The organism is Flavobacterium sp. UBA7680, from assembly GCF_002482975.1.
In the GTDB taxonomy this organism is placed as follows: domain Bacteria; phylum Bacteroidota; class Bacteroidia; order Flavobacteriales; family Flavobacteriaceae; genus Flavobacterium.
On record NZ_DLHA01000028.1, the window covers coordinates 1 to 57671 of the forward strand.

43 protein-coding genes (1 of these 43 running past the window's edge) are annotated in these 57671 nt (G+C 34.2%); 39 read left to right on the plus strand and 4 right to left on the minus strand.

What is annotated here, in order from left to right:
• The 12 genes from B3C18_RS10495 to B3C18_RS10550 form a co-directional block, all read left to right on the plus strand.
• The coding region (locus tag B3C18_RS10495) for a sulfatase/phosphatase domain-containing protein (protein WP_291146405.1) at positions 1-651 on the plus strand (651 nt) is incomplete at its 5' end.
• 292 nt (positions 652-943) lie between these two features.
• Entirely contained in the window at positions 944-2011 is a 1068-nt protein-coding gene (locus tag B3C18_RS10500; protein WP_053471677.1) for a sterol desaturase family protein, read from the plus strand.
• Positions 2012-2100: 89 nt separating this feature from the next.
• A complete protein-coding gene (locus B3C18_RS10505; RefSeq protein WP_291146409.1) occupies positions 2101-2808 on the plus strand; it encodes a rhodanese-like domain-containing protein in 708 nt (235 codons plus the stop codon).
• A gap of 232 nt (positions 2809-3040) precedes the next feature.
• The gene (locus B3C18_RS10510; protein WP_291146411.1) at positions 3041-4654 is read left to right on the plus strand and encodes a sulfatase-like hydrolase/transferase; all 1614 of its coding nucleotides are present in this window, start codon (positions 3041-3043) and stop codon (positions 4652-4654) included.
• A 344-nt stretch (positions 4655-4998) separates the two neighbouring features.
• The gene (locus tag B3C18_RS10515; RefSeq protein ID WP_291146413.1) at positions 4999-6258 is read left to right on the plus strand and encodes a YeiH family protein; all 1260 of its coding nucleotides are present in this window, start codon (positions 4999-5001) and stop codon (positions 6256-6258) included.
• A gap of 710 nt (positions 6259-6968) precedes the next feature.
• Positions 6969-8624 carry an arylsulfatase gene (locus B3C18_RS10520; RefSeq protein ID WP_291146415.1) on the plus strand — a complete coding sequence of 552 codons (1656 nt, stop codon included), beginning with the start codon at positions 6969-6971 and terminating at the stop codon, positions 8622-8624.
• 216 nt (positions 8625-8840) lie between these two features.
• Entirely contained in the window at positions 8841-9665 is an 825-nt protein-coding gene (epsC, locus tag B3C18_RS10525) for a serine O-acetyltransferase EpsC (protein WP_291146417.1), read from the plus strand.
• A 134-nt stretch (positions 9666-9799) separates the two neighbouring features.
• Positions 9800-10720 carry a cysteine synthase A gene (cysK, locus tag B3C18_RS10530; RefSeq protein WP_291146419.1) on the plus strand — a complete coding sequence of 307 codons (921 nt, stop codon included), beginning with the start codon at positions 9800-9802 and terminating at the stop codon, positions 10718-10720.
• A gap of 103 nt (positions 10721-10823) precedes the next feature.
• Positions 10824-11744, plus strand: a complete 921-nt coding sequence (locus tag B3C18_RS10535; RefSeq protein ID WP_291146421.1) for a family 2A encapsulin nanocompartment shell protein — start codon at positions 10824-10826, stop codon at positions 11742-11744.
• Positions 11728-13659, plus strand: coding sequence for a family 2A encapsulin nanocompartment cargo protein cysteine desulfurase (locus B3C18_RS10540; RefSeq protein ID WP_291146423.1), 1932 nt, complete (start codon positions 11728-11730; stop codon positions 13657-13659). Before B3C18_RS10535 ends, B3C18_RS10540 begins: the two co-directional genes overlap by 17 nt.
• Before the next feature lie 343 nt (positions 13660-14002).
• Entirely contained in the window at positions 14003-16981 is a 2979-nt protein-coding gene (locus B3C18_RS10545) for a SusC/RagA family TonB-linked outer membrane protein (RefSeq protein ID WP_291146426.1), read from the plus strand.
• 10 nt (positions 16982-16991) lie between these two features.
• Positions 16992-18386: a RagB/SusD family nutrient uptake outer membrane protein gene (locus B3C18_RS10550; RefSeq protein ID WP_291146428.1), complete on the plus strand. Its 1395-nt coding sequence runs from the start codon at positions 16992-16994 to the stop codon at positions 18384-18386.
• 282 nt (positions 18387-18668) lie between these two features.
• Here B3C18_RS10550 and rocD read toward each other — a convergent pair whose 3' ends face one another.
• Entirely contained in the window at positions 18669-19922 is a 1254-nt protein-coding gene (gene rocD, locus B3C18_RS10555) for an ornithine--oxo-acid transaminase (RefSeq protein WP_256635532.1), read from the minus strand.
• Between the two features lie 739 nt (positions 19923-20661).
• Here rocD and B3C18_RS10560 point away from each other — a divergent pair.
• From B3C18_RS10560 to B3C18_RS10590, 7 genes are all read left to right on the plus strand, one after another.
• A complete protein-coding gene (locus tag B3C18_RS10560; RefSeq protein ID WP_291146431.1) occupies positions 20662-21114 on the plus strand; it encodes an Lrp/AsnC family transcriptional regulator in 453 nt (150 codons plus the stop codon).
• A 19-nt stretch (positions 21115-21133) separates the two neighbouring features.
• The gene (locus B3C18_RS10565; RefSeq protein ID WP_291146433.1) at positions 21134-22609 is read left to right on the plus strand and encodes a M20/M25/M40 family metallo-hydrolase; all 1476 of its coding nucleotides are present in this window, start codon (positions 21134-21136) and stop codon (positions 22607-22609) included.
• A gap of 13 nt (positions 22610-22622) precedes the next feature.
• The gene (locus B3C18_RS10570) at positions 22623-23474 is read left to right on the plus strand and encodes a cyanophycinase (RefSeq protein ID WP_291146435.1); all 852 of its coding nucleotides are present in this window, start codon (positions 22623-22625) and stop codon (positions 23472-23474) included.
• A gap of 2 nt (positions 23475-23476) precedes the next feature.
• Positions 23477-25675, plus strand: coding sequence for a penicillin acylase family protein (locus B3C18_RS10575; RefSeq protein ID WP_291146437.1), 2199 nt, complete (start codon positions 23477-23479; stop codon positions 25673-25675).
• Between the two features lie 98 nt (positions 25676-25773).
• Positions 25774-26547 carry a dienelactone hydrolase family protein gene (locus tag B3C18_RS10580; RefSeq protein WP_291146439.1) on the plus strand — a complete coding sequence of 258 codons (774 nt, stop codon included), beginning with the start codon at positions 25774-25776 and terminating at the stop codon, positions 26545-26547.
• A 153-nt stretch (positions 26548-26700) separates the two neighbouring features.
• Entirely contained in the window at positions 26701-27669 is a 969-nt protein-coding gene (locus B3C18_RS10585; RefSeq protein ID WP_291146441.1) for a DUF3667 domain-containing protein, read from the plus strand.
• 9 nt (positions 27670-27678) lie between these two features.
• Positions 27679-28701 (plus strand): M28 family peptidase, encoded by a 1023-nt coding sequence (locus tag B3C18_RS10590; protein WP_291146442.1) that lies wholly within the window; start codon positions 27679-27681, stop codon positions 28699-28701.
• 180 nt (positions 28702-28881) lie between these two features.
• Here B3C18_RS10590 and rho read toward each other — a convergent pair whose 3' ends face one another.
• A complete protein-coding gene (gene rho / locus B3C18_RS10595; RefSeq protein ID WP_291146444.1) occupies positions 28882-30684 on the minus strand; it encodes a transcription termination factor Rho in 1803 nt (600 codons plus the stop codon).
• A 184-nt stretch (positions 30685-30868) separates the two neighbouring features.
• Here rho and B3C18_RS10600 point away from each other — a divergent pair, with 184 nt between their 5' ends.
• The 3 genes from B3C18_RS10600 (at position 30869) to B3C18_RS10610 (ending at position 33057) form a co-directional block, all read left to right on the plus strand.
• Positions 30869-31285 (plus strand): DUF4293 domain-containing protein, encoded by a 417-nt coding sequence (locus B3C18_RS10600; RefSeq protein WP_291146446.1) that lies wholly within the window; start codon positions 30869-30871, stop codon positions 31283-31285.
• Positions 31286-31445: 160 nt separating this feature from the next.
• Positions 31446-32108, plus strand: a complete 663-nt coding sequence (locus B3C18_RS10605) for a response regulator (RefSeq protein ID WP_291146448.1) — start codon at positions 31446-31448, stop codon at positions 32106-32108.
• Between the two features lie 31 nt (positions 32109-32139).
• Positions 32140-33057: a sensor histidine kinase gene (locus B3C18_RS10610; RefSeq protein ID WP_291146455.1), complete on the plus strand. Its 918-nt coding sequence runs from the start codon at positions 32140-32142 to the stop codon at positions 33055-33057.
• A gap of 4 nt (positions 33058-33061) precedes the next feature.
• Here B3C18_RS10610 and B3C18_RS10615 read toward each other — a convergent pair whose 3' ends face one another.
• Positions 33062-33556: a metallophosphoesterase family protein gene (locus tag B3C18_RS10615; protein ID WP_291146457.1), complete on the minus strand. Its 495-nt coding sequence runs from the start codon at positions 33554-33556 to the stop codon at positions 33062-33064.
• Positions 33557-33763: 207 nt separating this feature from the next.
• On the minus strand, positions 33764-35692 hold the full coding sequence (locus B3C18_RS10620) for an SPFH domain-containing protein (RefSeq protein WP_291146459.1): 1929 nt from the start codon (positions 35690-35692) through the stop codon (positions 33764-33766).
• A gap of 541 nt (positions 35693-36233) precedes the next feature.
• Here B3C18_RS10620 and truA point away from each other — a divergent pair.
• The 17 genes from truA to B3C18_RS10705 all read left to right on the plus strand — a co-directional run.
• The gene (gene truA, locus B3C18_RS10625; RefSeq protein WP_291146461.1) at positions 36234-36968 is read left to right on the plus strand and encodes a tRNA pseudouridine(38-40) synthase TruA; all 735 of its coding nucleotides are present in this window, start codon (positions 36234-36236) and stop codon (positions 36966-36968) included.
• A gap of 82 nt (positions 36969-37050) precedes the next feature.
• The gene (locus B3C18_RS10630; RefSeq protein ID WP_291146463.1) at positions 37051-38805 is read left to right on the plus strand and encodes an ABC transporter ATP-binding protein; all 1755 of its coding nucleotides are present in this window, start codon (positions 37051-37053) and stop codon (positions 38803-38805) included.
• Between the two features lie 77 nt (positions 38806-38882).
• On the plus strand, positions 38883-40436 hold the full coding sequence (locus tag B3C18_RS10635; RefSeq protein WP_291146465.1) for a sensor histidine kinase: 1554 nt from the start codon (positions 38883-38885) through the stop codon (positions 40434-40436).
• 85 nt (positions 40437-40521) lie between these two features.
• Positions 40522-43110, plus strand: a complete 2589-nt coding sequence (locus B3C18_RS10640) for a zinc-dependent metalloprotease (protein ID WP_291146467.1) — start codon at positions 40522-40524, stop codon at positions 43108-43110.
• Between the two features lie 21 nt (positions 43111-43131).
• Complete coding sequence (locus B3C18_RS10645) at positions 43132-46470, plus strand: SusC/RagA family TonB-linked outer membrane protein (protein ID WP_291146470.1); 3339 nt, start codon at positions 43132-43134, stop codon at positions 46468-46470.
• Between the two features lie 11 nt (positions 46471-46481).
• The gene (locus tag B3C18_RS10650; protein ID WP_291146472.1) at positions 46482-47801 is read left to right on the plus strand and encodes a RagB/SusD family nutrient uptake outer membrane protein; all 1320 of its coding nucleotides are present in this window, start codon (positions 46482-46484) and stop codon (positions 47799-47801) included.
• A gap of 415 nt (positions 47802-48216) precedes the next feature.
• On the plus strand, positions 48217-48981 hold the full coding sequence (locus B3C18_RS10655; protein ID WP_291146474.1) for a LytR/AlgR family response regulator transcription factor: 765 nt from the start codon (positions 48217-48219) through the stop codon (positions 48979-48981).
• Between the two features lie 236 nt (positions 48982-49217).
• On the plus strand, positions 49218-49802 hold the full coding sequence (locus tag B3C18_RS10660; RefSeq protein ID WP_053471817.1) for an HNH endonuclease: 585 nt from the start codon (positions 49218-49220) through the stop codon (positions 49800-49802).
• Between the two features lie 510 nt (positions 49803-50312).
• Positions 50313-51701 carry a dihydrolipoyl dehydrogenase gene (gene lpdA / locus B3C18_RS10665; protein ID WP_073484922.1) on the plus strand — a complete coding sequence of 463 codons (1389 nt, stop codon included), beginning with the start codon at positions 50313-50315 and terminating at the stop codon, positions 51699-51701.
• A gap of 228 nt (positions 51702-51929) precedes the next feature.
• Positions 51930-52553 (plus strand): hypothetical protein, encoded by a 624-nt coding sequence (locus tag B3C18_RS10670; protein ID WP_291146479.1) that lies wholly within the window; start codon positions 51930-51932, stop codon positions 52551-52553.
• Positions 52554-52918: 365 nt separating this feature from the next.
• Positions 52919-53872, plus strand: a complete 954-nt coding sequence (locus B3C18_RS10675; RefSeq protein ID WP_291146483.1) for an SPFH domain-containing protein — start codon at positions 52919-52921, stop codon at positions 53870-53872.
• Positions 53872-54114 carry a hypothetical protein gene (locus B3C18_RS10680; protein WP_053471715.1) on the plus strand — a complete coding sequence of 81 codons (243 nt, stop codon included), beginning with the start codon at positions 53872-53874 and terminating at the stop codon, positions 54112-54114. The genes B3C18_RS10675 and B3C18_RS10680 overlap by 1 nt, the downstream gene beginning before the upstream one ends.
• An 11-nt stretch (positions 54115-54125) precedes the next feature.
• On the plus strand, positions 54126-55079 hold the full coding sequence (locus B3C18_RS10685; RefSeq protein ID WP_291146487.1) for a hypothetical protein: 954 nt from the start codon (positions 54126-54128) through the stop codon (positions 55077-55079).
• A gap of 27 nt (positions 55080-55106) precedes the next feature.
• Positions 55107-56081 carry a DUF6620 family protein gene (locus B3C18_RS10690; protein WP_291146489.1) on the plus strand — a complete coding sequence of 325 codons (975 nt, stop codon included), beginning with the start codon at positions 55107-55109 and terminating at the stop codon, positions 56079-56081.
• 101 nt (positions 56082-56182) lie between these two features.
• Positions 56183-56929, plus strand: a complete 747-nt coding sequence (locus B3C18_RS10695) for a DUF2314 domain-containing protein (RefSeq protein ID WP_291146491.1) — start codon at positions 56183-56185, stop codon at positions 56927-56929.
• Between the two features lie 127 nt (positions 56930-57056).
• On the plus strand, positions 57057-57566 hold the full coding sequence (locus tag B3C18_RS10700; protein ID WP_291146493.1) for a TPM domain-containing protein: 510 nt from the start codon (positions 57057-57059) through the stop codon (positions 57564-57566).
• A 58-nt stretch (positions 57567-57624) separates the two neighbouring features.
• Positions 57625-57671, plus strand: the 5' end (the start) of a protein-coding gene (locus B3C18_RS10705; RefSeq protein ID WP_291146495.1) for a suppressor of fused domain protein. It continues 601 nt past the right edge of the window; the window shows 47 of its 648 coding nt (coding positions 1-47); its start codon is at positions 57625-57627; its stop codon lies off the right edge, out of view.

Sequence of the window (57671 nt, forward strand, 5' to 3'; positions counted from 1 at the left end):
TTTAAAAACTGGAAACAAGATGCACATTCTGAAGGAGGAACTCGTAACCCGTTAATTGTTTTTTATCCAAATGGAATTAAAGACAAAGGCGGAATCAGAAATCAATACAGCCACGTAACCGATTTACTGCCAACAACTTTAGAAATTGCAGGAATTAAAGCTCCGGAATATATCAAAGGAATTAAACAAGATATTATTCAGGGTTCATCATTCCAGGCTTCTTTAGACAATCCAAAAGCAGAATCTTTACACAAAGTTCAATATTACTATATCTTTGGAAACAGAGCTATTTATAAAGATGGATGGAAAGCGGCTGCGGCACATTTACCAGATTCATTTGCTGTAAAACAATCTTTAGGTAAAAACGAAAAACCTGTTGCAAGCAATTTTGATACTGATGTTTGGGAATTATACAACTTAAACGAAGATTTTAACGAACGCAACAATCTGGCTAAAAAATACCCTGAAAAGTTAGCTGAACTTCAAAAATTATTTGATGAGCAGGCAAAAGAAAACAATGTTTACCCATTGATCGACTGGCAGGATGTTTACAACAGAAGAATCCACAATACTGGAGCTGACAAAGGTAAAACGTTACAGGATTTAGTAAAACAAGTAACTAAACCTGCAGATACAGAAACTGCAAAATAATCATTTACATAACCTGCAAGGTTTGCAAAACCTTGTAGGTTTTTCAATAAAAAACAGAAGATTCTAACAAATTAGTGAAAAAATAAAAAATAAAACTCTACTACATCCATAGAATTAGAAGTTAAATTATTTATTTTTACATTAACATATTAAAATTCAAAAAGATATGAAACGAGTAGATTATGAAATCATAGGAAAAAAGATTGTCGTTGGGGCAATTGTATTTTTAGTTCCGCTGGTAATTTTAGCCGGAGGATTAGCATTAATTAATCAATTTTTAAAATAAGAAATCATGGCAATAGTTCAAAAAGAAAAACTAACAAGAGATTTAAGTATCAGTTTATTAATTTACAGTTTGCCTGTAGTGGCAATTTTCCTGTATTTTAAATTAACAGGCGGAGCGGTAAGCGAATCGCATATTGCACTTCCTTCATTTTTAGAATTCGCAAAACCGGCATTCGAAAACATCCGTACTTGGGGATTAACCGTTTTTATGGTGGTTTTGGGAATTATAGAATTTGCGGCAGGTTTATATGATGACGAATGGACAGGCGAAGAACGTAAAGTAGATATCGTTTGTTTCTTGGCTCCAAAATTACTTTTACCTCCTGTAATTGCATTTTTCAGCTTAACAGCTTTACCTTATTTATTACCAAATTTAGCAAACACACTTTCATGGGTTCCGTTTTGGGGAGGATTTTTCCTAATCGCAATTGCCGATGATTTAACCCAATATTGGTACCACAGATTACACCATCAAGTACCATTTTTATGGCGTTTTCACAGAACACACCACTCTGCTCCATATATGGGAATGGCGATGGCTTCAAGACAAAACTTTATTTATACGGTTTTCTTTTCTCAAATTTATTTAACTGCAACTTTAACCTATTTAGGTTTAGGATTACCGGCTTTATTTGTTTTGGTAATTAAAAGTTTCATCACTTTAGGCGCGCATTCAAGCATTGCATGGGACAAACCATTTTACAAATACAGAGTTTTACATCCAATTGCATGGGTTTTAGAAAGATTAATTTCTACTCCGGCAACACACCACGCACACCACGCAGATACAAGCGGTGACGGTGTTGGACATTTTAAAGGAAACTTCGGAAACATGTTTTTCATTTGGGACATGATTTTCGGGACTGGATTAATCACTCGTAAATTCCCGGAATCTTACGGAACAAAATCATACAAACAAGAAGAATGGTACGCACAATTTTTGTGGCCGATATTCAAATCTAAAAAAGAAGGAAGTTCTCTTGCCGAAGGCGTATTGGCATTTCCTCTAAAAGCCAAACCTGTAGAAAAAGCAGCAGAAACTGTTGAACAAACTCCGGTTTTAGAGCAGGCTTAATCTTAAAAAGCAATAAAAAATATAAAGTACGGCAGTGTATTCAAATTAATCTTGAATACACTGCCAGCTTTTATCAAAACTATACTGTTATGAAAAATAAAATAAATATTATTACACTAATCCTGCTGTTTACAATAGTAGGTTTTTCTCAAAATAAAAGTTCAAATACCGTTTCATTAGATGTTTATTACAATAAAATTCAGGCTGAAAAAAAGCCTCAGATAATTGATGCACGCGGTCCTGAAGAATTTGCCTTAAACCATATTAATGGCTCAGTAAACTTCAATTTAGAGTCAAAAGATTATGCCGAACAAGTTGCAAAATTAGACAAATCAAGACCTGTTTTCACTTACTCAATTGGAGCCGGGCGAAGCGTTTGGCTGGCAGACGATTTATTAAAAAAAGGGTTTAAAGAAGCCTACAGTTTAGAAGGCGGAATTGCGAACTGGATTGGAAACGGAAAACCTTTTTATGCTAACTCTAAAAGCAAACTGACTTTAGCCGAATACAACAAAATCATTGCTGATAATAAAACTGTTTTGGTTGATATTGGTTCTAAATATTGTGGTGCTTGTATAAAAGTAAAACCAGTTTTGGAAACCATTAGAGCACAATACGGTGAAAATTTAAAAATTGTAGAAATCGAGTTAGAAACCAGTCCGCAAGTAATCGCAGACTTAAAAACCGTAAAGGTCTTCCCTACTTTAATTTTATATCAAAATGGTAAAATAATCTTCAAAAAAGACGGTTTGGGCGATTTGAAAAATGATGTAGATGTGGCTTTGGCTTCGAAATAAACATACATGTAAAGCTTTGTCAAAGTTTTAAACTTTGACAAAGTTCGCTACAATCTTGTCAGGCTGAGCGAAGTCGAATGTCGGGCTGAGCGAAGTCGAAGCCCGCGTTAGAAACTCTACAAAGATTGAATTTTCGTGACGGAGCTACTTGTATGGGCTTCGACTTCACTCAGCCTGACAAACTGTACATGAAAAAATTAAACAACGCAAAACCAAAATATAACTAACTATAATGGCAAACTATAAAAAAATAACCAAAATAATTCTACCCATTTTAATAATCCTTCTTATCATAGCAGCATTCTTATTATGGCCCATAAATACAGACGGAACATTAATAAAAGCCGATGAAAAACTAGCCGAAGGAAAAACAGCATTTCTGTCTCAAAAAGATACAACTTCAGAAAAAAAACCAAACATTATTATTCTCGTTGCAGATGATTTAGGCAAATATGATATTTCACTTTACGGAGGAAAATCGACTCCCACACCTCAAATTGATTCACTTGCAGCTTCTGGAGTAACTTTTACAGATGGATATGTTTCTGCTTCAATTTGTTCGCCTTCGCGCGCCGGATTATTAACTGGACGTTATCAGGAACGTTTCGGGCATGAATATCAGCCGGGAGATCGTTATCCAAAAAACAATTTAGAATATTATGCTTTTAAATATTTAATCAACACGAACAGCTGGCGATTAAATGATAAAATAAATTATCCAAACGAAGCTTCTATAGCGACGCAGGGTTTACCAAAATCTGAAATTACATTTGCCGATTTGGCTAAAAAACAAGGTTACAATACGGCAATTATCGGGAAATGGCATTTGGGACACAACAAAGGATTTTTTCCTTTAGACAGAGGTTTCGATTATCATTACGGATTTTATCAGGCATTTTCGCTTTACACACCCGAAGATGATAATCCGGATATCATCAATCATCATCATAAAGATTTTACCGATAAAATGATTTGGGGCAACGGACGCGTTGGAATTGGACAAATTCGCCGCGATACCACTATCATAAAAGATAAAAAATACTTAACCGAAACTTTCGCAGATGAAGCTGAAGCTTTTATTGACAAAAATAAAAACAAACCGTTTTTATTGTATGTTCCGTTTAATGCGCCTCATACGCCATTTCAGGTTCGCAAAAAATATTACGATCGTTTCCCGAATGTAAAAGACGAAAACAAACGTGTTTACTTTGCCATGATCAGCGCACTTGACGACGCTGTTGGAAGAATTAGAGAAAAAGTAAAAAAAGAAGGTTTAGAAGAAAATACCTTAATCTTTTTTATCAGCGACAACGGTGGTGCCGATTATACTTTTGCAACAACAAACGCACCGCTTAAAGGTGGGAAATTTTCTCATTTTGAAGGCGGTATAAATGTTCCGTTTGCACTTTCGTGGAAGGGAAAAATCAAACCGCATACTGTTTACAAAACTCCCGTAAGTTCTTTGGATATTTTTAGCACAATTGCAGCCGTTACACATTCTGGTTTACCAAAAGACCGTGTTTATGACGGAGTTGATTTAGTAGATGTTGTAAACAGCAATAAAGAAGCCCACAAAGATTTGTACTGGCGTTCTGGCGACGCAAAAGCAATTCGAAGTGGCGACTGGAAATTAATCATCAGTGGAAAAACGCATGAAAAATGGTTGTATGATTTATCAAAAGACAAATCTGAAACTACAGATCTGGCGGCAAAAAATCCTGAAAAAGTAAAAGAGTTACAAACCGCTTTACAAACTTGGGAAAAAGGTTTAATCAAACCACTTTGGCCTAATTTGACTTATTATGAATTCGACTTTGGTAAACAAAAATACTTTGTTGATTTGTAACAATTACAACAGTCCTGCAAGGTTTCCAAAACCTTGTAGGTCTTTCATTTTAAATACTATATTAATAACTAATACCTACAAGGTTTTAAAAACCTTGCAGGAAATAAATAATAAATTGCCTCCAGCTTTAGCTGGAGGTTTAGAGTTAAAGTGCAGAAGGCTTTAGCCAAACTTTTTATTCGGCTAAAGCCTTTTTCTATTTGCAAATCAGTTACCTCCAGCTGAAGCCGGAGGCAATTAAAACCTTTTTTAATCTACAAATCTGTTAAATCCAGCTCAAGCTGGAGGCAATTGAAATAAAATCTTAGAATCAATAATTCTTAGAATAATCAAATCAAAAACAAATGTCAACTCAACCCAAACAATTTAACATACACGAAGACTGGACAGTCGTAATTTTAGGATTTATAATCATCGGAATTTCCCTTTTTATATTTCTTCCCGAAGTTCCTGTTTTCGGCTGGTCAAACACTTCTGATTTATTTACGAAAGTATTTGATTTCGCAAACCTTAAAATACTTTTAATTCAGTTTTTATATCTCATTTCAATTGGTACAATTGGAGCATTTTTAATTGGAAGATCCGTAAAATATTTTCTATTTACTTTTCCAATAGTGTATCTTTTAACTTTGATTGCACTTATTCTCGCAGGAAATTCAGCCATAAAATCCATCAATTTAGAAGCCGTAATTTTCAGTTTGATAATTGGTTTAGCAATTGGCAATTTCTTTAAACTTCCGGAATGGTTTCGTTCATCACTTTCTACAGAAGTCTTTGTAAAAATTGGATTGGTTTTATTGGGAACCGGAGTAATTTTTTCAGATATATTAAAGGCAGGCTCATTAGGCTTAATTCAGGCATTGGTTGTTGTGATATCCGTCTGGTATTTTGCCTTTTGGCTTTGCCGAAAATTAAAAGTAGATGATGAATTAACGATGATGATTTCGAGTGCCGTTTCTATTTGCGGTGTTTCGGCTGCCATCGCCACTTCGGGCGCCATAAAAGGCGATTCAAAGAAATTATCGTATGTCATTTCGATTGTTTTGGTAACCGCAATTCCCATGATGATTTTCATGCCTATAATTGCCAAATATTTCAATTTCCCCGAAGAAGTAACCGGAGCCTGGCTTGGCGGAAGTATCGACACTTCCGGCGCCGTTGTAGCGTCTGGAACTTTAGTTGGTGAAACAGCTTTAAAAATAAGTACGATTGTAAAATTCTCTCAGAATGTTTTATTAGGATTAGCTGCTTTTGCGATTTCTGTTTATTGGACGTATTCGCATAATACTACTTCAGAAGCTGTCGAATCAAAACCAACTCTAAAAGTGATTTGGGAACGTTTTCCGAAATTTGTAATTGGTTTTATTGGTGCTTCTTTAATCTTTTCATTTTTAATTACACCCGAAACCAGAGACGGCGTAAAAGACAGTTTAAAAAACCTGCAAGGAATTTGGTTTGCTTTGGCTTTTACAAGTATAGGTTTAGAAACTAATTTTAAAGATTTATTGAGCAATAACAGCCGTAAGCCATTGTATGCCTTTTTAATTGCACAATTATTCAATGTAATTGTTACGTTGATTATTGCGTTTTTGCTTTTTAGTTAATTTTTTTTGCCACGAATTTCACGAATTTTCACGAATCGATTTGTCGAAATTCGTGGCGATAACACTTGTCATTTCGAGGAACGAGAAATCGCACTAGAAATTCCGCAAAGAAAATCGACAATCTTTGTAGAGCTACTTGTGCGATTTCTCGTTCCTCGAAATGACAAACTTTGAGTTTTCCTATCTTTAATCAATCACTTAAAAATCAACAAATTAAATTCTTAAAACACACCTACCCCCTATTATATCACATCTTTTTTTCAAAAAAAGCAAAGATTAATTTGGATATTACAATATTAAATTTAACTTTGTCTATAGAATTAGTAGAGTTTAAAATTAAAAACTTACATTTTGAAAACATCAGTACATAATACGTATCACATTCTTCGTAAAAAACACACTTATAACACCTCTTGTTATATGTGCAGCTGTTGTTAATTCCTCCTTATTCGTTCGTTTTGAATCGGTTTAAAATTAAAACCGGAAACTATAAATCGGACTGTGTATATTCCCAAATTTATTGAAATATTCCTTTGATGCTTTTGCCTCAGAAGATATCATGTTATACTAAATCAAAAATGAAAATGGAGACGACAAACTAACATTCTTTTTGATTACCAAGGGTCATTTCTGCGGCAACAGAAATGACCTGATTTAAAGAACATTTATCACTTACAAAAACAAGAAAACAAACAACAAAAGACATTGCAATGAATACAAAAATTACAAAACTTCTTTTTTCTATTCTCTTAACCGGAGTTGTAACTTCTCACGAGTTACAGGCTCAAACAGAATCAAAACCCAATATTATTTTGATTTTGGTTGACGATATGGGTTATTCAGATTTAGGAAATTATGGTTCAGAAATTAAAACACCAAATCTCGATAAGTTAGCTACAGAAGGTTTACGCTTACGCGAATTTTACAATAACTCGATTTGTGCGCCAACACGCGCTTCCCTCCTAACGGGACAATATCAGCATAAAGCCGGAGTTGGCTTTTTTGATGTCAATTTAGGTTTACCGGCTTATCAGGGTTATTTAAACAAAGAATCTTTGACTTTAGGAGAAGTTTTCCGTTCTGGCGGTTACAGCACCCTTTTATCAGGAAAATGGCATGTAGGATCAGAAGATCAGGCGCAATGGCCAAACCAAAGAGGTTTTGATAAGTTTTACGGAATCTTAAAAGGAGCTTCGAATTATTTTGATACAAAACCGCTTCCTTTCGGGAAAACGCCTTATCCGGTAAAACTAATTCGTAATAACGAAGAACTACACCCAAAAGATGATTCGTATTATTTTACAGATGAAATTGGGAATAATGCTGTAACATTCTTAGACGAGCAAAACAAAGAAAATAAACCTTTCTTTTTATATCTCGCTTTTACTGCGCCACACTGGCCGCTACAGGCAAAACCTGTTGATATTGCTAAATACAGAGGGAAATTTGATGAAGGCTGGGATGTTTTAAGAGAAAAGAGAATCCAGAAACTAAAAGCCAGCGGGATTTTACCTGCCGATCAAACTATATCGCCAAGAGATCCTGAAGTTCCGGAATGGAATAAGTTAAGCTACGACGAAAAACAATTCTGGAAAGCTAAAATGGAAGTATATGCCGCAATGGTCGACAATATGGATCAAAACGTTGGCAAAGTTCTGGACAAATTAAAAGCACTTAAAAAAGACAAAAACACGCTGATTGTTTTTATTTCAGATAATGGAGCTCAAGGCGGATTCAATACCTATAACCCGCTTGGAAGAGGTTTGGTTCGAAATGACGGACCAGTTGGAACTTCGGGTTCGTTTGATTATCAGGAGCAAAACTGGGCTTATTTATCGAATACTCCACTTCAGCAATATAAAAATAATATGCACGAAGGCGGTTTTAGCTCTCCGTTTATTGCTTGGTTTCCATCCAAAATAAAAGCGGGCAGAATCGAAAAAGGAACCGGACATATTATTGACCTTGCTCCTACTTTCTACGAATTAGCCGGAATAGATTACCCAAAAGAATATAATGGTGTGACGACAAACGCTTTGGTTGGAAAAAGTTTGTTGCCTGTTTTATTTAATAATGTTTCACAGGTCGATAGAGGCGCACCATTATTTTGGGAAAGAGCTGGAAACAGAGCCGTTCGCGATGGAAAATGGAAATTGGTTTCGATTTATCCTTCTTACGAATGGGAATTGTATGATCTTGAAACGGATCGAGGTGAAACGACAAATGTTGCACAACAAAATCCGGGAATTGTAAACAAACTTTCGGCTTCTTATTTTGAATGGGCAGACAAAACCGGAGTGGTTGAATACAGCAAATTCAAACTAAAACCAGAAACAATGCCGGGCGGTGCGGCGTTGAAAAAATAAAATTAGTTAAACTCGAAAAATATTTAAACACATAGAAACATAGATTTTTTATAAAACTGAAAAAAGATTTAAAAGATAACAGGTTATCACACATAGCTATGTTTGTTAATGCAAGTGAAACGCCTTTATCCGCAATAAATTCTATGTCTCTATGAGTTTAAAAAATAAAATGTGTTTAAAAATAAAATTATTTTCTAATCATAAAATCAAATCGATATGAATTCATTTTATCAGGAAATTGCAAGACAGCATCAGGAATTATTAATACTTCCTGAAAAGAAATTAATACATCAGTTTATAGATGAATTGTTTTCGATTTTATTTTCGAATACTTCGAAATCCTACGGTATTGTGGCGATTATTGAAAACAAATTTGATGGATTAGAAAAACAATTTGACGAGCTGGTTTTAGACTTTGCTCCTAAAAATCAAAACACCAAACAGCAGACGGAAACCTTTTTTGAGGCTCTGCCTTATTTACATAAAAAAGCATTGAATGATGCTCAAACCATTTTTGCAAAAGATCCTGCAGCCAAAACTTTAGAAGAAGTATTATATTCGTATCCAGGTTTTTTCGCTATTGCCGTTTACCGATTTTCTCATCAGCTTTGGAAGCAGGATTTAAAATTATTAGCCAGAACAATTTCAGAATATGCGCATATTAAAACGAGCATAGAAATTCATCCCGGAGCCAAAATTGGAAATGATTTTGCGATTGATCACGGCACGGGAATCGTAATTGGCGAAACTACTGTTATTGGCAATAATGTTCAAATTTATCAAGGCGTTACGCTTGGTGCTTTGAGCGTTAAAAAAGAGGAAGCTTTTATCAAAAGGCATCCTACAATTGAAGATAATGTTATTATTTACGCCAACAGCACAATTCTTGGCGGACAAACAACTGTAGGCAGAGATTCAATTATTGGAGGAAATGTGTGGCTGACGTATACAATACCTTCCAATTCGGTTGTTTACCATAAAAATGAGATGAAGGTTAAGGACAATAATCCTTTTCCCGAACCCATTTTTTATTCGATTTAAAATTGAGTGAATGTTTTTAACACATAAACCGTCTTGTAAACTTTGTCAAAGTTCAAAACTTTGACAAAGTTCTGAGCAACAAAAGCCTGTGTTAGAAATTACTCAATACATTGAAGCATAAAAATATCAAACACATGAAATATCAGAACATTTTAGAAACCATTGGCAATACGCCGCACATTAAGCTCAACAAGCTTTTTAAAACCCACGAGGTATGGATTAAATTAGAAAAAGCAAATCCGGGATCGAGTATCAAAGACAGAATTGCACTGGCAATGATTGAAGATGCTGAAGCAAAAGGACTTTTAAATCCCGATTCTATTATTATTGAACCAACATCTGGAAATACCGGAATCGGACTTTCACTGGTGGCAGCCGTAAAAGGTTACAAAGTAATTATTGTAATGCCGGAATCGATGAGCGTAGAACGCAGAAAAATCATTGAAGCTTACGGCGCTGAATATGTTTTGACACCGAGAGAAAAAGGAACTTCGGGAGCGGTTGAAAAAGCAAATGAATTGGCAGCAACAATTAAAAACTCTTTTCTGCCTTCGCAATTTACAAATCCTGCAAATGTTGCCGTTCACGAAAGAACGACAGCACAGGAAATTTTAGCCGATTTCCCAGACGGAATTGATTATCTAATTACCGGCGTTGGAACGGGCGGACATATTACCGGAGTTTCTAAAATATTAAAACAGCATTTTCCTAATTTAAAAACTATTGCGGTTGAGCCTGCACTTTCAACAGTTTTAAGCGGAGGAATTCCTGCTCCTCATCCTTTGCAGGGAATTGGTGCCGGATTTATTCCCGAAGTTTTTAACAGAGAATATATAGATGAAATTGTGACTATTGAAAAAAATGATGCTTTTTCATTTGCAAAAAAATTAACGAAAGAAGAAGGAATTTTTGGAGGAATTTCGACTGGAGCAGCATTGGCAGCGGTTTCTAAAAAATTAAAAAATATTCCCGAAGATGCCGTAATCCTGACTTTTAATTATGATACCGGAGAGCGTTATCTTTCTGTAGAAGAATTATTCGATTTTTTCTCCTAAAAAACAACGAATCAAAATCTTACAATAAAATAAAACCCGTAATTTTAAGAATTGAATCTTAGAATTGATTAAAATAAATAATTAACCGAAAAACCTTAAAACTATGGCAGAATTAGAAAAACAACAGACCGCATTAGGCGATGTTGCTGCAAGACAATTAGCAATTGCAACTCGTACCGTTCCTCAAATTGGAACCATTACTCCACGATGGTTAACGCATTTACTACATTGGGTTCCGGTAGAATCGGGTGTATTTCGTTTGAATAAAGTAAAAAATGCCAACCACATCGAAGTAGATTGTTCGGCACGTGATGAAAGAGTTTTACCAAACACTTTCGTAGATTATATCGATAATCCTAGAGAATACAATCTGGCTGCTGTACAAACAATTGTTGATGTACATACTCGTGTTTCTGATTTATACAGCAAACCATACAACCAGATTTCAGAACAGCTTCGTTTAGCTATCGAAACAATTAAAGAGCGTCAGGAAAGCGAATTAATCAATAATAAAGATTATGGATTATTAAGCAACGTTGCGCCGTCTCAAATTATAAAAACAAGAACGGGAGCACCAACTCCAGACGATTTAGATGAATTGTTGACAAAAGTGTGGAAAGAACCTGGATTTTTCCTTTTGCATCCATTAGCAATTGCAGCTTTTGGACGCGAATGTACACGTCGAGGAGTTCCGCCGCCGACAACTTCTTTATTTGGATCACAATTTTTAACATGGAGAGGAATTCCGCTTATTCCTTCGGATAAATTACCAATCGTAAAAGGAAAATCAAAAATTATTCTTTTAAGAACAGGTGAAAGCCGTCAAGGTGTTATCGGATTAATTCAGCCAGGTTTACAAGGCGAACAATCTCCTGGATTATCAGTTCGTTTTATGGGAATTAACGAAAGAGCCATTGCTTCTTATTTAGTATCTCTTTATTGTTCTTTGGCTATTTTGGTAGATGATGCTATTGCTGTTTTAGAAGATGTTGAAATAGGAAAGTATCATGAGTACAAATATTAACAGCAACGGTTTACCAAACATCGACGATTTGCAAAATTTAGCAAACGAGTTGTTTAAAGCTTTACCGAATGAATTTCCAAAAGAAATCTCATTAAGTCCGGATAAAGCCGAACACCCGCGCGCGACAAAGATTGCAGAAACGATTTTGCACGCCGGAAACGTTGATCAGTTTGGTCAGCTTCCTGTGGCAAGTCCGTCGAGTACGCCGCCAGCTCCGCCTGCATTTAGCGGATTTGGAGCTTCTCCATCTGTAATAAATTACGGAAATGGAGCTTCAGCTTTGTACCCAAATGCCGGGGCAGGATTTGATCCGCAAAACAGAAATTCATCTTCAGGAGTTCAGGAAAACCATGATTTAAATATCAATGATCCACACACCGGATTTCATGATGTTAATTTAAAAAATGGAAATGCGCCGCAGCTGAATGAAGAAAGTCTTTTTTCGGGGTTTTCTTTGAACCATCAATATCTGCCATTTCAAACAGAGAATTCTTCTTTTGAGATTGAATTACAAGCTGCTTTGGCAACTGTTGATACACAGTTTAAGAAACGTGAAGGTTTTCCGTTAAACGGAAATGAAACAACAAATTCATACTATTTTTTAGATCAGAATCCTTTTGCTTTTGATAAAAGAAGTACGGATATCATTGTTGGAAATTCATTCGAACATAAAGAAATTAATCTTTTTAAAGGACATCATTTTGATGCCGCTTTAGTAAAAAAGGATTTTCCAATTCTAAGAGAAACCGTAAACGGAAAACCATTAGTTTGGTTTGATAATGCGGCAACAACTCAGAAACCACAATCGGTAATTGATAGAATTGCGTATTTCTACGAACATGAAAACTCAAATATTCACCGTGCGGCACATGAATTGGCAGCTCGTGCATCAGACGCTTATGAAGCCGCTCGAGAAAAAGTAAAAGCTTTTTTGAATGCTTCTTCTGTAAACGAAATTGTTTTTGTGAGAGGCGCAACCGAAGGAATAAATCTGGTGGCTTCAACTTGGGGCGAACAGAATTTAAATTCGGGAGATGAAATTATTGTGAGTAATCTGGAGCATCATGCGAATATTGTTCCGTGGAAAAGGCTTGCAGATAAAAAAGGTTTGAAATTAAGAGTAATTCCTGTTGATGACGATGGTCAGATTCTGCTTGATGAATATGCAAAACTGCTGAATTCTAAAACACGTTTGGTTTCTTTTACACAAGTTTCAAATGCATTAGGAACGGTAACTCCGGCGAAAAAAATAGTTGAAATGGCACACGCTGCCGGAGCAAAAGTTTTAATCGACGGCGCACAATCTGTTTCACATATGAAAGTTGATGTACAGCATTTAAATCCGGATTGGCTGGTTTTCTCAGGACATAAATTATTTGGTCCAACGGGAATTGGAGCTTTATACGGAAAAGAAGATTTACTTAACGAAATGCAGCCTTATCAATCTGGCGGAAACATGATTCAGGACGTAACTTTTGAGGAAATAAAATACCACAAAGCTCCGAATCGTTTTGAAGCCGGAACCGGAAACATTGCCGACGCCATTGGTCTTGGCGCAGCAATCGATTATGTAACCAAATTAGGAATTGAAGCTATTGGTCAATACGAGCATTATTTATTAGAATATGCGACAAGACTTTTAAAAGAAATTCCGGGTGTACGATTGATTGGAACTGCAAAAGATAAAGCCAGTGTATTGTCTTTTAATTTACAAGGCTATTCAAACGATCAGGTTGGACAGGCTTTAAACAAAAAAGGCGTTGCGGTAAGAACCGGACATCATTGTGCACAGCCTATTTTACGCAGAATGGGAGTTGAAACAACTGTTCGTCCTTCATTAGCATTTTATAATACAACCGAAGATGTCGATACTTTTATTAAAACCGTTTGGGAGCTTAAAAAAGTTAGATTCTAAAAAAATAGAGAGAATGTATTTGATACATTCTCTCAAAAAAGATAATTGCTTTTTTTGATATTTTAAGTAATTATACCCTGAAAGCGATTGTTTTATAACAGTCGCTTTTTTTATTAAAACTACGTTTTTTGGCGCTAAAAAAACAGCATTTTTTTTAACGAAAATATTCTGCCTTACATTTTTATCAAAAAATCAAACAATTTTCATCAAAAACCAACAAACACGTATAGAAAAGTTATCAATATCACAAAACTGGTTATAATTGTTATTTTTAATGTTAAATTATCATTAAAAATTAACATTAAATTAGGATATTTGAGAGACTAATTTAAACGAAATGAATATGAAAATTAAATTAAAACACTGCTTGTGGTTGTTTTTACTATTTGTACAAATAGCTGCAGCACAAGAATCTATTTCCGGAAAAGTAACTGATAAAAAAGGACTGCCAATTCCCGGAGCAAATATTGTAGTACAGGGAAAAAATATCAGTGCTCAAACTGATTTTGACGGTCTATTTAAAATCGCTGCTAAAAAAGGCGAAATATTGGTTGTAAGCTATGTAAGTTATAAAACCGTAGAAGTTCCTGCTTCTAATAATGTTACAATACAACTGGATGAAGTTCAAAATGAACTTGAAACTGTGGTGGTTGTAGGTTACGGAACACAATCTAAAAGAAACTTAACCGATAATATCGCTCGTGTAACAGCAAAAGATATTCAGCAGATTCCGGTTTCAAACGTACAGAATGCTTTGGTTGGTAAACTGGCCGGGGTTCAAATTACGCAGACAAACGGTAAGGTTGACGGAGGTATTAATATTCGTGTGCGTGGTGCGGCGAGTATTAGTGCGGGAACACAGCCTTTGTATGTTCTTGACGGAATTCCGTTAATTAATGATGATGAATCGAGCAACGGTGCACCAACAAACCCATTATTGACTTTAAGTACCAATGAAATTGAATCGATAGATGTATTAAAAGATGCGTCTTCTGCAGCAATTTACGGTGCTCGTGGAGCAAACGGAGTTGTTTTAATTACAACTAAAAAAGGGCGTGAAGGAAAAGGTACTTTCACCGTAAATCTTTCGCAAGGAGTTAGTGAAGCTACACATAAAAGAAAATGGCTGAATGCAAAACAATATGTTGAATTATTGCAGGAAGCCGGAAGAAACGTTAACGACTTAGAATCTGTTGAAGATGAGTTAGAATACCTATCTCAGGGAACAGACTGGAGAAATGGTGCAGTCGATACAAACTGGCAGGATATTGCTTTAAAAACAGGTTATACTACAGATGCTGATTTTTCTGCTTCTGGAGGAGATGAAAAAACAAAGTATTTCTTTTCTGGGGCTTACAACAACACAACTGGTATTGTGGACAGTAATACGTTAGAAAGATTTACGGCCAGAACAAACGTATCGCATAAAGTTACAGATCGTTTAACATTGGGAATGAACCTGGGTTTTTCAAGATCTTTAATTCACAGGGTTCAGGATGATAACTCATTTTCTTCTCCACTTCAATCAGTTGCTCAGGCACCAATTTCGCCAGCAAGATTAGAAGATGGAAGCGCCAACCCAAATACTGAATATTCAAACTACCTTTTAGCAAAAGATAATACGTTTTGGAAAACGATTATGCGAAGACTTACAGGTAAACTTTTTGCTGAATTTAGAATACTTTCTTCTTTAAAGTTTAATTCTGATTTCTCATACGATCTTTTATCTCAGACAGAAGATTACTGGCAAGGTAAAAACGCTCCTTTTATGGCAACAGACGGAGCCGTATTTGCAACTTCTGTAAATACAGAAAATTATGTTTCGAGTAACTATTTTACATTTGATAAAACATTTGCAGAAAAACATACTTTTAACGTTGTAGCTGGTATGGAATTCAACAAATACAACAGAAGATATCAGGATGTAAATAGTATTTATTTCTCTAGCGATGATTTTCAAACGGTTGACGGTGGTGCCGAAGTAAATGAAGGTCACGGAAGCGAAACGGATTATGCTTTCGTTTCTCAATTTGGAAGATTGAATTATTCTTTCCAGAATAAATATCTTTTAAAAGCCAGTATTCGTCGTGATGGTTCTTCTCGTTTTGGAAAAAATGAACGATTTGGCGTTTTCCCTGCATTCTCTGCCGGATGGGTTATTTCACAAGAAGAATTTTTGAAGGACAGTAAAGCTATTTCAAACTTAAAAATAAAAGGAAGCTGGGGTAAATTAGGAAATGCTGAAATCGGGAATTTTGCTTCTCGTCAGCTTTACAGACCAAATCCTTATAACTTAAAATCAGGTCTTACATTTGATCAGCCTGGAAATGATGATTTAACTTGGGAAAAATCAGCTCAAACAGATTTTGGTTTTGAAATTGGTTTTATAGACCGATTTTCTATTGAAGCAGATTATTACCAAAAAGATACTGACGGGTTATTATTTGAAGTTCCGTTACCAATAAGTTCTGGAGCTGCTTCTATCAATAAAAATATTGGAAAAATAAGAAGTAATGGTTTTGAGCTTACTATCAACACTAAAAATATTGATACCGAAAACTTTAAATGGAATACGAGTTTTAATTTGACAACAAATGAATCAAAGGTAAAATCGCTTCCAAACGATAACAGAGACATTATAGTTGGATACAATATAAACAGAGTTGGAGAAAACATTTCCTCTTTCTATTTAGTTGAATATGCAGGTGTTGATCCTGACAATGGAGATGCTTTATTTTATAAAAACACTAAAAAAGCCGACGGTACACTTGACCGTACTACAACAAGAAATTATAGTGAAGCAGAACGTATTATTGCCGGAAACCCTTTCCCTACTTTAATGTCTGGTTTAACAAACACTATTCTTTACAAAGGTTTTGATTTTACCTTTACGTTTCAGGGTGAATGGGGCGCGAGTATTTATAATTCAGCAGGGATTTATCAATCAACTGCGGCTGATTATTTTGACAACCAAACAGCAGATCAGTTAAACAGATGGCAAAATCCTGGTGATATTACAGATGTTCCTCAAGCCAGATTTGGAGGTTCAAACGGTACACAAGATTCTTCTCGTTACCTTGACAAAGCCGATTTTGTTCGTTTAAGAAATTTAACTTTAGGATATACACTTCCTAAAGATGTTTTGAAAGATTTAGGGATGAGCAGTTTAAGAATTTATTTTACTGCCGTGAACTTATTAACCTTTACAAACTACGAAGGAAATGATCCTGAAGCAAGAAGAGATGACAGCGGAATTGGAGAAGATTTTTATTCAGCACCTCCGGCGAGAACAACTGCAATTGGTGTAAACTTTAATTTTTAAAAAGAAAAAGATGAAAGCAAATAAACTAATCCTATTTATATTTTTCGCTGCGCTTTTTACAAGCTGCGAAAATGAATTAGACATAGAACCTAAACAGAGAGAAGACGCTAACACAACATTAAGTACAGAAACCGGAGTAACAAACGTACTTACCGGAACTTATGCGCTGGCAGCAAACGGAAACGCTTATGGCGGAAGAGTTTTACTTTACGCAGACTTACTTGGTGTAACAGGAGTTTTAAGTACAACAGATTTAAGATGGCGCGGTACTTTTGGCGAATTAAGACAGATGTATAATAAAAACATGTTGTCTGATAACGTCATTATCGAAGGAACTTATGCAAGATTGTATGAGATTATAAACGCATCAAATACGGTTATCGAAAATATCGACAAAGTAAAAGATCCGGACAGACAGGCTGTAATGATTGGCGAAGCAAACTTTTTAAGATCATTGGCTTATTTTGATTTGGTTCGTTTTTTCGCAAAACCATACGAAACGGGTCAGACAAATAATCAACTTGGAGTTGTAATTAGACCCAATGCGATTTACGATTTTAGTGTAGATCTTTCAAAAGAAAGAAGTACGGTTGAAGAAGTTTATCAGGTTATAATTGACGGCTTAAATCTTGCCTACACAAACTTACCTGAAGACAATGGTTTTTATGCCGATAAATATGCTGCACAAGCTTTATTAGCAAGAGTGTATTTACAGCAAGGCAGATACGCTTTAGCCAGAGATGCGGCAAATGACGTTATTGAAAACAGCGGACATGCATTATCTCAAAACTATGGAGCTGCTTTTAATCATGACACAGATCAGGCAGAAGATGTTTTCTCAATTCAAATCACCAAACAAACGGGTGTAAATGATGCAGTAACTTTTTATGCTTCTGAAGGTAACGGAGGACGCGGTGGAGATTTTTCTATTCGTGATGCTTATTTGGAAAAATTTAGTGATCCTGATGACAGAGCAGAGTTTATCTACGAAAACGAAGATAACGGTAGAATTTTAACTTCTAAATTTACTGATCAGTTTGCCAATGTTGGAATTATTCGTCTGGCCGAAATGTATTTAATTAGAGCAGAAGGAAATTTTGAAGAAGGAACTGCAATTGGAAACGCTCCTGTTGATGATATCAATATTATCAGAGAAAGAGCTCATGCTGATGATTTAGCTACGGTTACAATCGATGATATTTTATTAGAAAGAGAATTAGAACTTGGAATGGAAGGATTTTTAATTCACGACATTAAAAGAACTAAACGTTCCATTTTAACTGAAACTCCAGATGGAGATCCGTTATTATTAACTTATGATGCTGATAAATTAGTATTCCCAATTCCGTTAAAAGAAACAGATGCTAACAAAAAAATCACTCAAAATCCGGGTTATAGAATTTAATAATCATATATAAAATAAAAAAAGCCATTCTCCCCACAGAATGGCTTTTTCATTTTAATAACAGATTCTAAGTAATATTTAAAAAGGTATTTTTTATCAAATCACACTAAGCTTTAACCCGCATTTTTGTTATATTAAAAAGACGTGTAAAATCTACACCCCAAAACTACTCAGTAACTTGATTTATAAATTATATAATTATTGTCATTTGTTATATAATTTTAATCTCATAAAAAAGCTGCATTATAAATGCAGCTTCCTTAATTAATAAATTGTAACCTTTTATAATTTAAATTCATTCAAAGATTTCTCAATGATTTCAAGACATTCTTTAATTTGATCTTCTGTCATAACTAATGGCGGAGCAAATCTAATTTTGTTTCCGTGTGTAGGTTTTGCCAATAATCCGTTGTCTCTAAATTTCAGGCAGATTTCCCAAGCCAAATCAGAATCTTCACCGCTGTTAATCACAATCGCATTCAAAAGACCTTTACCGCGAACAAGTGTAATTAAGTTATTTCTCTCAGCAATTTCGTTTAAACCTTTTCTTAAAATAACGCCTAAACGTTCTGCGTTTTCAGCCAGTTTTTCATCTTTTACCACTTCAAGAGCTGCAATGGCAACTGCTGCCGCAACAGGATTTCCACCAAAAGTAGATCCGTGTTGACCTGGTTTAATGACATTCATGATTTCGTTGTTACACAAAACTGCCGAAACCGGATAAACACCGCCAGAAATTGCTTTTCCTAAAATTAAAATATCCGGCTGCACATTTTCATGGTGAACTGCTAATAATTTTCCCGTACGTGCAATTCCGGTTTGAACTTCATCAGCAATAAATAAAACATTATGTTTCTCACACAATGCTTTTGCTTTCGCCAAATATCCTTCTGACGGAACATAAACTCCAGCTTCACCCTGAATTGGTTCCACTAAAAATCCCGCTATATTTTTTGATGATTCCAAAGCTTTTTCAAGAGCTTCAAGATTATCGTATTCAATTTTTATAAATCCATCTGTAAACGGTCCAAAGTTTTTACGAGCCGTTTCATCATTCGAAAATGAAATGATTGTAGTAGTTCTTCCGTGAAAATTATTCTCGCAAACAATAACCTGCGCCTGATTTTCAGGAATACCTTTTACTTCATACGCCCATTTTCTGCACACTTTCAAAGCAGTTTCAACTGCTTCTGCACCAGTATTCATTGGCAGTACTTTATCAAAACCAAAATACTTCGTGATGTATTCTTCGTAATTTCCTAATTTATCATTGTAAAAAGCACGAGAAGTCAGCGTTAAAGTCTGCGCCTGATCAACCATTGCTTTTACAATTTTAGGATGGCAGTGTCCTTGGTTTACTGCAGAATAAGCCGATAAAAAATCGTAGTATTTTTTCCCGTCAACATCCCATACATAAACTCCTTCTCCTCTTTCTAAAACCACAGGAAGCGGATGATAATTATGAGCACCGTATTTATTCTCTTTTTCAATCAAAATTTCTGATTTTGACGAAAGGGTGTTTTCTGTATGTGTCATGATATTTAATTTTAAAAAAGCAAAAGTAATAAATTTTTCAAATCTACAAGCTTAAAAAGTGCATTTTGACTTTGTATTAACGATTATAAAGTCAAAATATATGCTTTTAAAACAATTTAGAATCAAATTTAATTTTTAGAAATTTTGACTTTATAATCTTTTATTAAAAAAAATGGCTACTTTTATGGTTATATAGTGTAGTCCCTACGGGACAATTTGTTGGGGCGCTATATTTAATGCTACCGATATTTTATCTCTACGAGATATTTTTGAAATAATGGATAAATATCATGAAACGGTAATATCATCAATAATCCATGATATGATTATTAGAAATAAAATCAATAGCAACGCAACTCCGTTAGGAGTTAAATATCGGTAGAAAAAACAATTTGATCACGTTAAAATGTCCCGTAGGGACTATATAAAACAGATTTATTTCAAACAAAATATTTTGAAAATAAACGTTTAGCAGCACAACTCCGTTAGGAGTTAGATATCGGTAGAAATCAAAGAATAAGACAACGTTAAAATGTCCCATAGGGACTATACAATAAAAAACGAATTTATTTCAAACAAAATATTTAAAAAATAAAACATTTAGCAACTTAACTCCGAGGAGTTACAGATCGGTAGAAAAAAAATAATTTAATCACGTTAAAATGTCCCATAGGGACATATGATAACACATATTTATTTTCAAAAACAATATTTGAAAAAATAAAATTTACATTACAAAATGGATAATTTAGACGAATTTGATATCAACATAATTAAAGAATTAGAAAAAGACGGAAGAATGGCTTTTTCTGCCATTGCGGCCAATTTGAAAATATCAAATACAATGGTGCATCAACGCATTAACCGATTAATGGAACAAGGAATAATTGGCGGTATAAAACCCATTATTCAGGAGAAAAAAATTGGATTTGACTGGGCGTCTTTTACCGGAATTACTTTAAACAAAGATTCTGATTCGGATAGAATTATCGAAGAATTAAAAAATATTCCCGAAATTACAGAATGTTATTATGTAACGGGATCTTTTACACTTTACATCAAAATTGTAGCAAAAAACCACGAACATATGCGAAGAATCCTTTACGAAAAAATCGACAATATTCCTGGAATCGCAAAAACAGATTCTATTATTGAATTAGGCTGCGCTTTTAAAAGAAATATCATTTTATAATTAACTTATCTGGTGAAATATGCGTTTACGAATACTAATCTTTTTTACATTATTCTTTTGTAAATCAATACTTGTTTCGCAAACGACGGTTTCAAATCCTGTAAAAAGTGATTTTTCTCAAACATTAAATATTTTAGCCTCAGATTCGATGCAAGGTCGAAAAGCAAATCAAAGAGGAGGCATTTTAGCAGGCGACTATATCGCAACTAAAATGAAGTCTTACAAACTAAAACCTTATAACAAGGCTCAAGACTATTTTCAAGTATTTGAAATCGAAGAACATTTTGTAAAAAAAACGACTTTACAGTTTAAAAAAAGAAATCATAAAACTATTTCCCTTTCTTCAGGAAAAGATTTTGAAGTTACTCCGATTGTAAATTCCATTCAAAAAAAACAAATTGAAGTAGTTTTTGCATCTTACGGTTTAGATTTGTTAAAAGAAAACTACGACGATTACAGAAACGTAGATGTAAAAAATAAAGTTGTTATAGTTTTAAGTGGATTTCCAAGCGATCAGGACAGCACTTCTACAACTTATAAAAAATTCAAAAAGATATTTCCCGAAGAAAATGATTTGGAAGAAACCAAACTAAAAACCGCGGTTAGTAAAGGTGCGACTGCTTTAATTATCATTGAAAAAGAAAATTTTAAACCTGAAAACAAAGAAAATGAGGTTTTCCATTCTTTAGAAAACTCAAAATCAGAATCGATTCCGGTTTTTAGAATTCGTAAAGCAACAGCAGAAAATCTTTTTTCAAAAATCCGTATTCCATTAAAAAATGACCTTACTTCTACTTCATTAGAAAAAATAAAAATCAATTTTTCAATAGAATTAAAACATGAACCATCTTATGTTGGAAATATTTTAGGAGTTATTCCAGGAAAAGACACAACAAAAACGATTATCGTTGGCGCGCATTATGATCATTTGGGAATTAAAAATGACTCTATTTATTATGGCGCAGACGATAATGCATCTGGAACTTCTGGAATGCTCGCTTTGGCAAAAAACTGGTCAGAATCTAAAATACAACCAAAATATAACATCCTTTTCGCGGCTTGGACTGCCGAAGAAATGGGACTTTTAGGAAGTGAATATTTTGTTCAGAATTTAAATTTAAAAGATCAAAAAATCCTTCTGTGCATTAATATGGATATGATTTCGAGAAGTGCTCCAGAAGATAAAGCACGTAGAATTCTCAGCATCGGAACCGAAAAAGAAACAGATTATTTAAAGAAAATTGCCAGCGAAAGTAACGCTAAACTTCAAAATCCATTTACATTGGATTTATGGGAAACCAACGGACATTCTGGAAGTGATTATGCATCGTTTACTGCAAAAGGAATTCCGATAATGACTTTCTTTAGCGGTTTTCACGAAGATTATCATACACCGCGCGATATTGATTCAAAAGTAGATTTAGATAAAATACAGGATGTATTATTTATTGTCAACAATTCTCTTTTAAAATTTATAGAAAACCAGCCAAACTAAACCAGGATAAACCATGAAAAATAAGCTACTTATCAAATCGTTTACAATTCTTTCTTTGCTATTAACGAGCTGTTTTGTTCAGGCACAAAATCCAAAAGGAAAATTATTTATTATTGGTGGCGGCGATCGTTCTGATGATTTAATGAAACAGGTTTTAAGTGTAGCAGAACTGGGCAAAAAAGATTATATCGTGGTTTTGCCCATGTCAAGCGAAGAACCGGACAGTTCGTTTATATTTTTTAAAACACAAATGGTAAAGCTGACATCAAACCCAATTGTGATGTTGAATTTCACTAAAGAAACGTCACAAAATAAAACCCTGACTGATTCTGTTCAAAATGCTAAACTGATTTTTATAAGCGGCGGCGATCAAACCCGTTTTATGAAAGTCGTTCATAATACTCCAATAAAAACAGCAATTTTAAAAGCCTACGAAAACGGAAGCACAATTTCTGGAACAAGCGCCGGAGCAGCCGTAATGTCTGAAAAAATGATAACCGGAAACCAAAAATTACAAAAAGAGTATACAGGAACTTTTTCTGTTATTAAATACGATAATCTTGAAACTGATGAAGGTTTGGGTTTATTGAAAACGGTCGTTATCGATCAGCATTTTTTAAAGAGAAACCGTTACAACCGTTTACTTTCTGCATTAATTGAATTTCCTAATTTAACCGGAATTGGAATTGACGAAGCAACCGCAATTATTGTGAGAAATAATAAAGTTGAAGTTGCCGGAGAAAGTGAAGTGATTGTTTTCAAGAATCCAAAAGGCATTGTAAAAGCTAAAAAAGACAATCTCATTTCAATTGAAAAATTAGAAATGAGCATTTATACTGCCGGGCAAAAATTTAATATCAAATAAACATGTTTCAGTATTCTAAAATCTTAAAAACAACTTTTTTAATCTGCTTTAGTTTTCAGCTTTCGGCACAAAAAATCAGTACAAAAGAAAGCAACCGATTAGAAAAACTGGCTGAAAAAGTTACTATAATCCGCGATAATTGGGGAATTCCGCACGTTTATGGAAAAACCGATGCTGACGCTGTTTTTGGATTATTGTATGCGCAATGCGAAGATGATTTTAAAAGAATCGAAATGAATTATATCGAAAAACTGGGGCGTCTTTCTGAAATTAAAGGCGAATCTGTTTTATATAATGATTTAGAAATTAAACTTTTAATTGATGTTGACGAAGCAAAAGCAGATTATAAAAAAGCACCGGACTGGCTTAAAAAACTTTTAAACAGTTATGCCGATGCGATCAACTTTTATCTCTATAAACATCCGGAAGTAAAACCAGTACTTTTAACGCATTTCGAACCGTGGTTTCCGCTGCTTTGGACTGACGGAAGTATTGGTGCAATAAGTACCGCAGATCTTTCTACCGGAGAATTAAAAGCTTTTTACTCTGGAAATAATGATAAAGTAGCGTATGTTGAAAGAGAAAAATATGTTCAAACAGGCTCAAACGGTTTTGCCTTTGCTCCATCAAAAACAGAAAGCGGAAATTCGATTTTATATATTAATCCGCATACAACATTTTATTTCAGGCCCGAAGTGCAGATTTCAAGCGAAGAAGGTTTAAATGTTTATGGTGCTGTAACCTGGGGTCAGTTTTTTATTTATCAGGGTTTTAATGAAAATTGCGGCTGGATGCATACTTCTTCAAATGTTGATGTTGCCGATATGTACGCCGAAAAAATCACAAATAAAAACGGTAAACTATTCTACGAATTCGATTCTAAACTTTTGCCTGTTATTGAAAAAGAAATCACGATAAAATATCTTGAAAAAGGAAAACTAATTCCGAAGAAATTCAAAACCTACGCTACAAATAACGGCCCAATTATGGCCAAGCGCGACGGAAAATGGATTAGTTTAAAATCGAATAATCGTTCCATGACAAGTTTGATTCAGAGCTGGATTCGAACAAAATCGGCCAATTTTGAGGATTATAAAAAAGCAATGGATTTAAAAGCCAATACTTCTAACAATACGGTTTATGCCGACAGCAAAGGAAATATTGCGTATTGGCATGGCAATTTTATTCCAATTCGGGATAAAAATTTAAATTGGGCAAAAGTCGTTGATGGTTCGATTTCTTCAACACAATGGAAAGGGTTGCATGATGTAAATGAAACTGTTCATTTGTATAACCCAACAAATGGCTGGCTTCAAAATTGTAATTCAACTCCGTTTTCTGTTGCAGGAAATAATAGTCCGAAAAAAGAAAATTATATTCCATATATGGCGCCGGATGGAGAAAATTTTAGAGGTGTAAATGCTGTTAGAATTTTCAGTAATAACGAAAAATATACTTTAGACAAAGTTATTGCCAATGGTTATGACACTAAATTATCCATTTTTGAAATATTAATTCCGAGTCTAATTGATGTATTCGAGAAAAATATAAAACCGGAATCTGTTGAATATTCAGAATTAGCAGAACCTATTTCAATTCTAAAAAACTGGGATTATTATGCTAAAGAAAATTCCGTCGCCACAACTTTAGCTGTTGAATGGGCTTATAAATTAGACCCGATTATTCAGAAAGCTTATATCGATGAAGGAGAATTAGATCAGGTTGAAAACACTAAAAACTTTGCAAAAAATGCCGTTGCATCGCAAATGATTACGCAGCTGCAAGCGGTTATAAAAGAATTGAACTCAAAATGGGGAACTTGGAAAACTGCTTGGGGCGAAGTCAATCGTTTTCAGCGTTCAAGCGGCGAAATTGATTTAAAATACGATGATAATAAACCGAGTTTACCAATTGGTTTTGGCCCCGGTTCTTGGGGAAGTTTACCTTCTTTTAAAGCCAATTATCAAAATAATTCTAAAAAACGATACGGTTACAATGGAAACAGTTTTGTGTGCGCTGTTGAATTTGGATCAAAAATAAAAGCAAAATCATTATTGGCTGGCGGGAACAGCGGCGACGCTAATTCTAAACATTTTACAGATCAGGCAGAAATGTATAAAAACGGACAATTTAAAGATGTTTTATTTTATAAAGAAGACGTTCTTAAAAATGCTGAACGAACTTATCATCCCGGAAAGTAATTTTGTTCGAAGAAATATGTTAAATAAACCTCGTGAAATAGCTTCCGAGGTTTTTTTGTAACATAATATTTCTGATATTTGTTAAAAATTGTAAAAAAATGAAAAAATTAGCTACCCTTATTTTTGCTGCAATATTGTTTTCAACTACTATGAATGCACAATTAAAACCCGTAAAATATGCTGAAGGAAGTCAGGCATTAAATGGTCTGTTTATAAAATCTGCTAAAAAGAGCGCTAACAATCCCGGAATCTTGCTTTTACCAGCTTGGTTAGGAATTGATAATGCATCAAAAGGAATTGCTGCAGAGTTATCAAAACTAGGCTACAATGTTTTTATCGCAGATATTTATGGCGAAGGAAATTATCCAACAAACACTTCTGAAGCAGGAAAACAAGCGGGATTTTACAAAAATAATCCTGAAGCTTATCAAAAACGAATCAATGCAGCTTTGCAGGAATTAGTAAAGTCTGGAGCAAATGCTGATAATATTGTTGCTATTGGTTATTGTTTTGGAGGAACTGGAGTTCTTGAAGCAGTTCGTGGACATCTTAATGTAAAAGGAATTGCCTCTTTTCACGGCGGTTTAGGTAAAGATGCTGCAAGAAAAACAGAACCAACTTCAGTTAAAGTTTTAATTTGTCACGGAGCTGATGATCCGTTTGTTCCAAAAGAAGAAATTGCATCATTTCAACAAGAAATGCGTGATGCGAAAGCCGACTGGGAAATGATTTATTATGCAAATTCGGTACACTCTTTTACAAATCCAGAAGCCGGAAATGATAATTCAAAAGGTGCTGCTTATAATGCCGTTGCAGCAAAAAGATCTTTTGAGCATTTACAGCTTTTTTTAAACGAAGTTCTTAAAAAATAATACATTTTATGGACCACGGATGACACTGATTAAACGAGTTTGCACTGATTTTTTAAATTATAATTTGTGAAAAAAAAACCAGTGCAAACTCGTTTAACCCGTATAATCCGTGGGCAAACCAATAACCAAAATAAAATCAACCAAAAATAACCAATGTCACATAACAAAATTAGAGAAGACAAAACCTGTTTAAACTGCAGGCATGTTGTTGAGCAAAAATTTTGTCCAAACTGCGGACAGGAAAATTCAGATTCCAGAAAAACATTCCACCATTTGTTTATTCACTTCTTTGAAGATTTAACGCATTATGAAAATGCTTTTTGGAAAACAATACGCAACCTTCTTTTCAAGCCCGCAACGCTGACAAAAGAATATCTTTCAGGAAAAAGATTGTCTTATCTGGCACCGGTTCGTCTTTATATTTTTATCAGTTTTATTACTTTTCTTTTAATTGCCATATTTCCAAGTAAAGTAGGAGAACAAATTAGTACGGGTGAAAAAGAAATTTCTACAAAACTCATTAATCAGGATAAAAAGGGAACAAAAAGTGCCTACAAAACACATTTTGAATTAAAATCGATGAAACAAATCGATTCGATTCAAAAGTATGGTAAAGAAGATGAAAAACTCTCAGAATTACAATATTGGGTTTACGAAAAGACAGTTCATGTTACTGAAAATAATACTAAAAGAGAAATTGTAGAAAAATTTATCGAATCGTTTTTTCACAATATTCCTAAAATCCTATTTATAATAATGCCGTTTTTTGCTTTCTTTCTCTGGATTTTCCATAACAAAAAGAAATGGTATTATTTTGATCACGGAATTTTTACCCTGCATTATTTCTCTTTTTTACTGCTTATTTTCCTCATTATGTTTATCATACAGAGGGTCATCGGATTATTTGGCGAAGACAGTCCAATTAGTTTCATTTCGGATATAACTAACACTGTTGGTTCAATATGGATGTGTTACTATTTTTATCCGGCGCACCATCGTTTTTATGGAGAAAGCAGAATCGTATCGTTTGTTAAAAGCGTAATATTATTCTTTATTAATTTCTTTTTTATTCTATTTTTACTAACATTTTATGTTTTATACACATTTATCAATTTACACTAATATACTATAATGAAAAAAATTGTAATTCTATTATTAATTGCTTCGGCGTTTTCATGTAAAAATGCGCAGTCTGTTGCTTCGAAGGATAATTCAGATCCAACGAAATACGTGAAACTTATCTCTGAGAAAGACCTTAAAAAAATGCTTTATACAGTTGCTTCTGATGAAATGCAAGGTCGTGAAACCGGATCACCAGGACAGAAAAAAGCGGGTCTTTACATGATTGAGCAATACAAAAAAAGCGGTGTATCATTTCCAAAAGGCGCATCTGATTATTACCAGCATATTCCTGCATCGTATTTAAATGCAAAACGTAATCAAAATTTACCTGATTCTGAAAATATTTGGGCTTACATCGAAGGTTCTGAAAAACCAGATGAAGTTTTGGTAATTTCAGCTCACTACGATCACGTAGGTATTAAAGATGGTGAAGTTTATAACGGAGCTGATGACGATGGTTCTGGAACTGTTGCTGTTATCGAAATGGCTAAAGCTTTCGCGAAAGCTAAAAAACAAGGCCACGGACCAAAACGTTCTATCTTGTTTTTACACGTAACTGGTGAAGAGCACGGTTTACACGGATCTCGTTTTTATTCTGAAAATCCTTTGTTTCCTATTGCAAACACGATTTCAGATATCAACATTGATATGATCGGACGCCGCGATGTTGAACATGCTAACACAAACAATTATGTGTATGTAATTGGTGCTGACAGATTATCATCTGACTTACACAATGCGGTTGTGGCTCAAAATGAAAAATACATCAAAATGGACTTAGATTTTAAATTTAATGATCCAGCAGATCCAAATCATTTTTACGAGCGTTCTGACCACTATAACTTCGCTAAACACGGTATTCCGGCAATTTTCTTCTTCAACGGAGTTCACGAAGATTACCACGGAAAAGGCGACGAACCTCAAAAAATCGAATACGATGCTTTAACCAAAAGAACAAAACTGGCTTTCGTACTGGCTTGGGAATTAGCGAATAGAGAGAATAGACCGGTGGTTGATAAACCGATTAAATAAGTTGCTAAGGTTCTGAGATGCTAAGATTCTAAGATTTTTTTAAAGATTCTAAGTTGCTGAGTTTCTAAGATAAAAACAAAAAGGGATGAGTTTAATAAACTCATCCCTTTTTTATATTGTGAACTAAAGTCAAAGAAAAACTTAGAATCTTAGCATCTCAGAACCTTAGCAACTTTTTCCTTAGTCATTCATAGAAATCAAAAACTCTTCATTATTTTTTGTTTTCTTGAAACGGTCGTTTACAAAATCCATAGATTCTACTGGGTTCATATCAGATAGATATTTACGCATGATCCACATTCTTTGTAATGTTTTCTCGTCAAGTAATAAGTCATCGCGACGTGTACTTGAAGAAGTAAGATCGATTGCAGGGAAAATACGTTTGTTCGCAATTTTACGATCTAACTGAAGTTCCATGTTACCTGTTCCTTTAAATTCTTCAAAAATCACCTCATCCATTTTAGAACCTGTTTCTGTCAATGCAGTTGCAATGATACTTAACGAACCTCCGTTTTCAACATTTCTAGCCGCTCCAAAGAAACGTTTTGGTTTTTGTAATGCATTAGCATCAACACCACCACTTAACACTTTTCCAGATGCTGGCTGCACTGTATTGTAAGCTCTTGCTAAACGTGTAATCGAATCTAAAAGAATAACAACATCGTGTCCGCATTCAACCAAACGTTTTGCTTTTTCAAGCACGATATTGGCAATTTTCACGTGTTCCTGCGGTTCTCTGTCAAAAGTTGACGCAATAACTTCTCCACGAACACTTCTCTGCATATCGGTAACCTCTTCAGGACGCTCATCGATCAAAAGAACGATCAAATAAACTTCTGGATGGTTAGCCGCAATTGCATTGGCAATGTCTTTTAAAAGCATTGTTTTACCCGTTTTTGGCTGTGCAACGATCATTCCACGCTGTCCTTTTCCAATAGGAGAAAACAAATCGATAATACGGGTTGATATAGAACTGCCTTTTTCGGCTAATTTGAATTTTTCAGAAGGAAAAACTGGAGTCAGGTGTTCAAAAGAAACTCTGTCACGAACAACCTGAGGATCATGTCCGTTGATTTTTAATACACGAACAAGTGGGAAAAATTTCTCGCCTTCTTTTGGAGGACGAACCACACCTTTTACGGTATCTCCGGTTTTTAAACCAAATAATCTGATTTGTGAAGTTGATAAATAAATATCATCCGGTGAAGCTAAATAATTATAATCAGAAGAACGCAAAAATCCGTAACCATCAGGCATCATTTCAAGAACACCTTCACTTTCGATAATTCCGTCGAATTCAAAATCTGAATCTCTGAAATTATTGTTCTTTTTATTTTTATTGCTTTGGTTTTGATGATTCCCATTATTTCCGTTTCCGTTCCCATTTTGGTTTGGGTTTTGGTTTTGATTCGGATTCTGGTTAGCATTTTGGTTTTTATTCTGATTAGGATTAATCTTTTTAACCGGGGCAGTATTTTCAGTTTTTTCAGCAACTGGCGCTGTTGTATCATTTTCTGGAGCTTCTTCAGTAGAAACTACTTCTTTTTCAGCTTCTTTTTCCTTTTGCAGAGCGACTTTTTTTTCATAAGCTGACTTATTGAATTTTACAATTTTAGGTCCTTTTTTCTCTGGAGTTTTAGTTTCGACAGCTTCTTCAGCTTGAGCTGTCTGCTTTTCTTCTACAGCCGCAGGAGTTTCAATTTCCTTTGGAGCTTCCTCTATAGTATCAAATTCTAGAACCGGAGCATTTTTACTGACTGTTTTCTTTACCGGAGCAATTCGTGCTCTTTTTGGCTTGTCATTGTTTGCTTCCTTTTCTGCAATAGTTTCTGCTGGCGGTGCCGATGCCGCCTCCTGGTGCGCTAATATCTGAGTAATCAGATTGTCTTTTTTAACGCCATTAATCTTTATAGTTTTAGCTAATTTAGCTATTTCTTGAAGCTCAGAAAGCTTCATTTCTTTTAATGCAGAAATATCAAACATGAATTGTTCTATGAGTTTAATTATTTTAAAGGAAATACTGTAAAAAGAATAGGTAGATATTTTTTTTCAATTGCCCGCAGTATGAAGTGCTTACGGTATTATGATGCAATAATACGAATAATATTTAATCATACAATAGTATTTTAAAAAAAGAAAATATATTTTTGTAAAACAATTTTAGATCATGATACAAAGAATTCAAACCGTATATCTAATTCTTACCTTTGTTGTTACAGGGGTTTTAATGTTTTTTATGCCGCTTTGGACATTAAATACTGGAAAAGCTTTCTATTTTATGCAAGACCAGTTTTACACAATTTTACTAGGCTTAAACACAATGCTTACGATTGTTAGTATTATATCATACAAAAAGAGACAAAATCAGTTTGTGATGAACCGACTGAACATAATATTAAATTTAATTTTATTAGGATTATTTGTTTACCGCTCTCTAAATTTATCTGGAGATACAACAACAATTGTATCAGAGAAAGGTATTGGGATGTTTCTTCCTATTGTTGCTATCGTGTTATTAGTTCTTGCTAATAAGGCCATCAAGAAGGACGAAGATCTTGTAAAATCTGTAGATCGTTTGAGATAAACCTATAAACTTAATTTTTTTGTGCGAAGAGAACCCGAATTTACATTCGGGTTTTTTTGTGCTTAATTTTTACTGTAAAGTGAGAAATCTGAAATCATTTTCAAAAATCAATTTTGTAAGATAATTTATTCATAAATTTGCTTTTTGTTCAAAATTATTTATGGCAGATAAAATAAAAATACACCTTGCTGATGATCATCAGGTACTTATTGATGGACTCACCAATTTACTGCAGACGGTTCCAAATTTTGAAATTGTGGGCAGTTCATTGAACGGTATCGCTATATATGATGATGTAATTCAGGATCAGGCTGATATTTTAGTTTTGGATATCAGCATGCCGCAAAAAGACGGAATCGAAGTTTTGAAAGAGTTCAGTCAAAAAGGATTTCCGTGTAAAGTCATAATTTTATCGAGTTATGATGATCTAAAAATCATTAAAGAAGTAATGAAACTGGGCGCCAAAGGCAATTTAACCAAAAAATGCGCAGGCGAAAATATCATTGAAGCTATCGATGCCGTATATCAGGATCAGGAATATTATTCTGATGCGGTGAGGGAAAAAATCTTTAGCATGTTTTCTCAAAACAACCCCAAATTAAGCAATAATGTTTATACCGAAAATCCCATTTTAAGTCCGAGGGAAATGGAAATCATAACACTAATCTGCTTAGAATACAGTGGAAAAGAAATAAGCGAACAACTTTTTATTAGTATAAATACAGTTGAAACCCATCGCAAGAATATTATGAAAAAACTCAACATAAAAAACACAATTGGGCTTGTAAAATATGCTTTAAAAAACAACTTAATAAACCCATAAATTAAAAATCAAGAGAATAATATACCGAAATATGTTTTTTATTAGAATTTTAATATCGCTTATTATACTTATCTCTATCGGAGACAAGGCTTTGGGTCAGCAAAATAAAACACTAAAAGAATCTACTATTTCTATTGTAAAACCAGCGAAAAAAGAGGTTTTAGAACAATCAAAAAGAGAACAGTTACGAAACAAAAAAGTCGTAAGCCTATTTATTGTTCTAATCGTTATTTTATTTTTTCTTTTCTATCTCGTTTATCAAAACAATAAACTAAAGCAAAAAATTAAGCGAAAAGACACCAAGCAAAAAATCCTTTTAAATGTAATAAATGCAGGGATTGACAGTCAGGAAACGGAACAAAAAAAGATTGCAGCATTTTTACATGATAATATCAATTCGCTTCTCTCTTCTGCAGGATTACATCTGAATGTTTTTACCGCTAAAAACAATATACAATCTGAAGAAATTCAAAAGGCAAAAGCTATTTTATCAGAAACCCACGATTTGCTGCGCGATATTTCACATGATCTTGTGCCAACTCTTTTAGTTCGTTTTGGATTAATTTATGCTTTAGAAGATTTATGCGAAAGAAACTCCAATTCCAGTATTCACTTTGAGTTCACAAGTTCTGTTGCAACAGATACACGATATTCTGAAAAATTTGAAACCAAACTGTATTTCATTGTTTCTGAATTATTCAACAATATTATAAAACACAGCGAAGCGCAAAAAGCCCAAATTTCAATACATGAAAACAACAATCAGTTAATCATTATTATTCATGATAATGGAATAGGTTTTAGTGCCGAAAAATTAAATGAAATTGAAGGTTTTGGTTTAAACCGAATTCGGGTGAGAATAAAAAAATTAAAAGGAAGTTTTTCTATTATTTCGAGAGCAGATGAAAACACAGGAACCTCTATTAAAATAAAAGTTCCAATTTCATAAAGTCTTATTTTTTTCCAATCTCTATAATTTCCAAATCCTTTATTTTATCATCATCAATAACAAAACGAAGCATAGTTCGCATTTGATGAAATCCGCTTTTTCCTGCCGCACCGGGATTCATGTGCAGTAAATTGTTCTTTTTATCGAACATCACTTTTAAAATATGCGAATGCCCGCAGATAAATAATTTTGGCGGATTCGAAGCCATTTCTTCTCTAATACTCGGATTGTATTTTCCCGGATAACCTCCAATGTGCGTAATCCAAACCGAAACATTTTCGCATAAAAATCTGTTATGAAGCGGAAATTCTAATCTTGCCTGCGCATCGTCAATATTTCCGTAAACACAGCGAAGTGGTTTTAGCTTTTTTATGGTATCTGTAACATGCAAATCACCAATATCTCCAGCATGCCAAACTTCATCTGCTTGTGCAACATATTTTAAAATAACATCATCAATATGAGAGTGAGTATCGGAAAGCAGGAGGATTTTTTTCATTCTTTTTTTAAGGGACAAAGGTTCAAAGAAACAAAGATACAAAGGTTTTTTCTGTAGAGGCGCACAGCAGTGCGTCTTTCGTTATGTTTTCATTTCTTTATAAATACAAAAAATCCGATCTGCAAAAACAAAACAGATCGGATTTTTATTTACGTTTGGTTTAGACCTGACAGGTTTTAAAAACCTGTCAGGTCTGTTGTATTGTTTTTATTTCTTCGGATTTTGATTTTTAACTTCTTTCAAATCCTTAGAATCTTTTGTATCCATCATTTCCATTAATTTTAATCCTAATAAACCGCTGATAGAACCATCAGAACCGCCATTACCAGTAATTAAAACATCTGGAATTACTTTGATGTTCCCTTTACCAATTTCCTCGGTTACTTTATATCTCGTAAAGTTATCGCCACCCATTGCGGTAACCTGAAGTTGATATGCCTCAGCAGTCGATTTACCAATTGCCATAATCTTTTCAGCTTCTGCAAGACCGGTTTTTGAGATTCTTTCGGCTTCGGCACTAGCATTCAATTTAGTTGCTTCTGCCTGTGCTCCTGCTCTTGCTTTTGTTGCTTCGGCTTCTGCATTGGCACGCATTTTTGTAGCTTCTGCTTCTGCGTTTACATTCAGTTTTAAACTCGTTGCATCCCCTTCCGCTTTCTTAACGGTAGCATCTGCAGTTCGCTGAGCGATTTCCACACTTTGCGAAGCACGTACAATTTCTTTCTGCATATCTGCAATCGCCGTTTCTTTCTCCATTCCCTGACGTTGTTCTTGCGCCATTCTTTGGGTTTGATATGTTTTTTGCTCTTCTTCAGCCAGTTTTCTGTCGGTTAAAGTTTTCATTAATGAATCTGGCGGAACAATATCTCCAATCAAGGTATCAACTGCATTTACGTTATATTCATCAAGTACTAACTTAATATGATTTTTAGCCGATTCCTGACGTTCTTTTCTGGTTGTCAGGAACGAAATCACATCGCTGTCCTGAGCCGAGTTTCTGAAATAGTTACCAATCGTAGGTTCTAAAACCTGAGAAACTAAGTTATTCATACTTCCGAAACGTGCAATTACTTTTGGAGCTTCTGCTGCCGGTACGTGAATAATCTGCGCAACGTCAAGATTGAATGGGAAACCGTCTTTTGAACGAACCGTAATTGTAGAAAGATTTTTATCTAAATCATGCGATTCGCTTCGTGCGTTTGCCCAGTTTAAAACTAAGTTTGTTGTTGGAACCGCTTCTAATTTTGTTGTGTATTTATTCAACGCATATTTTCCAGGTCCAAAAGGCTCCATCCAAACACCGCGCTGTCCTTTTGAAACAATGTTTCCGTGTTTAAAAGTATCTCCGGTTACGTCTTGTCCGTCTTCTCCAATATAAGAAATCACAACTCCAACATAACCAATTGGCACATCTGTCATTGGGTTCTGCTCAATTAAAACTCCCCATGTATTGATATAGTAAGAACCGGCTAACATAACCTGAGGCTGTAAACCACGATTTCCGCCATGTTCCAAAAACTTATCAAAATCCTGAAAGTTATTATGATCGTTAACAAATTTACCCGCAATTTGTCCCTGCGGAATTGGTTCACCGTCCAGAGCGGTTACAATACCAATCATGTTTTCAAAAATTTTAATTTGATCTGTAATTACAATCTCAAACAAAAATGTGTTAATACGGTAAGAACCCGTTGTGATAAAAGCTGTCTGACGTCCTTTTTGACCTCCATTGTCTAAAAACGCAGTTGCATCCTGAAAATTATCACTATCTACTCTTCTGGCCAAGATTCTTCCGGTTGGAATTTCTTTTCCATCTTTACTTAAAACCAGTCCAATTTTTCCTTCCGGAATTATTGTGAAACTAGTCATGTCGATTGAATACTGCCAAATCCACATTCCCCAATATAAACCCGGAGCCAATGTTTTTGCCTGATAACCGGCTTCGCCTTTTGTAGCGATAATTCGGCCATCTGGTAATGATTTGTCAGTGCCAAACAAAACGAATTTTTTGGTAACTAAACCAATTTTATCTTCTGGAACAATTACCATTCCGAAGAAAACACGTAAAATAAATTTGTAAAAAACAATGGCGAATAATATTAAAAGTATCCACCAATAAGAAGTAATTTCATTCATAGTTTTTGATATTTAGTTGTGCAAACATAGGAGAAATATGAAGTGTTAAAATGAAAAATTTTAAAAATTAACATTTGGAATTTTCTGACCAAAAATGTTAAAAAATGATTTTAATTATATCGTTGGAATTGTCAATTTCTGACACGATTTTTAGCTGAGCAAACTATGATTTGCATTTTGGGAGTTAACAGTTTTTTGGGGAGGTTGTGAGATTCTGAGAAGCTAAGGCTCTAAGTTTTGTTTTTAGATTTTATTGAAATGGATATTTATCGATTTTAAAATATATCAGAAATATTATACCTATATATAATGTGCAATTTTTCCAATCTAGCGTTAGACGCACAGCTGTGCGTCTCTACACATTAATTGAGGATAAAAAAACTTTGAACCTTTTTTAAAACCAATCTGGCGTTAGACGCACTGCTGTGCGTCTCTACACAATACTGACGTATAAAAAATCTTAGAACCTTAGCAACTCAGAATCTTAGCATCTTCAAAAAAACCTTTGTACCTTTGCACCTCAAAACCTCTGCACCTCACAATGAGATATTTTATTCATTTTGCTTATAACGGAACTCATTATCATGGCTGGCAGTTTCAGCCCAACGCTTCATCAGTTCAGGAAACTTTAAATAAAGCGCTTTCGGTTTTATTAAATTCGGAGATAAATGTTATGGGTGCCGGAAGAACAGATACTGGTGTTCATGCTGAGGAAATGTACGGACATTTTGATTTAGAAAAATCAATTGACATTCCGGTTTTGGTGCACAAGCTGAATTCGTATTTACCAAAAGATATTGCGGTTTATAATCTTATTCCCGTTCACGACGATGCGCATTGCCGATTTGACGCTACAAAAAGAACCTACGAATATCATATTAATACAGTAAAAAATCCGTTTTTAGAGGAATTGAGCTGGTATGTAAATCAAAAGTTAGATATTGATTTAATGAACGAAGCAGCAAAAATTTTATTAAACCATACCGATTTTCAGTGTTTTTCGAAAGTGAATACAGATGTTAATACTTTTGACTGCACGATTTTTGAGGCGTATTGGAAAAATGAAAACAACAAACTGGTTTTTACAATTTCGGCGAATCGTTTTTTACGAAATATGGTTCGGGCGATTGTGGGAACTTTGATTAATATAGGATTACACAAAATTACGCTGGCTGATTTTGAAAATATTATTGCCAGCAAAAACAGGGAAAAAGCCGGATTTTCAGTCCCGGCGCATGGTTTGTATTTAACCAAAATATATTACGACTATCTATAGCTTTAAGCTGTAGGCTTTAGGCTATAAGTTTTAAACTTTGTGCCTAAAGCTTATTGCCTAAAGCTTAAAGCTTAAAAAATAAATGAAAGCAAAAGCATTTGATACTGGTTTATTTAAACGAATTTTAAAATATACGAAACCTTATAAGTGGCGTTATTACGGCGTTATTATTTTTGCGGTTTCGCTCTCCATATTTGCGGCACTTAGACCTTACTTATTAAAGCAAACGGTCGACGGCTATATCAAGACGCACGACAAAGAAGGTTTACTATTATACATTATTTTAATGGGAGGTGTTTTGCTGATGGAAGTTTTCTCTCAGTTCTATTTTGTGTATTGGGCGAATTGGCTTGGGCAGGATATTGTAAAAGATATTCGGAACAAACTTTTCAAACATATTTTAAGCTTTAGAATGAAATATTTTGATTTGGTTCCGGTTGGACAATTGGTTACCAGATCTGTTTCAGATATTGAATCAATCGCACGTATTTTCAGTCAGGGATTGTTTATGATTATAAGTGACTTGATGAAAATGCTCGTGGTTTTGATTTTTATGTTTTACATGAACTGGAAACTGACTTGGATTGTTGTCGTTGCCATGCCAATTCTAGTTTACATTACCCGAATTTTTCAACGTAAAATGCAGGTTGCTTTTGAAGAAGTAAGAACGCAGATTGCGAATATGAACTCCTTTGTTCAGGAACGTGTTACGGGAATGAAAATCGTTCAGCTTTTTAATCGTGAAAAAATCGAAGCCGAAAATTTCAGGGTTATTAATGACAAACATCGCGTTGCGTGGATTAAAACGATTTTATACAACTCAATCTTCTTCCCTATTGCCGATATTATTTCTTCAATTACTTTAGGTTTAGTGGTTGTTATTGGCGGGTTCAAAATTTTAAACGGAGATAACTTTACCACGTTTGGAGATTTGTTTTCGTATACGATGTTCATCGGAATGCTTTTTAATCCGCTTCGTCAAATTGCAGATAAATTCAACGAGATGCAGTTGGGAATGATTGCTGCCAATCGTGTTTTTGATATTATCGATACCGAAGATCATATTCAGGATACAGGAAAAATTGAAGCTCCGGTTTTTAACGGAAGCATCGAGTTTAAACAAGTTCGTTTTAGTTATATTCCCGAAGAAGAAGTAATAAAAGGAATTGATTTATCTGTAGATCGCGGACAAACTGTTGCAATTGTAGGTTCTACGGGAGCTGGAAAATCTACGATTATCAATTTACTGAATCGCTTTTACGAAATCAACAGCGGAACGATTTGCATTGACGGACAAAATATCGAAGACTATACTTTGGCTTCTTTAAGAAAACAAATTGCGGTTGTTCTGCAAGATGTATTTTTGTTTGCCGATACGATTTACAATAATATTACGCTTCATAATCCAGAAATTACCCGCGAGAAGGTTTTAGATGCTGCAAAGAAAATTGGCGTTCATGACTTTATTATGAGTCTGCCCGATAATTATGATTTTGATGTGAAAGAACGCGGCGTTATGCTTTCATCAGGACAAAGACAGTTAATTGCATTTTTGCGTTCGTATGTAAGCAATCCGAGTATTTTAATTTTGGATGAAGCAACTTCGTCAATTGATACGTATTCTGAAGAATTAATTCAGCGTGCGACAGAAACGATTACAAAAGGAAGAACTTCGATAATTATTGCGCATCGATTGGCAACAATTGTAAATGCTGATAAAATCGTAGTTATGGATAAAGGTTTAATTGTGGAACAAGGAACACATCAGGAACTATTAACAAAAACTGATGGTTATTATAAAAACTTATACGATTCTCAATTTTCGGTTGCGAATTAAACTTAAATTATAAATGCCTTTTGAGATTTAGATTAAAAAAAATAACATCCCGACGTGCTTTCGTAATTTACGTCATTGTGTCTATTCTTATTATCGTTTCTTCTGTTTACATGTTAAGTAATTTGATTACTGATGTTACACAAAAAGCGAATGAAAGTGAGGCGCGATTGAACTTCATTAAAAAACATGAATTAATGTCGCGGGAATTTTCGAGATTTCTGGAACAGGAAAACAGAATCAAACATGCTTTAAAAATCAGCAGTAAATCTAATTTATCTGCTAATATAAAAGTACTGTCGTCTGTTCAGTCAATCAATTTAATGATAGTTGATAACTGGTTTCAGATTAATGATGAAAAAATAGAATTTGGAAACGATTCTGTTTCTGATGAAATAAAAAAAGACGTTGCCTATTTTATTTCTAAAAACCAAAACACTACGCGCAGCAACACCGTCTTTAAACAAGGAAAAGAATGGGTTTGGAGAGTTTACTTTAAAATCATCTCCAAAAATCATACAACGGTTCGTTGTGGTTATGACATCAACTTAAAAAAATTGCATGATAATTTTGCGACTGTTGACAAAGCGGCTTCTAATTATGCTTTTGTATTTGACAACGCAGGAAGATGCGTTTATCACCCTGACTCTACTTTTATAGGAAGAAATATTTACGATTTTTCGGCTATTCAGCCATCAGATACGGTTTTTACTTATAAAAAAGATCCCACCAAAACTTCGGCATCTGATTTTTTAAAATTGGATTACACTAAAAAAATTACGATGTCTGAATTTTTAAAACTGGATGTTATCAGTTTTACGACAAGATTAGATGTTAAAAATCTGCCTTGGTATATCTGCATTAGTTTTCCGAAAATGATTGAGAATGAAAATGTTTTTTTGGTTAAAAAATATTCAACATGGATATATTCTATAACAACGGTTATGCTTTTGCTTATTTTCTATTTATTCTCGTATGCAAACAGACGCGCCTATAGAGAAAAAGGAATCGCAATTAAAGAAAAAAACCGACTTCTGGTTGAGAATGAAAAAATTGTAAAAGAAAAAGCCCTGATTCAGCTCCAGCATTTAAAAGAGCAGATAAATCCGCATTTTTTATTCAATTCGCTTAACTCCTTATATATGTTAGTGGGAAGCGATGTAAAAACGGCGCAGAAATTTACGCTGAATCTTTCTCGTATTTATCGCTATTTGATAGATCCGCCAGAAAAAAATGTCGTTTCACTTAAAGATGAATTATTGTTTATTGAAAAATATATCTTTTTACAGCAAACCCGTTTTAAGGAAGAATTGTTCTTTTCGATAAAAATCGAAGACGAAGAAGCTTTAGAAAAATTTATACCCTATCTGGCATTTCAGGTAGTGGTCGAAAATGCTATTAAGCATAATATGGCAACGGTCGAAAATCCGTTGACTACAGAAATCCTGATTCAAAAAGATCAGGTAATTATTAGTAATAATCTTCAAAAAAAGGCTCACAGTGAACCCAGCACTAATTTTGGTCTAAAATACCTGTCGAGCATCTATACTTTCTATTCCAGAACCAATTTAAAAACCTCAGAAAAAGACGGCAATTTCGTTTGTATTTTACCTTTAATATCCATTCACTCCTAAAAAAAAGCCATTCACTCCGTTTTGTTTTTTTTCTGAACTAAATTCGAATAGTTTCGATGAAAATTAACTTAAACTTAACACCAAAATGAGGGAAAAGGCATTCCTACATAATGTAAAATTACTTTGCTTATTAATTTTATTATTATTCATTCCTGTTACAGTTCTTTCGCAAAAGAAAAAGAAAAAAGAAACAGAGACTGAAGTTGTAAAAGATTCTACTGACTCCAAAAAAGGAAAAAAATATAGTGACCTTATAAAAAAGGGCACACTTAAAAAAGGACTGTTCAATATCATTCAGGTTAAGACTGATGTTTATTTTGAAATTCAGGATAGTTTGTTTAAAAGAGAATTTCTGATTGTAAACAAATTATCACAAGTTCCTTTTCAGATTAACGAAGCTGGTTTAAATAAAGGAATGAATTATGAAAACAAAATCATTTCTTTTTATAAAGATACAATTGCAAAGAAAGTTTGGGTAAAAACATATGTTCCTAAAGTTTCTTCACCAAAAGAAGATGCCATTACAGCATCTGTAATTGACAATTTCTCTGAATCTATTATTGAAGTTTTTGATATTGAAACCAAAAACAACGATTCGAGCGCTGTAGTAATTAAAGTAAATAAGATTTTTGACGGAAAACAAAAAAGTTTCAATGATGTTTTGAGTAACACTGGTATTGGAGGTTCTGTAAAATCTGATTTATCATATATAGAAAGTTTAAAAGCTTTCCCAAAAAATATTGTAATAAAATCACAGCTTTCAACTTCTTTTGTCGAAGGCACAGCGTCATTACCAATTACGCTTGGTGTTACAAGTAATATTATTTTATTGGATAAAACTCCAATGAAACCTCGTTTTTCTGATAACAGAATTGGTTACTTCTCTGAAAAGCATTGGTATTTTGCCGATGCACAGCAGGCAATGCTTGAAAAAGAATTGATTACCCGCTGGCGTTTAGAACCTAAGAAAGAAGATGAAGAACGATATTTGAAAGGTGAATTAGTAGAACCTAAAAAACCAATCGTGTATTATATTGATCCATCGACCCCAAAACAGTGGAGAAAATATATTATTGAAGGCGTACACGATTGGCAGGTTGCTTTTGAAAAAGCGGGATTTAAAAATGCAATTATTGCAAAAGAACCTACTGAAAAAGATTTAGATTTTGACATTGATGATGTTCGTTATTCGGTTATTACCTATGCGGCATCACCACAATCCAATGCTATGGGCCCTTCGGTTGTTGACCCAAGAAGCGGAGAAATTATTGAAGCCGACATTATATGGTGGCACAATGTTATGACTTCGCTTCAAAGCTGGATGCGTATTCAAACGGGAGCAATCGACCCGAAAGCAAGAGGAAATGTATTTAGTGAGGAACACATGGGAGAAGCAATTCGTTTTGTATCGTCTCACGAAGTTGGACATACATTTGGATTAAAACACAATATGGGCGCTTCGTTCGCTTATGATGTTGAGTCTTTACGTTCAAAAGAATTCACGGCAAAAATGGGCGGCACTGCTCCTTCTATCATGGATTATGCCAGATACAATTATGTAGCACAACCGGAAGATAACGTAACTGTAATTACCCCAAAAATTGGTGAGTACGATAAATACGCTATCGAATGGGGTTACAGATGGTACGGTCCAAACGAAAATGAAACGGCAAGACTAAACGAAGCTATTACAAAACATCAAAACGACCCAATTTATTTTTACGGTGAGCAAGGCTCTCAAATCGATCCTCGTTCACAGTCTGAAGATTTAGGAAACGATGCTGTAAAAGCAAGCGAGTACGGATTGAAAAACTTAAAACGTGTTGTAGATAATATCTTAAACTGGTCCTACGATAAAGATAAGTCTTACTACGAAACTGGTAAACTGTATATTGGAGCTATAGGACAATGGCAAACCTACAATGGTCATGTATTAACCAATATTGGCGGTGTTTACTTAAACCCAACGGTTCACGGCGATAACAAACAGAGTTATGTTCCGGTTCCTGCAGCAATGCAAAAAAGAGCAGTAGATTATTTAGTAAAAAATGTAATTACAATTCCGCAGTGGTTGTTTTTTAATGACGTTTTAGACAAAACAAATCCGCTGAAAGATTCTCCTTTTGGGCCTTATGAGTACACGCCATATACAATGTCAAGAGCATTACAATACGATGTTATATATAGTTTATTCAGCGATGACCGTTTACTTCGAATGACAGAAAATGAATTATATCAGCGAAATAAAACCAACGAGAAGGTTTTTACCGTAAATGAATTGTTTAAAAAAATGCATCAGAATGTATTTGCAGGAACTATCCAAAACAAATCACTTACTATTCTGGAGCGTATGACACAAAAGAATTATGTAGATGTTTTAATTATTTCGACAAATAAATTATTTGAAAAAACAGATGTTAAAAAACCCGTTGAAATACAAGAAACATTACAAATGCCTCATTTATGTTCTGTAGATGATGCACATATGGCGAGAAACATTAATAATTCTTTCTTAAAAAGAGTTACAGAAGTAACCTCAGATAAAAAAGGGGAATTAACAAAAGTACTTCAATTATTAAGAACAAAAAGAAGTACCGGAGATGAATCGACCCAAAATCATTACCGCGATTTAATACAACGAATCGACAAAGCTTTGAACAATACAACCTTTTAATACATAACCCAAACCCAAAACATGAAAAAAATTCTACATGCCCTACTGCTGTTCCTGGCCATCGCAGGATATGCGCAGGAAACCCGAACTATTACGGGGATCATTCAAGATGAAGCTGACTTGTCGCCAATTCCTGGTGCATCGATCTTTGTTGAGAATAATTCGATCTCAAATAAAACTGCTATGGCAGGTATTATTCAAAGTGAAGGAATCGGAACTACTACTGATTTTGACGGTAAATTCACATTGAAAATTTCTAAAAACATTACTTCTTTGAGAGTTACATTCATGGGATACAAATCGTATACTCTTGAACTTTCTCCTCAAAAAAATTATACGATCAACTTAACATCTGAAACTGCAAAACTTCAGGAGGTTGTTGTAACAGGTTACCAAAAAATTGAGAAAAGAAAGCTTACTGCTGCGGTTTCTAAAATCGACATGTCTGCAATTCAGCAAACAGGGGTTTCTAGTATTGACCAATTATTGGTAGGACAAATTGCCGGGGTTGCGGTAAGCACACCATCTGGAGCACCTGGAGCGCCTGCTAAAATCAGGATCAGGGGTACAGCTTCTCTTAATGGTACACAAGATCCTTTATGGGTACTTGATGGTCTACCTTTAGAAGGAAATGAAGTTCCTAAAAACTTTGACAAAGACAATATCGACGTACTAGGCAACTACTCTATTGCTGGTTTAAACCCAGACGATATTAAAGATATCACGATTTTAAAAGATGCTGCTGCAACTGCTATTTACGGTGCGCGTGCTGCAAATGGTGTAATCGTTGTAACCACTAAAAAAGGTAGAGCTGGTAAAATGGTAGTAAGTTTCAATACGAATACATTTATCACGCAAAGACCTCAGTTTTCTAAATTAAACTTGATGAACTCAAATGAGAAAATTGATTTAGAACTTAACATGGCAAGCCGTGCAGACTTAACTTACAGAGATACTGGTGGAGATATTTCTCGTATCTTAAACGGATCTGGTGAACTAGATGCTTACAGAGCTGGAGGATTTTCTTCTTTAAGCCCTGCAACGCAACAATCTATCAATTCTTTAAGAGGAAACAACACAAACTGGGGTAACTTATTATACCAAACAGCTATCAACACGCAGCACGGTTTAAGTTTATCTGGTGGTGGAGAAAAATCAGATTATTATTTCTCTTTAGGATACTATGATGAAAAAGGAGCAACTATTGGAACTGGTTTCAAACGTTACAACTTAACATTAAAAAACAACTATCAAATAACAGATAAATTTAAAGTTGGTGTTGGAATTTTTGGTTCTGAAAACAAAACTACATCTTACCTTACAGATACAGATGCGTTTACAAACCCATCAAATTACTCAAGAAACGTAAATCCATATTTAACTCCATACAACGAAGATGGAAGTTACAAATATGACCCGGATATCGCTGGTTATTCTGGTCGTTATGTTCCTTTTAATATCTTGGAAGAAAGAGCAAATACTTCTTACGATTTAAAAACAAGAGCTATTAAAGCATTATTAGATGCTGAATATAAAGTTACTAAAGACTTAAAAGTAACGTCTCAATTAGGTTTACAATTAGACAATACTGCCAGCGAAAAATTTGCTGGAAAAGAAACTTATTACACAAGAAAACAAAAAGAAAAATCACGTTATTTTACTAACGGAGCTTACAATTATTTCCTTCCGGAAGGTGGAATTATTCAAAACTCAAATACAGACTTTTTTCAGTATAACTTAAAAACAATGGTAAGTTACAAAACTGAAATTGCTGAAAAACACGAAATCGAAGCAATGGTTGGTAATGAGTTAAGAAGAAACTACACAACATCTGTTTCAACTAAAGGATTTGGTTTTGATGAGAAAAATTTAACTACGCAACCAATTCTTTTTCCTAACGCTGGTTTCGCTAAGGAATCTGATTATAAACAATATGCTAAAAGTGAAAATGAAAATGCTTTTGCTTCTTTCTTCGCTACAGCTTCGTATACTTACAACAGAAAATATAGTGTATTTGGAAGTGTGAGATACGATGGTTCAGATTTATTTGGTGTAGATCCTAAATACAAATATTTACCACTTTGGTCAACATCTGCATCTTGGGCAGTGTCTGAAGAAGATTTCTTAAAAGACAACTTAACACTTTCTAACTTAAGACTTCGTGCTTCTTACGGTTTACAAGGAAACATTGATAAAAATACTTCTCCTTACGTAATGGGTACTAACGGAACAACTATTATTTTGCCAGGGCAAACTGAGCCAATTATTACAGTTGACAGCCCGCCAAACGAAAAATTACGTTGGGAAAAAACTACTAACACAAACGTTGGTGCTGATATAGGTTTATTCAACAACCGTATTAGCCTTGTAACTGATTTATACGGAAGAAAAAGTTCTGACTTAATTGGTTTAAGAGCACTTCCATTAGAAAATGGTTTTGAATATACAAATATGAACTGGGCACAAGTAAGTAATAAAGGTTACGAAATTACTTTGTCTACAAAAAATATCGACCGTCCAAACTTTCAATGGAATACAAGTATTAACTTTTCTCATAACAAAAGTAACATAGACCGTATCGAAGTACGTGATACTGATTACTTACCTAATAGAGAAGGTCGTCCGGTAAATGCGGTATTTGGATTTAAAACAAACGGAATCGACGAAAACGGATATCCTTTATTTATCAATAAAAAAGGAGAAACTGTAAACTCTCAGACATTCTTTGGTTTATATGATCCATTTGCTGACATTTTCCCAGGAGAATTGGCGCAGTCAAACTTATCAGCTGCTGAATTTAGAGACTTGTTTACTTACTTAGGAGACAGAGATCCTAAATTTACAGGAGGTATTACCAATACTTTTAAAGTAAGTAATTTTGATTTAACAATTGCAGCTTCATTTAATATCAAACAAACTGTTACAAAAACTCCTCCATACAACGGAACAATCGTAGACAGAGGACAAAATTACAGTAGAGATATTTTAGATGCATGGTCACCAACTAATACATCTTCTAATTTACCAGGAATCACTAGTAAAGATTCAGGAACAGGAGATTCTTATATGGCATACCTATGGTATTCTGGACAAAATCAAATTCCAACCTACAATTATTTAGATACATGGGTTAGCGAAATGAGTTATATGAGATTAAGCAGTTTGCGTTTAGGTTATACATTCCCTAAAGCATTTACAGATCAAATTAACATTTCAAGCATCAGACTTAATGTTGAAGCTAGAAACTTATTCGTAATCAGCTCTGATTACAAAGGTTACTTTGACCCGGAAACTTTCGGAAACATTTATGCACAACCAGTTCCTAAGTCATTCACTTTAGGATGTAATGTAACTTTCTAATAAAAATAAAGATGAAAAAATTCTCAAAATATATACTACTTTTTGCTGCAGCACTTGCAGTAACAAGCTGTGATGACTATCTGGATATCCAACCAGTTGGTCGTGTTATCCCAGAAACATTAGAGCAGTACCGCGCAGTTTTAACAAAAGGATACGACGTATATCCTGAACACAAATCATTAACGGCAGTTCGTACAGACGAATTAACGATGAATGAATTTAGTGATGACGTAACATACTACAGAGATATTTATATTTGGAAAGATGCAAATCCGGATCGTATTACAACTACTTTTCAATATGCAGATTTATACAAAACTATCTTTTATACAAACGTAATCATTAACGAAGCGTCTAAAAAATTAGATGTAACTCCAGAAAGAAACCAGTTAGTTGGAGAAGCTTATGCATTGAGAGCAATGGCTTACTTTGATTTAATTAACCTTTTTGGAAAACCTTACAATGCAGCAACTGCAGGTTCAGACAAAGGAGTTCCATTAGCGTTAGAGATTGATTTAGAGCAAGCTTTCGTACCTCAGACAGTAGAAGTAATTTACAATCAAATTATTTCTGATACTCAGGAAGCTGAAAAATTCATCAACAAAGATTCTCAAACAAAAGGTTTAAACTACCGTTTCTCTAAAGTTGCTTTATACAGTTTAGAAAGCCGTATTTATTTATATGTACAACAATGGCAAAAATCGCTTGACGCTGCAAATAAAGCGTTAGCAATTAACAACGCTTTAGTTGATTTAAAGGCTACACCTGTATTCGCAACAAAATACGATTCAAAAGAATCTATTTTAGCTCTTGAAGATGGTTTAATAAACAACTTAAAAGGTGCCGTTTATGCTTCACCAGATTTAATTGGTGCTTACAGCAAAACAACTGATTTACGTTTTCCTCTTTATTTCTTAGCAAGCGGAAGCCGTTACAGAATTCAAAAAGGTGGAAATATTGATCAAAAATGTTCTTTCAGAACTTCTGAGTTGTATTTAACAAAAGCAGAAACGTCATTAAAACTGAACAACATTGCTGATGCAAAAACAACTGTTTTAAGTTTTATCAAAAACAGATACACAGCAGCTGCTTATATACAACTTGAAATTGAAGTTAATGCAATGAATGCTGCAGATTTAACAAACTTCATTTATGAAGAAAGACACCGTGAGTTTGCTGTTGAAGGACAGCGTTGGTTTGATTTAAGAAGAACATCTCAAAAACAAATCGTTCACACTTTTGACGGTGATAATTATACATTGATACAAAACGATCCGCGATATACCATTATTTACCCGGCAGACGCGAGATTAAACAATCCCAATCTATAAATACCTATTGTTTTTTTTTAAAGAGGTCCAGTTTTTACAGCTGGGCCTCTTTTGCATTTATTCATATCAAAAACATCGGGAACGTTTTCAAACGTTGGTGCACTACACAATAACGATTCGTTTCCTGTGGTTGAAACCACAGGCTATATTTAAAATAAAAACACAAATTTTTACCAATGCTTAATAAACATAGCCCGTGGTTTCAACCACGGGAACACAATATAATCACAATCCTTAACCCGCCGTTGAAACCACGAATAATAATTGAAACATAACAAAAAAGATTAAATAACAACAAAACTGCAAACTCCTATAAAAACTTGTTGTAAAAAAACTATAGACAATTATATTTGCAAAATCATTTAAGAGCTTCTCACTTAAAAATGAAACTTTTTAACTTTATCTCAAAAGGAAAATGAAAATTGCCATTGTCGAAGACGAATATCTTGCATCCACTTACCTAAAGTCAATTTTAGAACAGCAGGACATTTTACAGATTGCCGAAATCGCAGTTTTAAAATCGGTAAAGGAAGCAGTCGAATTTTTTAAACAAAACAATGTTGACTTAGCTTTTATGGATATTCATTTGGGCGACGGAAAAAGTCTCGAAATATTTGAGAAAGCCACAATCTCCTGCCCTGTCATTTTTGTTACCGCTTATGACTCTTATGCCATTTCGGTTTTCAAACACTTTACAATTGATTATCTTTTAAAACCTTTTGAAGAACAAGAACTATTAGAAGCCCTAACCAAATTCAAAAAAATAAAAGACAGTTTTAATGCCGATGCAACGCTACAATCTTTAGTAGCCATTGAAAATCCTGAAACAAACAAAATACAACGTCATTTTTTAGTAAATCACGGCTATAAACTAATTTCAGTAAACGAATCTGAAATTACCTATTTTGCCGCATCAGGAAAGCATTTATTTATCTATGTAAAATCAGGAAACAGTTATTTGTACAACAGCACAATTACAGATATTATAAACAGCCTCGATCCGTTTATCTTTTTTAAAATAAACCGAAAATATATCGTACACCGAAATATTATAAAAGAAGTCGTAAAACATTCGCATCAAAAAATCGAAGTCATTCTTACCGTTCCTCCTATCGAAAACGATCCGATAATTATCAGTAAAAAAGAAATAAACAATTTCAAAAACTGGCTCGATCAATAAAACGGATCATTTTTTTGAATCGCAAAAACATTAAAATTTACGCTTTCGCGGAAAATTGAAAACTGCATAATTCACAATTTGAAGTTTTAAACTGACCAAATAAGTGTCAAAATCATTCTAAAAAGTTAAAATAGCGTTATAAGAATCATAAAGTTGATATTATGTAACTTAGAGTATAACTTTCTTCATTTTAGAATTCTTTATCTTTGAGAGACAAAATTTAAATGAAAAAGAAAATGCCACATAACAGATTTTATCCTAACGAAGAATTCAAAGAAATAGAAATAAACGCATCATTACAACTTAAATACGCAATTTCAAACAGAGGAAGATTAATAAGCTTTACAGATGAAATTGAAAACGGCCGAATCCTTAAAGGCGGTTTAAGCGATGGATATCCTACTTTTAGATTTAAGGTTAAAAAAGATGACAAAATCATCAACAAATATTTATTTCTCTACAAATTAGTTGCTCAATATTTTCTTCCAAAACAATCAGAAGATCAAACCTATGTTCTGCATCTCGATTACAACCGAAGCAATGACGATATCAGCAATTTACGCTGGGCAACAAAACAAGAAATGATGGCGCACAGCCGCAAAAGTCCGCGAGTGATTCAGGCAAAGAAAAACCTGATCGAACACAACTTAAAAGCCGACGGACGAAAATTAACGACCACAAAAGTCATGTTAATCAAAAAAATACTGGCAAGACCAGAACAAAAAACACGTCTTAAAATGATTGCTAAACAATTCGGCGTAAGCGAAATGCAGATTCGCAGAATTGCCAGCGGCGAAAACTGGGGACACGTGAAAGTTTAATTATTAATTGTAAATGGTGAATTGTTAATGGCTGAGAATGCTTAATTAATAATTCACCATTTATAATTTACAACTATTTTGTCAGGCTGAGCGAAGTCTTTGTCAAGCTGAGCGAAGTCTTTGTCAAGCTGAGCGAAGTCGAAGCCAACGCAAACCTCTTCCACATAGTTCCATGACAACAAAATATAAAGCCACAGATTACAGAGATTAAACGGATTTTAAAAATCTTTTTAATCCTGAAAATCTGTGGCTTTATTTTTTTAATAATTTCTGTCACTCTGAGCGAAGTCGAAGAGCTTTTTTACAAGTAGCAGGGCTTCGACTTCGCTCAGAGTGACAAATGAATCAATATTTCAAATTTTCCACATTTTACCTTTTTACTTTTTTACATGATACTCTTTTTAAAATAAATCATTAAATTCGCAAGCACAAATAACAAAAGAAAATCGACAAGTGAGTTTCGGAATCTATAAACCTCATTTTCGATAGTTAATACTAAAAACACAAAAAATGAAATACGACGTTATTGTTTTAGGAAGTGGTCCTGGAGGATATGTAACAGCGATTAGAGCTTCACAATTAGGCTTTAAAGTAGCTGTAGTTGAAAAAGAAAACCTTGGTGGTGTATGTTTAAACTGGGGATGTATCCCAACAAAAGCATTACTAAAATCAGCTCAGGTTTTTGATTATTTAAAACACGCTTCTGACTACGGATTAAAAGTTTCTGAATTCGATAAAGATTTTCCTGCTGTTGTTCAACGCAGCCGTGGTGTTGCAGAAGGAATGAGCAAAGGGGTTCAATTCTTAATGAAAAAAAACAAAATTGACGTTATCGAAGGTTTTGGAAAACTAAAACCAGGAAAAAAACTTGACGTTACAGATAAAGATAATAAAGTTACTGAATACAGCGCTGATCACATCATCATCGCAACTGGAGCTCGCTCTCGTGAGTTACCAAACTTACCACAAGATGGTGTAAAAGTAATAGGTTACCGTCAGGCAATGACATTACCAACACAGCCAAAATCTATGATTATTGTAGGTTCTGGAGCAATTGGAGTTGAATTTGCTCATTTCTACAACTCAATGGGAACTGATGTTACTATTGTAGAATTTATGCCAAACGTAGTTCCTGTAGAAGACGAAGATATCTCAAAACAATTTGAGCGTTCTTTGAAAAAAGCCGGAATTAAAGTAATGACTAACTCATCTGTTGAGCGTATTGACACAACTGGTGCAGGAGTAAAAGCATTTGTTAAAACTGCAAAAGGAGAAGAAGTTCTTGAAGCTGACATCGTACTTTCGGCAGTTGGAATCAAAACAAACATTGAAAATATTGGTTTAGAAGAAGTTGGAATCGCTGTTGACAGAGATAAAATCTTAGTAAACGCTTACAACGAAACTAACATTCCGGGATACTACGCAATTGGAGACGTTACTCCAGGTCAGGCTTTAGCTCACGTAGCTTCTGCAGAAGGAATTAACTGTGTAGAAAAAATTAAAGGACTTCACGTAGACCCAATCGATTACGGAAACGTTCCGGGTTGTACTTACGCAACTCCAGAAATCGCTTCTGTAGGTTTAACTGAAAAACAAGCAAAAGAAAAAGGTTACGAATTAAAAATTGGAAAATTCCCATTCTCTGCTTCAGGAAAAGCAAAAGCTGCCGGAACTCCAGACGGATTTGTAAAAGTAATTTTCGATGCTAAATACGGAGAATGGTTAGGATGCCACATGATTGGTGCTGGTGTTACAGACATGATTGCAGAAGCAGTTGTAGCTCGTAAACTAGAAACTACAGGTCATGAAATCCTTAAATCTATCCACCCTCACCCAACAATGAGCGAGGCAGTTATGGAAGCTGTTGCAGATGCCTACGGCGAAGTAATTCACTTGTAAAAATATACCGTTTTACGGTCATATATAATTTTCAATTTAAAAATCCGATTTGTGAAAACAGATCGGATTTTTTTTGATGAAAAAACAAACTATTCTATGAAAGTATAAGTTTTAAATTATATCGCAAAATATTTAAGCCGTATTTTATTACAAATAAAATTTGTAGTGCATTTTACTAAAATGATGGTATGGTACTTTTATACCCTAAATTTAAACTTATAAATAGTAATGAAAAAATACGCGTTAATTATTTTAACTGGAATGTTTTTATCTTGTGCCACTACAAACCCAAAATTAAGTGGAGTAATCAAATTGAAAAATGGAACTACCGTAGAAGGTTTAATGACCGATCCTTCACATTATGTCGGCTCTGCACCTAAAAGCTTGGCCATAAAAACTTCGAATGGAAAATTTAAATATAAAAATAATGAAATCGAAAAAGTAACAATATTAGGTCAGGAAAAAATTTACGTTCCATTTTTTGCTAAAAAATTTATGTCGTTAAAACCAAGTGGGAAAATAAAATATTTATGGTTAACTCCTGTTAGTATCCCAAATGGAAAAGCATCACTTTATAGTGGAGAAAAAGAACAAACTAATCAAAAAGGAAGATATATTGGAACAACAACTTTTTATTATGTTTGGAAAAAAGGAGAAGAAGCCTCAAACTATTTTACAAGTTCAGAGCTAGGGTTAACAATTGGAGAAGGGAATGCCTATAGAACAATGATAGAAAATGTTTTTCAGGATTGCCCTGAATTGATAAAAAAATCAAAAGATGAGAGATATAAGCCAAAAAATAAAAGTGTTATTGATGTAGTTAATGAATATAATTCAACTTGTGGCAAATAAAGCAACCAATATATTATTTGTATTTATAAAAAAATCCGATTTGTGAAAACAGATCGGATTTTTATTTTGTCATTTCGACCGAAGGGAGAAATCGCACTCGTATATCCACAAAGAAACTCCACAAACAAAATCGCCAATCTTTGTCATTCCGAGGAACGAGGAATCTTCACAAGAAGCTCCTCAAACAAAATCGCTAATCTTTGCAGAGTTTCTAGTGCGATTTCTCCCTTCGGTCGAAATGACAATCCTTTAATTAAAAACATAAACTTTAAAATTTATAAAGAAAAATTTGTTAAAAACTTCACATTAAAAAATTTCACTATCGTCTTATAATTCTTATTTTTATTCTTTATAAATAAGATTTTATGACATTACCCTTTATAGAAATAATTGAAGCCACAACAAGTGACCCTAATTTACTAATGTGGAAATTTTATGATGACGATAAAGAAATAAAAAACGGAGCAAAACTAACCGTTCGCGAAAGTCAGCACGTAATGCTTTTAAACGAAGGTCAGCTTGCCGATGTATATTCGCCGGGACTTCACACTTTATCTACAGAAAACATTCCGATTTTAAGCAAGCTGAAAGGCTGGAAATACGGTTTTGAAAGTCCGTTTAAAGTCGATGTTTATTTTTTCAACACACATCAATTCATCAATAATAAATGGGGAACTCCCGCCCCTATTCTGCTAAACGATCCACAATTTGGGCAAATCAGAATTCGCGCTTTCGGAAGTTTCGACATTCAAATTGTCGACGTTGCTAAGTGCTTCCGTCAATATGCCGGAACGTATCAGCAGCTTACCATTTTTGAATTGCAAAATCAGTTACGTGATTTCGTTGCACCAAAATTTGGAGAAGTTCTAGCAAACGAAAACATCACCGTTACCGACATTGCCGGAAATATTACGCAATTGGGCAAAAAAATCGAACCGTATCTTAAACCTTATTTTCTTCAATTCGGGATTGAATTAACACAGTTTGTAATCACCAGCGTTACATTACCCGAAGAAGTTACGGCACATTACGACAAAATCACCAATATGAATATGGTAACCGATATGGATAAATTTACCAAATTCAATACCGCAACTGCAATTGGCGATAAAGGAACCGCGCTTCACGATGCAACCCAAAACGCATTGAGCATGGGAATTCTGCTAAATCAATTACAGCAAAATAAAGAAACGCCAAAAGAAGAAGTAAAAGACGATTTAACTTCTAAACTTCAAAAGCTAAAATCTTTATTTGATGCCGGTTTAATCGACGAAGACGAATTCAAAACAAAAAAATCCGAATTATTAAGCCAATTATAATGGAAGAGAAAAAAGTCAATTCGTTTTTAGATAGACTAAAACAAAAAGCTCAAAACCAAACCAATTACGGCGGCGAAATGGAAATCAACGACGCAAAAATGAATGCAAAAGACTGTCCAAACTGCGGCGCCGGAAGAGCAAAACAAGACGGGGTAACGCATTGCGCTTATTGCGGATTTGAGTTTATAACCGTAAAACTAACAGACGGAGTTTATATTAAAAAAGAAGATAATTCAATTTAAAATCATATAACGTGTTCGGACTATTTAATAAATCAAAAGACCCAGAAAAAAACGAAGGAAGTAAAGAAACATTTCCGGATTGGTACGCAGAACTTCAGGAATCACAACAAAGATGGTTTGCCTTTTTAGAAAAACTCGAAGCAAAAATGGAAGAACTGGCAACGGCCTCAATTCCAGAATTAAAACAGCTTTTACAAGAAGATGAAGATCTTTATAAAAGAACTTTTCACAGAGTACTTTCCGGTATAAATGGTCAGTTAAACAATATTAGAGAAAAAGCCAGAGATACATACGAAGAAAAAATAAGCCGTATTTATTACGATCTCGATTCACAGATTTCTGTTTTAGATAAACATCACGATCTACTTTCAGATTTTAGAAGCGCATGCTCAGATCGATACAATGATTTTGACGATAAATTTGATTATTGGAGAAAACAGATCGAAAAAACTCAGGAACGCGATCTAGAAATCGAATACAAAAAAATATTAGACGAATACGAAGCCATTAAAAACAAATTCAGCTGTACACAATGCGGCGGAAATATCGAAATCGAAAAAATATTTTTAATCGAAACCTATATTTCATGTCCGTATTGTCAAACGCAAAATACATTTGCGCCAAGTACACAAGGCCGAAATTTACAAAACATTGCACGAGGTCTTGCTGAACAAAGAACCGCTCATTTATACGAAGCTTTTGAAACTGAAGATAAAAAAGAACGTGAATTGTATCACGAACGTCATGAATTAAGTTTGAGTAAAATTCACGAATCAGATAAAAAAGTATTGAGCGAAATTCAGGCAAAAATGGACGATCTCGAAGAACAAAGACAATTTGTAATTAAAAATGCTCCAAAATTATATCAGGTTTATCTGCGCGCCATGTATGACGAATGGAATAAAATTACGCCAGCTTTAAAAGAGCACAACGAAAAAATGTATCAAAATCAAGTACCCAATTAATAATTATTAATCCTTAAAAATCAACAAATGTTTAAAAAACTTTTTGGAGCTCTAACTGGAGACAACAAACAAGAAAATCAAAATTACGAGCAGACACAAACATCAAATGAAAGTCATGAAGATAATTATGAAGATAACTACGAAAATGAATATCAGGAAGTAGAATACGATCCGGAAACTTTACACGGAACACATTATGATGTAGAAGATTTTGATGCCGAAGTTGCAGAAAGAGCCGAAGCATGGATTGCAGACGAACGCGCAAGCGGAGAAAATCTTGAAGAAAAAGACATTCAAAACATATATTTCAATTACAGAAGAACCGTTTACACAGAATGGAACAATTGCGACTCAGATCAAATGATTCGTTTTGAGCACGCAAATTCTTTAAAATACAGCGGAGTTCAAACTTCAGGATTTGTAAAAGTAGACGAAAACAATCCGTTTTTGGAGCCAGTTCACGGTGTAGATTTAAGAACCTATACAGCAATGTGTCTTAAAATTAGTGCAGGAGTTGATTATCTTGAAGTTTGCAAAGCAATGGGCTTCGAATCTGTAGTTTGGGAAGAATTAAACACAATCTGGCCGCAGCGTATGGGCGAAGATACTTCGTTTACTGTTACAACTTTATTCGGGCAATATTATGCTGAAAACGTAACTGTTCCACAATTAGAAAACCTAAAAGCTGAAATTTCAGAAGAAGGAGCAGCAAATTTAGAAAGAATCAGAACAGATCGTTATTTCTACGAAGAATTAGCCGGAGCAAGACAAGCTGCATACGAATACGGAATCGATGGTGCACAATGGATTTTAGAAACTTTTGGAATCAACCTTGCTGATTTCCAATCGGTAGCAATGCAATGGATGACAGAGCAAAACCAAAACTGGAATTCAGCAGATATCACAGAATTCCATGATTATCAACAAGCAAAACAAAAAGAATATGCCGCAAAATTTGCTGCAGAACAAGGCGGAAATATCGCAGACGATGTGAATTTCTAAATTGATTTCTTTTCAGGATAAAAAAACCGATTTGCCAAAACAAATCGGTTTTTTATTCGTTTAAATTTAACTGTATTTCAAAAGTCTTAAAAATATATACAATGGAAAACACACCCATTTTTTTCGCCGATGGAGAAAATCCAAAAATGATCGAAGCTTTCAAAAAAGCGCAGGAAACCTTTAAATATTTCTGGAGAGAATTATCCTGGGAATACCGCAGAATAATTCCCGGACTAGATGTCGCTTGTGTAAAACTGGCTTTTACTCAGGAAATAGACGGAGAAACTGTAGTAGAACACATGTGGATTAACGATGTGAATTTTGATGGTGAAACTATTTATGGCGTTTTGGTGAATCAGCCAAGTGAATTAACCAATGTCAGTAATGGAGACGAAGTACAAATTCCAATCAACCAAATCAGTGACTGGTTATTTGCTATTGGAGGAAAAACATATGGAGCATTTACTATTCAGGCAATGCGTTCCCAAATGAGCGACGACGAAAGAGAAGATCATGACGAAGCATGGGGATTAGATTTTGGAGATTTCAACGATATCTTAGTTGTTAACGAACAAAAAGAAAAACCAGAGAACCTTATAGAACATCCTATGAGCAAAAACATGAAAGAAAGTCTTATTGATTTCGTAAAAAACAATCCGGAAGAAGTGACTGCACAAGATGAATTAGGTTATACTTTTTTACATAGAGAAGCCGTTGCCGGAAACCTTACTTCTGTAGAAGTATTATTAGAATCAGGAGCAGATAAAAATGCTAAAACTGCCAGCGGAAAAACAGCACTTGATTTTGCAAAACAATTAAATTGGGAACATTTAATCCCTATATTATAATATTTTCATTCAAAAACCGATTTGTAAAACAGATCGGTTTTTTTCTTTACATAAATATCAATTTATCTTTTTATCCTAAACCAATAATGTGGTATTTTTGCAGCACCAAATCTAATCTTCGCCTGCGATGAAAAAAATATTCTTCCTTATAATAATCTTGTTTCCAGCAAGTATATTATTTTCTCAAACAAAAAAAGAAACTACAGTTTCTGACTCACAAAACATTTTTTCAAGACCTTATGACTATGTAAATGATTTCGAAAAAATCTTAAAACCAGATCAAATTACAAACCTCACCAATACGCTGAAAGCATTTGAAAAACAATTTCTGTACAAAATTACAGTCGTAACAACTTCAACAATACAGCCTTACACCTCTTTCCCTGATTATGCTTTAGATTTAGACAAATATCTGGCAAAAGATCCAAAACTAGATCCCACTATTTTAATTGTAGTAAGTAAAGAATTAAGACAAATTCAGGTTCAAAGCATTGACCTTATTCGTTATAAACTAAGCGATAACGACACCCAAAGCATCATTACAACCTATGCCGTGCCCGAATTTAAAAAAGGCGATTATGGCAAAGGTTTAGAACTTGCCGTCGATCAAATTATGAATAAATTAAAAACATATTAATTTCTTCTTTTAACGAAAAATCTTAAATTGTATTCGTTTTAATCATAAAAAGAAAATTATGACATTAGAAGAATACAAAAAGCAATTTTCAGAAGATGATGCTGT

Excerpts from the sequence above, each read along its gene's own strand:
- B3C18_RS10610 (WP_291146455.1), top strand. The coding sequence starts at position 32,140 with ATGTTTTTTATTAGAATTTTAATATCGCTTATTATACTTATCTCTATC.
- B3C18_RS10500 (WP_053471677.1), top strand. The coding sequence starts at position 944 with ATGGCAATAGTTCAAAAAGAAAAACTAACAAGAGATTTAAGTATCAGT.
- B3C18_RS10540 (WP_291146423.1), top strand. The coding sequence starts at position 11,728 with ATGAGTACAAATATTAACAGCAACGGTTTACCAAACATCGACGATTTG.
- cysK (WP_291146419.1), top strand. The coding sequence starts at position 9,800 with ATGAAATATCAGAACATTTTAGAAACCATTGGCAATACGCCGCACATT.
- lpdA (WP_073484922.1), top strand. The coding sequence starts at position 50,313 with ATGAAATACGACGTTATTGTTTTAGGAAGTGGTCCTGGAGGATATGTA.
- B3C18_RS10640 (WP_291146467.1), top strand. The coding sequence starts at position 40,522 with ATGAGGGAAAAGGCATTCCTACATAATGTAAAATTACTTTGCTTATTA.
- B3C18_RS10675 (WP_291146483.1), top strand. The coding sequence starts at position 52,919 with ATGACATTACCCTTTATAGAAATAATTGAAGCCACAACAAGTGACCCT.
- B3C18_RS10510 (WP_291146411.1), top strand. The coding sequence starts at position 3,041 with ATGGCAAACTATAAAAAAATAACCAAAATAATTCTACCCATTTTAATA.
- B3C18_RS10565 (WP_291146433.1), top strand. The coding sequence starts at position 21,134 with ATGCGTTTACGAATACTAATCTTTTTTACATTATTCTTTTGTAAATCA.
- B3C18_RS10605 (WP_291146448.1), top strand. The coding sequence starts at position 31,446 with ATGGCAGATAAAATAAAAATACACCTTGCTGATGATCATCAGGTACTT.
- B3C18_RS10670 (WP_291146479.1), top strand. The coding sequence starts at position 51,930 with ATGAAAAAATACGCGTTAATTATTTTAACTGGAATGTTTTTATCTTGT.
- B3C18_RS10700 (WP_291146493.1), top strand. The coding sequence starts at position 57,057 with ATGAAAAAAATATTCTTCCTTATAATAATCTTGTTTCCAGCAAGTATA.
- B3C18_RS10655 (WP_291146474.1), top strand. The coding sequence starts at position 48,217 with ATGAAAATTGCCATTGTCGAAGACGAATATCTTGCATCCACTTACCTA.
- B3C18_RS10690 (WP_291146489.1), top strand. The coding sequence starts at position 55,107 with ATGTTTAAAAAACTTTTTGGAGCTCTAACTGGAGACAACAAACAAGAA.
- B3C18_RS10695 (WP_291146491.1), top strand. The coding sequence starts at position 56,183 with ATGGAAAACACACCCATTTTTTTCGCCGATGGAGAAAATCCAAAAATG.
- rho (WP_291146444.1), bottom strand. The coding sequence starts at position 30,684 with ATGTTTGATATTTCTGCATTAAAAGAAATGAAGCTTTCTGAGCTTCAA.
- B3C18_RS10575 (WP_291146437.1), top strand. The coding sequence starts at position 23,477 with ATGTTTCAGTATTCTAAAATCTTAAAAACAACTTTTTTAATCTGCTTT.
- B3C18_RS10615 (WP_291146457.1), bottom strand. The coding sequence starts at position 33,556 with ATGAAAAAAATCCTCCTGCTTTCCGATACTCACTCTCATATTGATGAT.
- B3C18_RS10680 (WP_053471715.1), top strand. The coding sequence starts at position 53,872 with ATGGAAGAGAAAAAAGTCAATTCGTTTTTAGATAGACTAAAACAAAAA.
- rocD (WP_256635532.1), bottom strand. The coding sequence starts at position 19,922 with ATGACACATACAGAAAACACCCTTTCGTCAAAATCAGAAATTTTGATT.
- epsC (WP_291146417.1), top strand. The coding sequence starts at position 8,841 with ATGAATTCATTTTATCAGGAAATTGCAAGACAGCATCAGGAATTATTA.
- B3C18_RS10585 (WP_291146441.1), top strand. The coding sequence starts at position 26,701 with ATGTCACATAACAAAATTAGAGAAGACAAAACCTGTTTAAACTGCAGG.
- B3C18_RS10505 (WP_291146409.1), top strand. The coding sequence starts at position 2,101 with ATGAAAAATAAAATAAATATTATTACACTAATCCTGCTGTTTACAATA.
- B3C18_RS10520 (WP_291146415.1), top strand. The coding sequence starts at position 6,969 with ATGAATACAAAAATTACAAAACTTCTTTTTTCTATTCTCTTAACCGGA.
- truA (WP_291146461.1), top strand. The coding sequence starts at position 36,234 with ATGAGATATTTTATTCATTTTGCTTATAACGGAACTCATTATCATGGC.
- B3C18_RS10600 (WP_291146446.1), top strand. The coding sequence starts at position 30,869 with ATGATACAAAGAATTCAAACCGTATATCTAATTCTTACCTTTGTTGTT.
- B3C18_RS10535 (WP_291146421.1), top strand. The coding sequence starts at position 10,824 with ATGGCAGAATTAGAAAAACAACAGACCGCATTAGGCGATGTTGCTGCA.
- B3C18_RS10580 (WP_291146439.1), top strand. The coding sequence starts at position 25,774 with ATGAAAAAATTAGCTACCCTTATTTTTGCTGCAATATTGTTTTCAACT.
- B3C18_RS10550 (WP_291146428.1), top strand. The coding sequence starts at position 16,992 with ATGAAAGCAAATAAACTAATCCTATTTATATTTTTCGCTGCGCTTTTT.
- B3C18_RS10515 (WP_291146413.1), top strand. The coding sequence starts at position 4,999 with ATGTCAACTCAACCCAAACAATTTAACATACACGAAGACTGGACAGTC.
- B3C18_RS10645 (WP_291146470.1), top strand. The coding sequence starts at position 43,132 with ATGAAAAAAATTCTACATGCCCTACTGCTGTTCCTGGCCATCGCAGGA.
- B3C18_RS10630 (WP_291146463.1), top strand. The coding sequence starts at position 37,051 with ATGAAAGCAAAAGCATTTGATACTGGTTTATTTAAACGAATTTTAAAA.
- B3C18_RS10570 (WP_291146435.1), top strand. The coding sequence starts at position 22,623 with ATGAAAAATAAGCTACTTATCAAATCGTTTACAATTCTTTCTTTGCTA.
- B3C18_RS10660 (WP_053471817.1), top strand. The coding sequence starts at position 49,218 with ATGCCACATAACAGATTTTATCCTAACGAAGAATTCAAAGAAATAGAA.
- B3C18_RS10590 (WP_291146442.1), top strand. The coding sequence starts at position 27,679 with ATGAAAAAAATTGTAATTCTATTATTAATTGCTTCGGCGTTTTCATGT.
- B3C18_RS10620 (WP_291146459.1), bottom strand. The coding sequence starts at position 35,692 with ATGAATGAAATTACTTCTTATTGGTGGATACTTTTAATATTATTCGCC.
- B3C18_RS10545 (WP_291146426.1), top strand. The coding sequence starts at position 14,003 with ATGAAAATTAAATTAAAACACTGCTTGTGGTTGTTTTTACTATTTGTA.
- B3C18_RS10650 (WP_291146472.1), top strand. The coding sequence starts at position 46,482 with ATGAAAAAATTCTCAAAATATATACTACTTTTTGCTGCAGCACTTGCA.
- B3C18_RS10560 (WP_291146431.1), top strand. The coding sequence starts at position 20,662 with ATGGATAATTTAGACGAATTTGATATCAACATAATTAAAGAATTAGAA.